Here is a 56,690-nt window from a genome sequence, read left to right on the forward strand (position 1 = left end):
TTCCTGATCTCCTCCCTCGCGCTGATCGCCGTGGAACGCCGCGCCGCCAATCCGCTGGTGCCGCTGGAGTTCTTCGCCAACCGCAACTTCGCGCTCACCACCACCGTGGGCCTCGTACTCGGCATCACCATGTTCGGCGTGCTCGGCTACCTGCCCACCTATATGCAGATGGTGCACGGCTTCAACGCCACCGAGGCCGGCTTCATGATGATCCCCATGCTGGTATCCATGCTGAGCACCAGCCTCTGGACCGGCATGCGCATCACCCGCACCGGCCGCTACCGCATCTACCCGATCCTCGGCATGGTGATCGTGCTCGCCACCCTGGTGCTCTTCCACTCCATGCATCCCAGCACCCCGGTATGGCAGATCGCCGCCTACCTCTTCCTGCTCGGCTTCGGCCTCGGGTTGTCCGTGCAGGTACTGGTGCTCATCGTGCAAAACACGCTGCCCGCCGCCGTAGTGGGCACAGCGACCGCGGTGAATAACTTTTTCCGCCAGATCGGCTCCGCGCTGGGATCTGCACTGGTCGGCGGACTCTTCGTGGGCAATCTCTCCTCCCTGCTCGACACCCGCATCCCCGCGGCCATACAGCAGCTGCCGCCCGAACAGCAGGCGGCCATCGCCCAGCGCCAGGGCCTCGACACCAATGCGATCACCCCCAGCATGGTGAGCGAGATGCCCGGGCCGGTGCGCGAGGCCTTCATCTCCAGCTACAACGACGCCCTCACCCCCGTGTTTATGTACGTGATGCCGATGGCGGCGCTGTCCTTGCTGCTGCTGCTCTTTATCAAGCACGAGAAACTGCGGGAGACCCTGGGCGCTGACAGCGATGCTGGGGCCGTACCCACCGTCGCGCACTCCGCGCCGATCCCCCAGCACGAACCTAGCGCTGAACCTGAGCCCGGCGCGCGCTAGCTGCGATAAACCTCGGCCATAAAAACAGCCCACCGGATGCGCTATGCGTGTCCCGGTGGGCTGTATGCGTTGTGGCCGTCGTATTAAGCCTCGGCGTCTTCTTGGTCGAGGCGGTCGAGGGTTTCGTGGGTGTGATTGTCCGGATCATAATCGTCCGGCTTATCCAGCAGCCGCTCGTAGAGATCCACGTTGCGCCACTGCCCCTTCAGCTCCCCATAGGTCATGCGTCCCATGTGGTGCATGGTGCCCACGCGTTCGAAGCCGCGGGATTCGTGCAGCCGCTTAGAGCCTTCGTTCTCGGGGAAAATCCAGGCGTGCAGCGACCAATAGTGCAGGCTATTGCACACGTCGATGAGCTTATCCATCAGCGCGCCGGCGATACCGCGCCCCACGGCGTCCGTGCCCACGTAAATCGAGTTTTCCACCACGCCGTAGTACACCGAGCGCGAGGATGCCGGCGCCCCGGACACCCAGCCGAGCACCTTCTCATCATCGTCTTCTTCCACCGCAACGAAGCAGGTTTTGAGCAGCTTCTTCTGCGCGAATTCCTCCCACGTAGGACCGCTGGTCTCGAAGGAGGCGTGACCGCTGTCTAGCCCCTGCTCATATATCGCGCGGGCCTGCGGATAGTCGGCCTTCGTCATCGGCCGGATACGGAAATCTCGCTGTGCCATGCGCATTATCTTCTCTCATTGCGGAATTGCGCCGCAAAATATGTCTGTGAGCTCGCGCTTTTCTCGCGCTTATCGACGCTTTCTCGCACGCCGCGCTCCCTTTCTTTTCACAGCAGCCCCTGGCCGCTGTCCACGCCGCTGCTGCTTGGCACGGGTTTTCTCTCGGGCCGAACGCTTCTTCTGTTCTCCTGCAGCAGGATCCTGGCGGGTACTGCGCGGGGTGCGGCCGCGGGTGATGCCGATGAACTCTTGGATTTCCTCGCAGTCATCCTCCTTTTTCCATATGACAGCGATCCTAGTCGGATCACCACCACGGAAGTCGCGGTGCGCACAGGATTTGACGTTGAAGGAACGCAGCAGCGGCCGCGGGGCGCGGGCTACGCCCACATTCGCACCGACCACATCGAGGGCCTGTTTCACTGCGGCGACATCCACCACGCCCTGCTCATCTGGGGCGGTGATGGTGATGATCTCCTCGGCGATGTCCTCGGCGTCGAGCTCATCGAGCAGGGTGAGCTCGGAATCCACCGGCACGGCGATGCCGGGCTGCTCCTCGTAGAGGATGACCACGTGGTAGGGGTCGAGACTGGCGGGCGGGGTGGCGTCGACAAGCCGCGCCAGCGCCACGGTGGCTTCGCCGGAGGCGACGTCGGCGAGCGCATCATAGGATTCGAAGGAGCGGAAGCTGATATCGGTGCGCTCCCGCATGCGGGCAAACCATTTTCCGGGGGCGGTGCCCTTCACATACGAGATCACGAGTTCCATGACGATAAATGCTACCGTGAACCCTGTGAACGAAGAATCTGCACGCACCCCGATCCAGCCCTCCGGCACCGCAATGAAACCGGAGACTGCCGCCAAGAAGCTGGGAATCTACTTTCCCGCCTGCCCAGAGGAGTTCCGCACGACCGCGATCACGCACGCGGAGCTGAAGGCCCTGCGCACCAGCCCGCCGGAGTGGCTCAACGAGCTGCGCGAGAAGGGCCCGCACCCGCGCCCAGTGCTCGCGGAGAAGCTCGGCGTCACCATCGCCGCGCTCAAGCGCCATGACATGGACGCGCCGCTGACCACCGCCGAGATCGAGGAACTGCTCTCGACCATGCCCGCGTGGCTGGCCGAGGAGCGCGAGAAATTCCAGGAGAATACGAACTCCTAGCCCCCAAGCACACAACAACCACCATCTCGCTTCGAGATGGTGGTTGCGGCGTTTTCGCGGCCGTTAGGCGAGCTTCCAGTCCTCGAGGCCGTCATAGAGCGGATAGTTCGCGGCCAGGGCATCGACGCGCTGGCGCAGCGCCTGCACATCGGCGTTCTTGCCGGCGGCCAGGGCGCTGCCGATGATATCGGCGACCTCGGTGAAGGCCGCGGCATCGAAGCCGCGGGTGGCCAATGCCGGGGTGCCGATACGCAGACCCGAGGTGACCATCGGCGGGCGCGGATCGAAGGGCACAGCATTGCGGTTGACGGTAATGCCGACCTCATGCAGCAGATCCTCGGCCTCCTGGCCATTGAGCTCGGAATTGCGCAGATCCACCAGCACCAGGTGCACATCGGTGCCGCCGGTGAGCACGTCCACGCCGGCGGCGGCGCAGTCCTCGCCCATCAGGCGCTCGGCCAGGATCTTCGCGCCCTCAATGGTGCGGGCCTGGCGATCCTTGAACTCCTCGGTCTGGGCCACCTTGAAGGTCACGGCCTTCGCGGCGATAGCGTGCATCAGCGGCCCGCCCTGCTGGCCCGGGAAGACAGCGCTGTTGATCTTCTTCGCATAGTCCTGCTTAGCCAGGATCACACCCGAACGCGGCCCGCCTAAGGTCTTGTGCACCGTGGAGGAGACCACATCGGCGTGCGGCACCGGGCTGGGGTGCAGCCCCGCAGCCACCAGGCCGGCGAAGTGCGCCATATCCACCCACAGCTTCGCGCCCACCTCATCGGCGATCTCGCGGAAGGCCTGGAAGTCCTGGTGGCGCGGATAGGCGGACCAGCCACCGATGATCACATCGGGGCGCTCGGCCAGGGCCTGCTCGCGGACCTTATCCATATCCACGCGGAAGGTCTCCGGATCCACCTCATAGGCGGCAACCTCGTAGAGCTTGCCGGAGAAGTTCAACTTCATCCCGTGGGTGAGGTGACCACCGTGGGCCAGAGACAGGCCCATGATTTTATCCCCCGGATTAGCCAAAGCCATGAGCACCGCGGCATTCGCCTGCGCACCCGAGTGCGGCTGCACATTCGCGAACTCGGCACCGAACAGCGCCTTGACGCGCTCCCGCGCCAGGTCCTCGATAATGTCCACGTGCTCGCAGCCGCCATAGTAACGGCGCCCCGGGTAGCCCTCAGCGTACTTATTCGTCAGCACCGAACCCTGCGCCTGCAGCACCGCGCGCGGCACGAAATTCTCCGAGGCGATCATCTCCAAGGTGTCGCGCTGGCGGCCCAGCTCGCCGCCAATCGCGGCAGCAACATCGGGATCGAGCTCGGCAAGTGACTGGTAGCGGATGTCCGGGGTATTTTCGCTCATGAAGGTCCTTCCCTATCACGGTGATCGTGCGGCAGCGGGGTGGCGTCGACAAGCCAGTAGTGCCGCGAGCGTACTTCTAACCGTAGCTAACTCTCGGGGCGAGACTAAAGCCACATACATCTAGTACCCTACTCCGATCACACGCCTAGACAGCGGGGTTGATGTTTTCGCCGCGCCAGCAAGAGGGCACAATAGAGACTATGGTCCGCGCCAACGATTCCAGCCCCTATCTCGACTTCGACCGCAACTCATGGCGCACGCTGCGTAAATCCATGCCGCAGGTGTTGACGGAAAAAGAAGTCATTCAGCTGCGCGGTATCGGCGAATCCATTGACCTGGACGAAGTCGCCGAGGTGTATCTGCCGCTCTCGCGCCTCATCCACCTGCAAGTCGCCGCCCGACAGCGCCTACACCAAGCCACCGCCGAGTTCCTCGACGACCCCTTCACCCGGGTGCCCTATATCATCGGCGTCGCCGGCTCCGTCGCCGTCGGCAAATCCACCACGGCCCGCCTGCTGCAGGTGCTCCTCTCCCGCTGGGACAGCCACCCCCGCGTCGACCTCGTCACCACCGATGGCTTCCTCTACCCCAGCGCCGAACTGCACCGCCGCGGCCTGATGAGCCGCAAAGGATTCCCCGAATCCTATGACCGGCGCGCACTGCTGCGCTTTGTCACCAATGTCAAAGCCGGCAAAGCCCTCGTCCAGGCACCCGTCTACTCCCACACCCTCTACGACCGCATCCCCGAGGAAACCATCGACGTCGAACGCCCCGACATCGTCATCCTCGAAGGACTCAACGTCCTCCAAACCTCCCCGACGCTCATGGTCAGCGACCTCTTCGACTTCTCCGTCTACGTCGACGCCGCCACCGAGCACATCGAAAGCTGGTACATCGAGCGCTTCCTCAAGCTACGGCACTCCGCCTTCCAGCAACCCAACGCCCACTTCTCCCACTACGCCACCCTCGACGACGACTCCGCCCGCGAGGTCGCCCGCGAAATCTGGCAATCCGTGAACCTGCCCAACCTCGTGGAAAACATCCTGCCCACCCGGGTGCGGGCGTCGCTGGTGCTGCGGAAAAATATCGACCACTCCGTGCAGCGGGTGCGGATGCGCAAACTATGACAGCGATCGCGCTTTGAACATGGTTCAGTAGCGGCTGCGGCTCTCGCCGGGTGCTAGTGGGCGCGCAGCCACGCCTCGATCGGGGCGAGCTCGGCGAAATCGATCCGGGAGATATCCTCGCCGTAGCCATCAACAATTGCCTGCTCGGCAACACTCAACGACGGCTTCGCCCGCAGCAGCTTCGTCATCGTCCACATCGTCGCCCGATGCACCCGCGACAGCTCCGAATAGGCCAAACGCCCCGGCAAATAAAAACGCGCAATCTCCGAGCAATTGACGACGCCGCGCAGCTGGTCCTTCTCCCGTGCCTGCGGCAGCGGAGTCATACCCACAGCAACAAACGCCGTCGGAATCCCCTGCTGAGACAGCGACCGGGCACAATCAACGCCACGGAACTGGCCGCCATAATTCGGCGATAAGACCACCACAGGGCCGGAGGGCTCGAGGGGCTGGGAGATGGCGTCGTCAAGCGCCATGCACGGGGCAGCAACACGAGCGGCAAGCTCGCGGGCATAGCGCTCAGTGGAGCCATAGGTGGACGAAAAAACGATCGCAGCCATACTCACTTCCCAAAACGACGCGAACGCGAAGAATACTCACGCAACGCCCGCAAGAAATCGATACGGCGAAAAGCCGGCCAATAGGTATCGGTGAACCAAATCTCCGAATAGGCCGCCTGCCACAACAAAAAGCCCGACAGCCGCTGCTCGCCAGAGGTACGAATCACCAAATCCGGATCCGGCTGCCCCTTGGTGTAGAGATGCGTAGAAATAGCATCCACCGTGACCGCCTCCGCCAAATGCTCACTCGGGGTGCCAGCAGCGAGCTCATCGCGAATCAACGCCTGGACAGCGTCCACAATCTCCTGGCGGCCGCCATAGCCCACCGCCACATTGACCACCACGCCCGTGTGCTCACTCGTGTGCGACTCGGCCTCCCCCAGCGCCGCAGACAGCGAATCCGGCAACAAATCCGTGTGCCCCACCAAACGCACCCGGCAATTAATATCCGGATCCGACAACTCGCGCGCCACATCCGCCAAAATCTCAAAGAGCTGCTCCAGCTCCGAAGAGGAACGCGCCAGATTCTCCGTGCTCAGCAAATACACCGTCACCAAGGTGATGCCGAGCTCATCCGCCCAGCGCACCATCTCAGCAATCTTTTGGGCCCCCACCCGATGGCCATGGCTGACATCAGAAAAACCCGCCTCGCGCGCCCACCGGCGATTACCATCCGCCATGACCGCGATATGCTTCGGCAAACGGGCGCCGCGCAGCTCCTTCGTGATACGCCGAACGTCCCGCTCGAGACGCTTCTCATAGAGCGGGTACAAAACCTTCGGCACAATCCTCACAAACCACTAGCTTATCTCCACTAGACAGCGATCGCGATTTTCCGCGCCCGCTGTCTTCAACAAAAAGCCGCTGCCGTGGGAACACGACAGCGGCGGCGCCCACCGCGGGCCCGGCGATGGTGGGCCGAGAGGTGGGCGTCGATAAGCGAAAAGAAGCTAAAACCAGGTGCGCTTGGCTTGGTCGTAGAGGCCAGCCTCCTTGAGGGCCTTATCGATCGCCTCCGTATCGAACACATCGAGGCCATTGTCCTCAGCGAAACGCTGACGACGGTTCAACCGAGCAATGCGGCGCGACAGGCGCCAGCCAATGAACAGCACCGCCACCAACGACACAACCAGCACAAACAAGCCGATCGGCGAAGCCTTACCGAATTCGGGGCCGAGCGGGCCCTCCAGCTGGTCAGCCTGGGCGAGAATCTCGTACAGCACGTCAGTTAATCCTTATCGATCCCAGCGAACAAATCATCCTCTGGTAGTTCAGTCTTCACCCTCGTACGGGCCAATTCAAATTCCTCCGTGGGCCACAACTCGCGCTGCAACTCCACCGGAGTCGCAAAGAACGTACCCGCCGGATCAATCTGCGTCGCATGCGCGCGCAACGCATCATCACGGCGCTCAAAATACTCCGCAGCATGCACCTGCGTCGTTACTCGGGCCAGCGTATCGCCCTTATCCGAACGCAAACGCTCCAAAAAACCACCATACGGCGACGGGCGGCCCTCCGCGACCAGACGATCATGGAACATCTGCAAACGCTGGCGGATAAAGCCGTGGGTGTAATACAGCTTCAGCGGCGTCCAGGGCTGACCCACCTCCGGATAAAAGTTCTCATCACTAGACAGCGCCCACGCTTTCATCGACACCTCGTGCACCTTCAGGTGATCCGGGTGGGGGTAGCCGCCATTCTCGTCATAAGTAATGATCACGTGCGGCTTGAAATCACGCACCACGCGCACCACCTCGCGGGTGACCTCATCGCTGTCTGCGAGAGCGAAGCAGCCCTCCGGCAATGGCGGCAAAGGATCGCCCTCCGGCAAACCCGAATCCTCATAACCCAACCAGATATTAGAGGTGCCGAGCGCACGCATCGCCGCCGCCATCTCCTCGCGACGCACCTCCGCGATGTTCTCCAGCACGCCAGAGCGGTCCATATTCGGGTTCAAAATACTACCGCGCTCACCGCCAGTGCAGGTCAACACCAGCACATCCGCGCCCTCATCCACATAACGAGCCATCGTGGCCGCGCCCTTACTCGACTCATCATCTGGGTGGGCATGGATAGCCAGAAGGCGCAAACCCTCCTTGGGGCGAGGCCGCTGAGCAGCGCCAGCACGATCCGTGCCCGGCTCAGATACAGCATCCGAAGGAATAGTCACGTGACAGTCACTCCCATAAACGTTGAGAAAATAAAATTCATTCGCCTGCGCGAAGGCACAAGCATCCCACCATCGTAATAGCTGAAGCCAACAAGCTAGAATGACAGCGATCAACATTTTGATATCGAAGGCCTCGACACCCCAGAAAGCACGCCATGCCCAGCCCCACGTCGCAGTCGCGTAACCAGAGCACAGAGCCCACCGCCACCTATGACAGCAATCGCGGAACGATCTCCGGAAAGATCATCGCTGTCGGCGCTGTCATCTTCGCCATCGTGACTGTCATCGTGATCGTGCAATACTCCCAAAAACTGCAGGCGGGAAGCGTCGACGGGCAAGTCACCAAGTTTGAACGGGTCGAGGACAACATGATTGCAGCGACGGTGGATATCACGCGAGATGACGTCGATAAGCCTGCATACTGCATAGTGACAGCGATGAACTACGACGCCGTGGAAGTGGGGCGGCGCGAAATCTACATCCCCAGCGGCGGCGAGCACACCACCCGGCACAACACCACAATCACCACCCGCGACATTCCCGTGGTCGCCGACTTCTACGGATGCTCCAACACCATCCCTGACTACCTCAAAGGCGAAGACTAGGCCGTCTGATACTATGGCGACCTAGAATTTCTCGCTGACAGCGATGCACCCAACCCACCACCCAACGACGGGAAGGTATAAAGGCTAACTATGTCTGACGCCCGAAAGCAGTACATCACCCCGGAGACCAAGGCCAAGCTCGAAGCCGAGCTCAACGAGCTCATCGCGCACCGCCCCGTCGTCGCCGCCGAAATCAACGAGCGCCGCGAAGAAGGCGACCTCAAGGAAAACGCAGGCTACGACGCCGCCCGCGAGATGCAGGACCAAGAAGAAGCCCGCATCAAGCAAATCTCCGAAATCCTCGCCAACGCCACCACCGAGCGCTCCGCCGTCGAAGAAGGCGTCGCCAACGTCGGCTCCGTCGTACACGTCTACTACAACGGCGACGAAAACGACAAAGAAACCTTCCTCATCGGCACCCGCGCCGCCGCCAGCGAAAACCCGGACCTCGAAACCTACTCCGAGCAGTCCCCCCTCGGCGCCGCAGTCCTCGGCGCCACCGAAGGCGAAACCCGGGAATACACCGCGCCCTCCGGCGTGAGCATCAGCGTTACCGTGATCTCCGCGGAGCCCTACAACTCCGAGAAGTACGCCACCCTGCGCAACCAACGCTGACAGCGATCCACTTTTCATGCGTTCAACGATCCTCGCGATCGCAGTGACCTGCACTGCGGTCGCGCTTTCGGCTTGCACGCCTAGTCTCGAGCAGGACTCACCACATAAAATCGCCACTCCAGACAGCGATGCGATTCCGGTGAACCTGCCGCGCTATATCGACTGCGTCTCCACCCCGGAAATACGGCCCGAGCGGATTTCTCTCAACTGCGCTACAGACAGCGACTACGTAGACGACATCACGTGGGACGAATGGCTCATTGATGGCGCCACCGGGACCGCGAGACTGCATACCGCATCGCTGTCTAGTAAGAAGAAGCGCGCTGAGTCCGCCTCTAAGCAACGCGAGCGCACCCGGGACTCCGCTGATCGCTCAAAAAAGGAAGAAAAGCGCGTCGCTGTCACTCTCGGCGATCCCGTGCACACGCCTTTTGGGCTCGCTTTTACGTCGCTGTCTATCGATGGCAAGGAGCAATCGCCCTAAGGGCGTATCCGCCACGACTTCTAGCCTGGTCACCTCTTCTGGTGGCCAGGCTTAAGTCGTGTGCCGGCGGGGTCTAGCGCTGTGTGGAGCTCGGCGCTAGGGGTCGTCTCGTGTCGGTGGGGCGCTATCGGGCCAGTGTTGGCGGCGGATTTTTGCCGCGGCTGATTGTTGGGAGAAGGTGCTTCGGTTGAAGCGTTTCTCTGGGTAGGGTTCTTCTGGTGTGGCGGCTTTGGTGTGATAGACGATGCCGCTGTCGGGATCTCGTTCAGCGTGATATTTGTGCGGATGGATGCCGCTGTCATCTGTGTCCGAGTGGTGTTGCGGGCACATGAGTGTGAGGTTGTCTAGGTCGGTGGGCCCGCCCCGTGAGAACGGGTCGATGTGGTGGACGTGGCAGGCCGTGACCGGCTGGTTGCATCCGGGGTGGGAGCACACCAGCTCGGTGGCGAAAAGGGCGATGCGTTGGGCGACATCGGCGAAGCGTTTTTCGGTGCGCAGGGCTTTGATTTGCCCGGAGGTGGCGTCGTGAAGCGCGACGTGCCCAGTGGTGTCGATGCCGAGGAAGCTCAAGTCTAGGGCCGAGAGTTGGATACCGCAGGTGGTATGGAAGAGGGCGTTAGCGCCGGCGCGCGGTGGGAGTTCGAGGTCCTTGGCAGACAGCGATACGAGAACGTGGGCCAGCGGGTGTTTCGGTTCCTGGGGTGACGCGGGGCGACCGAGGATGGCGAAGAGGGCGTCGGCGAGGCGTTGGCGCTTGGTGCGATGGCAGGTGGTGTCGGTGCGGAGGGGTCGCGCGGTGGATTGGGCGACATCGAGTTGGGTTTTGAGCATGGCCAGGGCATAAGGCGGGATGTAGCCGCCGATGCGGGCCCCGCCATCGCTGTCTTGGGGACCGATGAAGAAACCGCGGTTGCGGTGGGCGCGCAGGGTGTCGCGGGGGAGCTCGTCGTTGCGTTCGTTGACGAGGCTCATCACGAAGGCCTTGAGATCTTCGACGCTGCAGTGCGCGGCGCGCTCGACTGCGCGGAGGCGGATCGCTTCCCGCGGGATCGCGGCCTTGGATCGCAAGCATTTCAGGCCGCGCTCGATGGTGAGGCGCTGCTCGGCGGTGAGGCCTTGGCGGTTGGCGAGGTCCCGGGCGCGGGCGCGGATGCGTTCTGCTTCTTCCCGCCGCCTAGTGACAGCGATGCGGTTTTCATCTGTACTTGCGGGCTCGTCGATAACGCTGTCATACCAGCCGCGGCCCTGGGCTCGTAAGTCCTTTGCTTTGGCTTTGGACCAGCCATAGGACTCAGTGAGGTACAGGGTGGATTTGTTCGAGCCGCAGAGCTCGGTGGTGCTGCAGGTATCGGCGGCGCGGGCGAGTTGGAGCTCGAAACGGGCGAGGGCCGTGAGCACGGACTTGAGGCGATCACGGTGTTGGTGAATCGCGGCGAGATCGATGTCGCCGGATTCAAGGCTCGCAGAGTGGTGTTCGAGCCATTGCGCAGCGCTGTCTAGTGCGTGCTGATCCCCCGAGTACATTGATTTTCCCCCGAATAAAACGTACTTCTGTTCATCCAGCACCCACTCTAACCCCTCCCCTGCCCGTTGCGCTCGCTGAAAGTGCACGTCTTGGCGTGCATTGTTGGCGTGCGATCCTTGCTCTGATGGGTTATGGGGGCTTTTTGGGGCCGCGAAATCTGCTGCCGCCGGGTCGCGCCCCGCCGCCGAGCCGCCCAGCCCCACAAACCCAGCCCCACAAAACCAGCCCCACAACCCCACACCCAACCACCCACGCCCCTCCACTAAGGCACGAAAAAACCCACACATGACGTCGCCGCCATGTGTGGGTTGTGTCTGCCCTAGTTCCGGAAGTAGGACAGCAGGCGCAGGATCTCGGTGTAGAGCCACACGAGGGTAACGGCGAGTCCGAGTGCGACGCCCCAGGCCATCTTGGCGGGTGCGCCTTGGCGCACGAGCTGGTCGGCCATGTTGAAGTCGTTGAGGAAGGAGAAGGCGGCGAGCCCGATGCACACGAGGGAGAAGATGATGGCGAGCGGGCCACCGTCGGTGAGCGGGTTGTTGCCGGTGAACATGTAGAGCAGCATGTTGCCGATGGCCAGCACGACGACGCCGATGAGGGCGCCGGTCATGATGCGCTGGAACTTCGGGGTGACCTTCACGGCGCCGGTCTTGTACACGTAGAGCATGCCGATGAACACGCCGACGGTGCCGATGACGGCTTGGCCGATCATCACGGCGGCGTTGGTGTCGGCGACCACCATGTTGGTGAACATGAAGGAGATGCCGCCGACGAAGAGGCCTTCGAAGGCTGCGTAGGTCAGGGTGATGGGGGCGGAGCCGTACTTCTTGCCGAAGGCGGAGATCAGCACGGTGATGAGGCCGCCGATGGCGCCGATGCCGGCGAGCATCATGGCGAGGCCCGGATTAGCAACACCGATCGCATAGGTGATGATGGCGCCGACGATGATCACGCCGAGGGTGATGCCGGTTTTAGCGATCACGTCGTCGACGGTCATGGGGCGCTCAGCGCCTTGGGCGCTGGCTTGGTTGAAGCTGGGGTCTTGGTAGTAGCCCTGCATGGCGGCTTGCTGTGCCGCCTGCTGGCCGCGATAGCCCTGCCCATAGGGGTCGTTCTGATAACCGGGGGCTTGGCCGCCTCGCTGTCCCGATTGGGTGAGAGAGCTAAATACTGGATTGCTGCTACGCACTAGTTTGCCCGTGTCCTTTCATGGCTTTCATAGCTTCGTTTATCTGCGATTGTTGTGTCACGTTATCGCGCTTACGTCCTATTCAACGTTTCCGCCCCCGTGTTAGTTCCCTCGGGTCCTACTTTCCTTCTCCGACCCGCGGGCAGGGCAAATTCGCTCGCTGTGCGCGCGATGTTTTACACTGGTTCGAGCGCGCGCAGCGCGTGATCCCCCTATAGCCCAATTGGCAGAGGCGGTGGACTTAAAATCCATTCAGTGTCGGTTCGAGTCCGACTGGGGGGACGTTTTTCTGCCTTCGCTCTTTTGCGCTTATCGACGCCATCTCGCCGCCGCTTCAGCGCTTCTTTATTCGATCTCCCCGCGCTGCCGCGCGAGCTCATTGATGATCCCGTCGAGGATGTCTTTTTCGGAAATCATGATCTCGTGGACCTCTGTTTCCTCTTCGATCATGGTGGTGATGCCGTCGACGACCATCGCCCCACCGGAGATGACATCGGCGCGGCCTTCGTGGATCACGGGGTGGGCGGCGCGCTGGGTGGAGGTTTGTGCCAGTAGGTCGCCACAGAGCACGCGGAGGGCGTCGAAACGCAGCGTGCTGCCGTGGATCGCGGTGGCTTCATAGGCTTCGAGTCCTTGGGCGAGCGCGGAGAGCGTGGTGAAGGTGCCGGCGCAGCCGACGAAGGTGGCGGCCTCGCTAATGGGCACGATGGCGCGTACTTCGCTGAGGCGTTCGCGCACGTAGTCGGCGGCGATGTCGATTTCGGTGCTGGTGGGCGGGTCGGAGCGCATGATGCGCTCGGTCAGGCGCACGCAGCCCATCTGGCTGGAGTGGGAGCCGAGGATCTCGCCGTCGCTGGTGCCCACCACGAATTCTGTGGAGCCGCCACCGAGGTCGATCACGCAGTAGGGCCCTGGGAGTTCTGTGAGGTCGCTGACTGCGCCGCTGAAGGAGAGTTGGGCTTCTTCTTCGCCGCTGATTACTTCGGCACCGCGGTTGGGTGCCACCTGGTTGAGCAGCTTGCTGGTCATGGTGAAAAACTCATTGCGGTTGCCGGCGTCACGGGTGGCGGAGGTGGCCACCATGCGTACGGCTTCGACGCGCTCGATCTTCATGATGTCCACGTAGCGCTCGAGCACGGTGCGGGTGCGTTCGAGCGCCTCGGGGTCGAATTCCCCGGTGGCGTCGACGCCCTGGCCGAGGCGCACGATTTCCATGCCGCGGTAGATGTCGCGGACGTTGCCATCGCGGACTTCGGAGATGAGCAGGCGCAGGGAGTTGGTTCCGCAATCGACGGCGGCGAGGCGGGTCATGTTATTTCACCTCGGCGTTGGAGAAGTCGAATTGCTCGAGGTCGATGCCGAGCTCGGCGCAGGTGGGCCAGTCGGCGGGGATGGCGGTGCCGCGCAGCTTGCCGTGATCGGCGGCGATCGCCACGGCCTCGGTGCCGAGGCGCACCCGGTCGGGTCCTTCTGACAGCGCATAGGCGATGAGCACGTGGACGCACTTGACGCGATCGGGCATGCCGCCGCCGGAGAAGTCGGTGCCGAGGTCCTCGATGGCGTTGCGCTTGGCGAGATAAAACTCGTGGGCGCGGCGATAGTCCTCCGCAAGGTCGGCGTCGCTGTCGAGCCGCGCGGTCATCCATTTCATCACGTGCGCCACCTCGAGCCGCGAGGCCTCCGCGGTCAGCCGCGGATCGGTGAGGTAGTACAGGGTGGGAAAGGGCGTGCCGTCTTCGAGTCGCGGCGCGGTTTCGATGGCCCCGGGGGCGCCATCGGGGCAGCGGTAGGAGACGGCGCGCACGCCGCGGGGGCGGCGGCCAAGCTGGGTCTGGATCTCGTCTAGATCTGCATCGCGTACGCTCATGCGCTCTAGTGTCTCACGATCCAGGGCGCGGAGTTAATTCTGTGGCGGCGCTGCGGGCTCGGCGTCGGCGGGCTGCGGCTGCTGCTGCGGTTCGAGGGGTTCGAGCGGCAAATTGGAGATATCGGGTTCGTCCCCACGATCGCTGTCTACGTCGTGATTGAGCTCCACGAGTGTGGCGCGGGGGTCGGTGACGCTGTGCCATAGGTCGGTGTACCAGGTGTGGTTCTCGGCCTGCTCCTCGGCGCTTGTCGACGTCACCCCGTCGCTGGGTGTGATGGAGGGATCGAGAATACGGAAGGGTGTTTCCCCTTCTGGGATGGCGCCAAGGCGGCGGCGAATCTGCTCGTCTTGGTAGGCCGGAGAGTTGTTTTTCTCCAATTCGTCGAGCAGGCGCTCCTTTTCGGCTTGTTTGGCCGCGATGGAGGAGTTGAGGTTGGAGATATCGGAGCGCTGGTCAAAGTAGGTGCGTAGCGGCAGCACGATGAGCCAGAGCGCGAGCAGCAGGGCGACGACGAGAACGACAATCCCCACAGGGCTCATGCCCCGGGTCATCGAGGTGCGGGGCAGGCTGGCGCTGCGCGTGGGGGTGGCGAAATGCGCCTTGTTTTTCACCGGTACCGATCGCGGGGTGTCTCCTGTGGCCATAATGTGCCTAAGTTTAGCCCCACACAGCACAGCGCGCCCCACGCGACACCCAGTGTGGGTGCCGGCCGTGGGGCGCGGTGGTGAGCAGCGCGGGTAAGCGCGCGCTCTTTAGGCGTTTAGGCCTGGAAGCGCGGGAAGGCGTTGGCGCCGGCATAGACAGCGGCGTCGCCGAGGATCTGCTCGATGCGCAGCAGCTGGTTGTACTTGGCAACGCGCTCGGAGCGGGCCGGGGCGCCGGTCTTGATCTGACCGCAGTTGAGGCCCACAGCCAGATCGGCGATGGTAACGTCCTCGGTCTCACCGGAGCGGTGGGACATCATGCAGCGGTAGCCATTGCGGTGGGCCAGCTCGACAGCGTCGAAGGTCTCGGTGAGGGTACCGATCTGGTTCACCTTCACCAGCAGCGCGTTGGCGGCCTTCTTGTCGATGCCCTCCTGCAGGCGCTGCGGGTTGGTGACGAAGAAGTCGTCGCCGACGATCTGGACCTTCTCGCCGATGGTGGCGGTGAGGTTGGTGTAGCCCTCCCAGTCGTCTTCCTGCAGCGGGTCCTCGATGGAGACGATCGGGTACTGCCCGATGAGCTCCTCGTAGACCTTGGCCATCTCCTCGGCGGTGTGCTCGCCGCCCTCGAAGTGGTACTTGCCATCCTTGAAGAACTCGGAGGAGGCAACGTCCAGTGCCAGGGCAACGTCCTTGCCCGGGGTGAAGCCGGCCTTCTCGATGGCCTCGACGATGAGGTCGAGGGCAGCCTTGGTGGAGTCGACGGAAGGAGCGAAGCCGCCCTCATCGCCCAGGCCGGTGGACAGGCCCTTGTCCTTAATAACCTTCTTCAGGGTGTGGTAGACCTCGGCGCCGACGCGCAGGGCCTCGGAGAAGGTCTCGGCACCGATCGGAGCGATCATGAACTCCTGGACGTCCACGCCGGAGTCGGCGTGCGCGCCACCGTTGAGGATGTTCATCATCGGCACGGGCAGAACGTGGGCGTTCGGGCCGCCGACGTAGCGGAACAGCTCCAGCAGGGAGGAGTCAGCGGCAGCCTTAGCCACAGCCATGGACACGCCCAGGATGGCGTTGGCGCCCAGGCGGGACTTGTTGTCGGTGCCGTCGAGCTCGATGAGGGTCTGGTCGATCAGGCGCTGGTCATCGGCCTCGAGGCCAGCGAGAGCGTCAGCGATTTCCTCGTTGACGTTCTCCACTGCCTTCTGCACACCCTTGCCCAGGTAGCGGTCGCCGCCATCGCGCAGCTCGTGTGCCTCGTGCACACCGGTGGATGCACCCGAGGGCACATCGGCGCGACCGTGCGAGCCATCATCCAAGATGACCTCGCACTCAATGGTGGGGTTACCGCGGGAATCAAGGATCTCGCGTGCAAATACGTGCATAATCTCAGCCACTATGGCCTCCTAAGCCGTTAGACAGATTGCTGGGGTGTGGAAATGCGTGTGCGATCTTTCCACCAACATGCCCGATTCTAGCGCATTTTTGCGACATACGGACTCAAAACCACATGTTTGATGTCCGATAGCCAACATTTCTGCAGGATAGGCTGCGAGATGGTTGCGAAAGTCACGCTTCACCGCTCAATTGTGGCACGAAATGCGCGCCCCTGCCGTCGCAGGCGGCAATGTGGGAACAAACTCACACCGCTAGAGCGCCGGCTGCCCCAAGGCATAGGAGGCGGCGGCATCGCGCACCCGCACCAGATAGTCATTGGACATGTTGTAGGAGCGGATGGCATCGACCCAGCCCTCTGGGGTGGCCAGATCGCGGCCATTCGAGCAGAGCAGGGTGGCCGAACCGAGCGCGGCGTCGTCGATCTGATGCGGATCCGCTACCCCATCACCATTGGCGTCGCGCCCATAGCGGCCCCAGGACTCGGGAATGAATTGCATCGGGCCCACGGCGCGATCCCACTGGGTATCGCCGTCGAGCTCGCCATTATCGGTATCGGGAATCTCGGCAAACCCGGGCGAACCATCGAGCGGCACGCCAATGATCGGCGGGGAGACCACCCCATCATCGCCGATACTGGAGCCGCCGAAAACCTTGCCGGAATAGGTGCCGTGGCGGGTCTCCACAAAGCCGATGCCGGCGAGGGTATTCCACTTCAGGTGGCACTCCGGCCAGGAGGCGGCAGCGATGAGCTCCGCATTCGCATAGGCGCGCAGCGCCGGGGCGGGAATGGACATCTCCGCGGCCAAAGGATCGGCCCAGTAGCCGAGCTTGTCGGAGGTGCGCCCGGCGTCATCGACATTGATGGCCGGCACCTCCGCCCCGGCGGCCGGCGGGACGTTATCGGGCACGGGCCGCAACTGGCGGATGGGGCTGGCACCCTCCAAGAGCGAGAGCGCCCACCCCACCACGGCGATCACCATAATGATCGCCAAAACCGTGCTGCAGCCGCAGCCGAGCGCGCGTCGTCCTCCAGTAGCCATGGACGTTTAATATACAGAATCGCCCCGCTCGCGGCGCTGCTCTGTCTGCTTGCCCTTCTCCCACAAGTTCTTCTGTTCCTCCACGGCCACGATCTCGGTGGTGCCATCGAAGAGATACGGCGCGCGCACCTGCAGTTTCTCCACAAAGGCCTGGGCTACCTCCACCATGGAAAAATCCCCGCGACGCCGCGCCAGCTCGGCGTGGAATAGCACTTGGAGATAGACATCGGCGAGTTCTTTCTTTAACTCCTCCGCGCTGGCCTCGCCGCGCTCCCAGGCGACGACGGCGGCGATGAACTCCTCGCTTTCCTCCCGCAGATACGGCACCAATGAGCTATGGCTTTGGCTGCGCTCCCACTCTCCAATATCGAGCGCCCGCTCCATCACGGCCATGGCGTGTGTGCTGGAGCTGGCGCAGATCCGCACCGGCGCCTCCGCTGCGGGCTCCGCGCCGAGGGCACAGAGCTGGGAGCGAACGCTGCTGGGCAGGTCTGCGTCGATAAGCACCGGCCCAGTCAGGTCTGCGATGTGCTCCAGCGGTACAGCAAAACCATTATCGGCATCGAGAACAATAGTGCGCATGGCCTCACCGTACCGCGTTACCCCCAGACGGAAGGCCGATGCTGTCAGTTTTCCCGCAGCGTGTTTTAGGGTATGTGGGTGAGCACTACATCTCAGCCCGTGGTTGCGGGCACGAACTCTCATCGGCCGACCGTGCGCGTGTGGACGCTCGTGTCGCTTATTATCGGCTCCACGATCGGAACCGGCATCTTTGCCCTGCCGCAAAATGCGGGTTCTGTCGCAGGTCCCGGCGCGATGCTCATCGGCTGGGCCATTGCGGGCGTAGGCATGCTCTCGATTGCCTTCGTGTTCCACATTCTGGCGGTGCGCAAACCCCATCTCGATTCGGGCGTGTATTCCTATGTGCGCGCCGGCCTCGGCGATTTCGTGGGCTTCGCCTCGGCGTGGGGCTATTGGCTTGGCTCCGTGATCGCCCAGGTGGGCTATGCCACCTTGTTCTTCTCCACGATCGGCCATTATGTGCCGCTCTTTAATGATGAGCACCGCTGGATTCAGGCGGTGGCCGTCTCGCTGATGACCTGGGTGATCTATTTCGCGCTCACCCGCGGTATTCGCCAGGCAGCGGTGCTGAATATGGTGACGACGGTGGCGAAATTGCTGCCGATTGCCGCCTTCATTCTGCTGGTGGCGTTTCTCGGCTTTAGCTGGGATACCTTCACCCTGGATGTGTGGGCGCGCGAGGGCTCGGTGGGCTCGACGATGGATCAGGTCAAGGGCATCATGCTCTTTACCGTGTGGGCCTTCATCGGTGTTGAGGGCGCCAGCGTCTATTCCAAGCAGGCCCGCACCCGCTCCGATGTGGGCAAAGCCACCGTCTTTGGCTTCTTCACCGTGCTCGCCCTGCTGGTGACCGTGGCCACCCTCTCCTATGGTGTGCTCACCCAAGAGGAATTGGCGGCGCTGCCGGATAACTCCATGGCCAGCGTGCTGGAGGCCGTGGTGGGCCCGTGGGGCGGAGCGCTCATCTCGCTGGGCCTGTGCCTATCGGTGCTGGGCGCCTATGTGTCCTGGCAGATGCTCTGCGCCGAGCCGATCGCGCTCATGGCCACGGACGGGCTGCTGCCGAAGAAATTGGGTGCTGTCAACGATCAGGGTGCCACGGTGTGGGCGCAGCTGGTGTCCACCGTGGTGATTCAGATCTCGGTGATCATTTTCTTTGTCAATGAGACCACCTATGTCTCCATGGTGCAGCTGGCCACCATGATGTACATGCTGCCCTATGTGTTCTCGGCTATCTATTTGCTGCTGCTGACCACTCGCGGCCGCGGTGTGGCCCACCCGCAGGCCGGGATTCGCTTCGACGATTCCGGCCCGGAGATCTCCGCGCGGACCAATGGGAAGCATCGCCTCGTGGCGCTGATCGCCACCGTGTATTCGCTGTGGCTGTTCTATGCCGCCGATGTCACCTATGTGCTCTTTGGCGCGCTGCTCGTCATTCCTGGGCTGGTGCCCTATGTGTGGACCCGCAAAGCCACCGGCGATCGGGTGTTCAACCCGGTGGAATGGGTGATTGTGGCGCTCGTTCTCATCGGTGGCGGATTCGCCATCTACGGGCTGTCCACTGGCAGCCTCTCGCTCTAGCGGCTGCCCCGCCGCGCTTATCGACGCCTCCCCGCAGGAACACATATCCCGCCGGGAGGCGTTAGTCTTCGTGCCGGTACAGCGGCGCTGTGGCTTAGCGCAAGCGGTATTTCCGCCGCCTGGCTTCGCGCTTATCTTCCATATCCATCTGCTCATTAATCTCGGCGGCGGTGCGCTTGCCGCGCCGACCCGCCCGACGCCGCCGCGTCCCGGCAGCAGGGCCGCTGCTGCTCGTGGCACGGCCGCCGTCTGCGGTGGAGCTGCTCACCACCGGGGCGACGGTCTCCATGGCGGATTCCACGCCGGTGCTCACATTCACCCGATCCAGCTGGAACATGGTGGACAAAAAGTCCGCCACCCATTGCACGAGTTCGACATCGCGCAGCTGCGGATCGGTGATGGTGCGCCCCGCCTTGGGCAGCGGCACCATCACGGCCTTGGCGGCGGCGCGATAGGTGGAGCCACCATAGAGGCGCTTGAGCCGCACCTGCTGGGAGTCTTTGAGCTCCACGGGGTGGATCTTGATGCGATTGCCCTGGACCACGATATCGGCCACCTGCGCGCGGGCGGCCACCCGGCGCAGCCGCGCCATGGTGAGCAGGCGCTGGACCTCCACCGGCGGCTGGCCGAAGCGATCGCTCATATCGTCTACGGCGCGGCTCAGCTCCGCCTCGGTGTGTGCGGCGGCAAGAGTGCGATACATATCGAGGCGCAGCCGCTCGGAGTTGATATAGCTATCGGGGATGTGGGCATCCACCGGCAGGTCGATGCGGATTTCGGTGGATTCCTTCTCGGTGGCATCCAGCGGCTGGCCGGAGGCGAGAGCGCGGAAGGTCTCCACGGCCTCGCCCACCAGCCGCATATACAGATCGAAGCCCACCCCGGCGATATGCCCGGATTGTTCGGCGCCGAGGACATTGCCCGCGCCGCGCATCTCTAGGTCCTTCATCGCCACGGCCATGCCCGCGCCCAGATCATTGTTGTGGGCGATAGTCGAGAGCCGGTCATAGGCGACCTCGGAGAGCAGCACTCCCTTGGGATAGAGGAAGTAGGCATAGCCGCGCTCCCGGGAGCGGCCCACGCGCCCGCGCAGCTGATGCAGCTGGGACAGGCCCATATGGTGGGCGTTTTCCACGATGAGGGTATTGGCATTGGCGATATCCAGGCCGGTTTCCACGATCGTGGTGCACACCAGCACGTCATAGTCGCGATTCCAGAAGCCCTGCACGGTTTGTTCCAGCAGCTGCTCGCTCATCTGGCCATGGGCCACCACGATGCGGGCTTCGGGCACGAGATCACGCAGCTCGCTGGCGCGCTTATCAATGTCTTTGACCTTGTTGTGCACGAAGAACACCTGCCCATCGCGCAGGATTTCGCGCCGAATCGCCGCCGCGATCTGCTTGTCCTCGGCCGCGCCCACATAGGTCAAAACTGGGTGGCGATCCTCCGGCGGAGTCAGGATGGTGGACATCTCCCTGATACCGGCCATGGACATCTCCAAGGTGCGCGGAATCGGGGTGGCAGACATGGTGAGCACGTCCACGTGGGTGCGCAGGCCCTTGATGTGTTCCTTGTGCTCCACACCGAAGCGCTGTTCCTCGTCCACGATCACCAGCCCGAGGTTCTTCCAGGTCACACCGGTCTGCAGCAGGCGGTGGGTGCCGATGACCACATCCACCTCGCCGCTGGCCAAGCCGCTGATGATCTCCTTCGCCTCCGCGGTGGAGGTAAAGCGGGAGAGCCCACGGATGGTCACGGGAAAGCCCGCCATGCGTTCTTCGAAGGTGGATAGATGCTGCTGCGCCAGCAGCGTGGTGGGCACCAGCAACGCCACCTGCTTGCCATCTTGCACGGCCTTGAAGGCGGCGCGCACCGCCACCTCGGTTTTGCCATAGCCCACATCGCCGACGACCACACGGTCCATCGGCACCGGCTTTTCCATGTCCTCCTTCACCGCCTGGATCGCCAGCATCTGGTCCTCGGTTTCGACGAAGGGGAAGTTATCCTCCATTTCCTTTTGCCAGGGCGAATCCGGGGCGAAGGCATAGCCGGGCGCGGCCTGGCGCTTGGCATAGAGCTCGATGAGTTCGCCGGCGATCTCGCGCACCGCGGCGCGCGCCTTGCGCTTGGTGTTCTTCCAATCCGAGCCGCCCATCTTCGACAGCGTCGGGGTCTCCCCGCCCACATACTTGCTCAGCAGGTCGATGGAGTCCATGGGCACATAGAGCTTATCGGCCGGCGCACCCCGCTTGGAGGAGGCGTATTCCAGCACCACATACTCGCGCCGCGAGGTGCCATCGCCGGTGGTGATGGTGCGCTCGGTCATCTCCACAAAGCGGCCGATGCCATGGGTGTCATGCACCACATAGTCGCCCTTTTTCAGCGCCAGCGGATCCACCCTATTGCGCTTTTTCGCTGGACGACGCTTCGCTCCCGCAATATCGCCCACGCGGTTACCGGTGAGATCGGTCTCCGTGATCACCACCAGATTCGGGCCGTCAAAGACCACACCGTTATGGGCGAAGGCCTGATAGAGCGTCACCTCGCCAGCACTCGGCTGCCAGCCGGGGGTGGCCACGGTGGTGGCGATTCCCTGCTCCTTAAACCGCTCCCGCATGCGCTTAATCGCCCCCTTGGCCGGGGCAATATAGGCGACCTTACCGCCGGCGAGGGTATGCGCCAGCAGCTCTTTCATCATGGACTCAATCTCTTTGAGATCACCCCGCGGCTGCGGCGGCAGCGACAACTCCAAGGGTAGGGTGAGATCCTCGCTGGCCTCGAGAATACCCGGTTCCGCCGCGGTCCAGTGCGGCTGAGACTGGGCGAGCATGGCGTCGTGAAGCGCCTCGATGCCCACATAGGAGCCGGCCGAAAGGTCTAGATCGGCGCTGGCCACCGGTGCCGTGCCGCCCATCGCGGCCACCTCCCAGCCGGCGGCCAAAAACTCCTCATCCGTGGCGATGAGATCGCTGATGCGGGCCATGATCTTCTGCGGCGCCAGCTCCAGCACATGCCAGCCACTGCCCAAGATCTGCGGCAGCGGCACCAGCTCATGCGGGCTGAGCACCGGCAGCAGCGCCTCCATGCCATCGGCGTAGGTGTGGGTAGAGATCTTATCCAGCAGCTCGCCGAGGGCCGGGTGATGCGCATAGGTGCGCGCCAACTCGCGGGCGCGGCCAGCCACCGCATCGTCGATGAGCAGCGTGCGTGCGGGATAAATCGAGAGCTGCTCGAGCACGCGGTCGGCAATGGCGCGCTGATCCGCCACCGCGAACTCACGCATCTCGCTGACCTCATCGCCCCAGAACTCGATGCGCACCGCCTGATCGGCCGTGGTGGGAAAGACATCGATAATCCCGCCGCGGGTAGCGAACTCGCCGCGGCGAGAGACCATATCCACATGGGAGTAGCCGAAAAACACCAGCTGGCTGCGCAGCTGCTCAAAATCGCATTCCGTATCCGTCTGCAGGCGAATCGACTGCTGCTCGGTATTCAGCACCGGCTGGCAATAGCTGCGCGCCGGGGTGACCACCACGCGATAATCCTGCAGGGTGTCTAGGGTCTGGGCGCGGCGGCCCACGATGTCCATCCCGGGGCTCAAGCGTTCATGCGGCAGCGTCTCCCAGGAGGGCAAAAAGGCCACCTTCTCCCCCAGCATGGCCTTTAACTCTGCGGTGAGATCCTCGGCTTCGCGGCCATTGGCGGTGACCACCAATAGCCGTGCTTTTTGCGCCAAGGCCGCAATCGTCCACGGCCGGGCCTGATCAACGAGCGAGAGATGCAGGCGCGGATCGCCCACGTGGGTGAGCAACCCAGCGAACTTCTTATCCTCTGCGGCCGTGCGGGCCAGGCCGCTGAGCATGGGGGTGGATGATGCGGACGCCTCGTGAGTCACGGCTGGGCGATGCCTTCCTAAAAAAAACGGTGGATGAATACTACACAGCGCGGTCGCCGACGAGCCCCGCCGTAAGCACGGCAGGCCAGTCCCCTGCGCTGCCGTGCACCTTACCGCGCTGATACTACTCGTGGGCGAGGTGTGGGCAGCAGCAGAGCCGGCGCGATAGCACGCCGGTAGCAGGGGTATCAGGTATCGGGCTAGTCCGCAGCCGGGGTGGAGTCTGCTGCAGAGTCCCCGCCTGCCGGCTTCGGGGCGCTCTCGCCCTGGGCGGTGCGGCGGCTATGGGCGCGCTGCAGGGCCTCGGGGGTTTCGGTGGGCTGATAGTACTTGGCGTTTTCGCCGACCGTCTTCAGCTCCGGATCGCGCAGGCTGGGATCAGCCACCATGCCGGCCAGGCCATTCCAGCAGAGATTAACGATATGCGCGGCCACCACTTCCTTGCTGGGCTCGCGCACATCCAGCCACCACTGCGCCGTGGAGGAGGCCATGCCCACCAGCGCCTGGCCATAGAGCACCGCCACATCGGGGTTGAGCCCCGACTTTTCGAAAGCGCCGGCCAGAATATAGGAGACTTTGCCCACGGTGTCATTGAGCAGCGTGGAATAGGTGTTGTGCTGCTCGGGGTCCACATCGCGGGTAAGGATGGTGAACTCATCGGTGTGGTCTTCCACAAAAGACAGGAAGGCCATCACCGCGGACTCCACCCGACGGCGGTAGCCGGAACAGTTCAGGGCATTTTCAATCACCGAGCGCATCAGCTGCGTATCGCGGTCCACAACCTCGGCATAGAGCCCCTCTTTGCCACCGAAGTGCTCGTACACTACCGGCTTGGACACCCCGGCGCGAGAGGCGATCTCCTCCACGCTGGTGCCCTTGAGCCCGCGCTCTGCAAATACTGTGCGTCCTACTTCTACTAGTTGCTCGCGGCGCTGCTTGCCGGTCATCCTCCGCTTCACCATGCCGTAAAGCCTATACGCTTATCCCTCTCTCAGCCGCATCTTTAGTCTTTCTGTCCCCCAGCAGCGATTGGCACGCCCCCAACGCTATGTTGTAGGATTTCTAGCGCACGGCCGTTGGGCATGTGCGTTTCCCCATGGTGTAATTGGCAACACTACGGTTTTTGGTACCGTCATTCTAGGTTCGAGTCCTGGTGGGGAAGCTTTTTTATTTCCCCACCTGAACTGCACATAGTCCGCCAGTCGGAACACAATGTGTACCCCCGATCGAGAGGGGTCACCCTCTTTCTTCGCAGAGCTGCCGCACTGCTGCCTTTCGCCGGTGACACGCTCGATGCCTGCCCGGTATTCCCGCGCGGTTCGCGCTCCCACGGACACCACTCGCCCATCCCCCCATTCGGGCATAACGCTCGCTCAGTATCGGGAGATATTTTTGCGACCCTACACACCCGCTCGCTAACCTCTGTGACAAGAGTAAAGTCTCATTTAGGTAACACCTGCTAAGCTTCCCAGCGATATACATCAGTGATGCCGCCGACGGGCGGTGCCGATGTTTTCCGTGACCCGATTGGAAAGAACTTCATGAAGTCTGCATCTCAGACCCGCACTAAGGTGCTGTCTCTTGTGACCGCCGCCGCCGCTGCTATGGGCATCTCCGCCGCCTTGCCGGCGCCGTCCCACGCGGCACCTGGCAATGTCGTCGTGGTCGGCGATTCCATGCCCGCCAATCCGAGCATCGAGGACTTCGTTGCCTCCAAGCTCCCTGAGCAGGCTCGCGTCATCACCCCGAACGCCCACCTCAACCAGGTGGGATGCGGCAGCGATGGTCTTTTCTCCGGCACCTATGCCCGCGTCTCGGGCAAGCCCGTGGATGATTTCACCTGCCCCGGCGCCAGCTTCATGAGCGGCGGCATGCGCGTGGACTTCGCCATTGACACCGCGGCACAGCGCGGCAAGCTCAACAGCGGCACCTCCGAGGTGGTCATCTTCGCCGGCGGCAATGACACCTACTCGCGCATGAGCAGCCAGTCCCTGCCCGATATTGAGCGCGATCTCTACGGCGCGATCCGCCACTCCATCGCCAAGGCCAAGCACTATGCCCCGAACGCCCGCGTGAAGGTCGTCGGCATGCCGCATGTGGCCAATGCGGAAGGCGGCGTGTGCCTGATCAACGTGATCCCCAATGTGCCGCTGGGCATTCCTGCTCGCGCCGTCAATGACGTCGAGCGCCACCTGCAGTGGGCACAGGTGAACGCCTCTCGTGATGGTGGCGCCACCTTCGTAGACACCAAGCCGATCTCCGATGGCCACGAAATGTGCTCCAATGATCGCTGGATCACCGGCATCGTGGACACCACCGCCCGCAGCCCGCACAAGCTCATGTTCCACATGACCGATGCCGGCCTGCACGCGGTCGCTAGCCACACCGCCCGCTCCTAATACCCGCACCGACCCCACGCGGGCCACGGGTTCTATACACGAACGCCCAGCCTCTCCCCTGTTCTATCGGGGCGAGGCTGGGCGTTGGCGTATGTTGCAGGCTGCGAGTGCCGCGCGCCTTAAAGCTCGGGCTTATCCTCTACTGCCGCGATGGCCTCGGTAACCAGCTGCCAGAAACGGCCGTGGTCCAGGGTGGTGGCGACCTGGGTGGGGCAGGCGGGGTCGGCGGGGGCGCGGAAATCCACCACGGTCATGCCGGTGGTGAGACTGCCCTGCAGCTCGACGTCGATGGGGGCGCGGCGGGTGGCCACACACTCGGGGTCGATGAGATAGGCGATCGTGCAGGGATCGTGCACCGGCGGATCATCGAAGCCCTGGTTTTCCCGATAGGCCTCGCGGAAGAAACCGCAGAGATCCACCACCAACTGGGAGCACTCGGTGCCCAGCTGCGCGATCTGCTGCTCGACCTCGCGGGTCGCAAGCGCCTGGTGCGTGAGATCCAGGCCCACCATGGTCACCGGCCAGCCGGCATTGAACACGATATGCGCGGCTTCCGGGTCCACGTAGACATTGAACTCGGCCCAGGCCGTGCGGTTGCCGGTGTGATAGCCGCCGCCCATGAGCACCACCTCGCGCACCTTGTGCACAATACGCGGCTCTTTGCGTACCGCGAGAGCGATATTGGTCAGCGGCCCGGTGGGCACGAGAGTGATCTCGCCGTCCTCACTGGCCATGATGGTGTCAATGATGAAGTCCACGCCGTGTTGCTCGCCGAGCGGCACCCGCGGCGTGGGCAAGGTGGCCCCGTCCAGGCCGGTCTCGCCGTGCACATCGGCGGCGACGCTCAGCGGCCGCACCAGCGGGCGGTCGCAGCCGGCATAGACCACGGTGTCCAGCCGAGCCGCAGTGGCCACTGCGCGGGCGTTGTGGGTGACCTTCTCTAGGGTCTGGTTGCCGCCGATGGTGGTAATGCCCACCAGGTCGATGGCGGGGTTGCCACCGGCGAGGATGATGGCCACGGCGTCATCGTGGCCGGGATCGCAATCGAGAATGATTTTCCGTGGGGTATCTGCGCTCATAGTCTCCAGTGTAAGAGTCCCCGCCGCCCCGCGGGTGCGGCTCGAGTCACAGTATTAGTGCGCGGGCAGCACTGCGCTTTGGTACTCGGCGCGGATAAACTCGGCGACTTCTTGGGACTCAAGCGCCTGGGCGAGGGCCTGTACCGCCGGCGAGTCTGCCTTATCCTCCGGCGCCACCAGAATGTTCACATAGGGGTTATTCTCCGGCTTCTCGGCGGCAAGGCCATCTTCTGCGTAGTCCAGCCCGGCTTCGAGTGCGAAATTGCCATTGATCACCGCTGCGGCCACATCCTCATCCTCGAGTGTCTGCGGCAGCAGGCGGGCGTCAACGGGCGTGATGGTCAGCTCGCGCGGATTGGCGGTGATATCCGCCACGGCCGTCTCGGCGCCGCGATCCTCCACCTCGATCAGCCCGGTATCGGCAAGCAGCGCCAGGGCGCGGGCGCGATTCACCGGGTCGTTGGGGATGGTCACCGTGGCGCCGTCGGGCAGCGCATCGAGGGAATCAATGCTGGTAGAAAATAGCGTCAGCGGTTCTAGGTGCACATTGGCGACGCTGCGCAGGCTGTGATCGTTATTCTCCTCGCTCCATTCTTCTAAGTAGGGCTGGTGCTGGAAGAAGTTGGCGTCGGCATCGCCGTGGGTGGTCACGTGATTGGGATCGATTCCTCCTTGGATCACCTTCACATCCAGCTCCACTCCCTCCGCGAGGCCCTCGTCCGCGATATATTCCAGAATCCGGGCATGCGGCTCGGGCGAGGCGACAACGGTGAGCGTGTTCTCATCCGGCTGGGCGCTACAGGCGCTAAGGCCCAGGACGCACACTGCGGCGGCGGCAATCTTCTTAATCATGGTTTTAGGCTGCTTTCTTGTGCTTATCGACGATATCCGCGAAGTTATCCGCGATGTGTTGGTGATATTTCTGGGTGACATCAGGGTGGGCGCGCAGTCGAGACTTCAGGGCATTTAAACCATTGGTGCTGTAGATCTGCTCGCCATCGAGATCCACGCCCACCTCCGTGGGCGAGTCAGTGAGCTCCGGAGGGAGGCTGATGCGGGGCACCTCGGCATCGAGCGCGGGGCTATAGAAGAAGGGAATGGAGAAGCGTTCCGTGCCCGGCGCGGAGGGCAGCACCCGGTGCGGGGTGGCCTTAAGATAGCCGCCGGTGGCCACGCTGAGCAGCTCGCCGATATTGACGATGAGATAATCCTCGACGGCGGGAACATTCACCCAGCGGCCGTCGATAAGCACCTGCAGGCCGCGGGAGCCCTCCTCCACCGTGAGCAGGGTGATAAAACCGGCGTCGTGGTGCGCGCCGACGCCCTGGCGGGTGGCTGAGAGATCGTGGGCGGGATAGTGCACGATCTTCAGCAGCGAGTGCGGGGCGCGGAAGGCCTCGGCGAAGAAGTCCTCCTCCTCGCCGAAGGCCACCGCCCAGGCCCGCAGCAGGCCAGCGCCGATGTGTTCGAGCTGCGCAAACCACGCCAGAGCGCGTTCTTTGAGCTCGGGCTGATCCGCGGGCCACTGATTGGGCCCCTGCAGGATCTTCCACGGCTCCTCCGGCACCTTATCCAACTCGGCGGGCAGCTCGGGGCCGATATCCAGCTGCTCGCGCCAATCCCGCAAACCTTGGGTGCGTTCGGTGCCGGTGGCGGTATAGCCGCGATAGTGCGGGGAGTGCACCTGGGAGATGCGCCGCTTCTGTGCTGCGGGCTGGGCGAAAAAGGACTGAGCCTCGGCCAAGAGCCCATCGCGGGCGCGGGGGTCAATGCCGTGGCGGGCAAGGTAGAAAAAGCCCACCTCGTGCGCCGCCTCGAGCAAGGAATGAAGCTCGTCTTCATATCCGGGATGCTCAGGGCTGCGCAGCCGAGAGAAGTCAATGACGGGAATATTGAGTGTGTGCATGCCGCCATCATAGACATCTCTGTCTACTATTTTCGCACACCACCCCCGCCAAATGGCTGCTTCACAAGGTTTACACCGTTCCTAGCTGGCGCTTTACTCTAGACCACTCGGTATATGGGGGAGGCTCAGGGCGGCGCGGCCGACGCCTCCCCGCGGCCCTAGAAGGTGCGGACCAGCTCGGCCAGCTCATCATCGCCGCGATCCCGCAGCCGGCGCACGGTTTTCCGGCGAGCGCACTCCGCCGGCAGCCCCATCGCGAGATTGAGCGCGGCGATGACCACCTCGGGGCATACCCAGTCCGCGAGCTGTCCCTCGGCATCGAGGAACTCCTCGTCGAGGCCGATGCGGTTGATGAGCAGTACCAGGCCCTCGGCGTCGTCCCGCTCGGCGGGGGCGCGGGTGATGTCGAAGCTCTCGCCAAAGCGCAGCCACATGCGCTCGCCCTCTTCCAGCCCGAGATCCTGAATAAAGCGGGAGATCGTGCCCAGCGAGCTGGTGGTTTTGCCCCAAGTCAGGCGCTGCTCCCCCAGCCGGCTGGGAATCATCCGCGACTCGCCGAAGGCCACATCGTAGATGGCGAGCACGCCGAGGCCGATGCCGGTGCCGGAGCCGCGCACATGATCGTGGCTCACCCGCAGCAGCAGATTCCACTCGCCGTCGCGGAGATACAGCCCCTTGGTCTCCTCGGGCAGGGCGTGATTGACCAGCGCCTCCTCGTCTGTGCGGTAGCGCACCTGACCGTCCTCGACCACGAAGTCGCCGGTGGAGGCAAAGGCCCGCACCGAGTTTTCCGCCACCCCATAGCCGATGGCCTCGGCGATAAGCTCCTGCAGCGGCAGCGATGTGCGCCGCTCGGGATCGGCCACATTCGCCTGCGCCAGCCGTGTCCCAATGAAATCCGAGATCGTGGTCCACTCTTCTTTACCCCACTCGCGCAGCGCCCACGTGCGCGCCCCGCAGCGCTGCACATGCTCGGCACTGGCCAGTGCCCCATCGATAGAGCGGATAGTGCGATCAGACAGCACCGCGTGCAGCTGCTCCGTGCTCATGGGCTCGCCCTCAATGGCCAGCACGGCACTGGCCCGAGCAATCACCGATCCGGTGTCGCTGAGCACATGCTCTTTATAGATCACATAGGGGGTGTGCTGTTCTATCCACTCCCGCATCAATGCAGTATCGGCACCCACCGCGCTAGCTAGTTCCTGCAGTGTGAGCACGCCATAGTTATCGGCCGCGGCGGCAATGGCCTTCTCCACTGCCGTGGCAAAGCCGGCCCGCACGAGCCAGCGGCTCGCCTCCTCCGCCCCGGCCTCGGGTCCGTCAATGAATTCCAGCCCCCATGATCCAGGCGCACCCACCATGGGCAGGATTGTTAATAGGTCCGTCTCCACTCCCCCGGGAGTCGACCGCAGCGCGGGCAGCGCCCGATAGATCTCTGCTACCGGCCGCGCGATGCGCACGTGCTCGCGCACGGCGGCTTGGACCAGCTCGCACACCGGCCCGATAGCGCCCAGCCCAGCGCAGAGCATGCCCTCGAGTTGCCGGACACGCTCGCGGCTCACCTCGAAGCGATCCCCCAGAGTTTGCAGGGACGCCGACCCAGCTAGGCGTTCATCGAGAATCGGGGCAAAGCGCGCATCAGCGGCCACCACCTCCGCAATCTCCGCGCAGGCGGCCCGTGCCACGGTTTCCGCCCGCCCCTCCAAGCTCGCCGCTGCGGCTGTGACGCTGTCGGGAATATTCTCCTTCTCCCCCAGCACAGCCGTGGCCGCACCGGTCACCGCCAGCCAATCCAGCAGCGCGGACGCATCGCTATGGGCGGAATCGTCATAGAGCAGCTGCTCCACTGGGTGATCGGCGTCCACGGGTGCCTCGTTCTCCGCTGCTGCGTCCTCAGAGCCGCCCGTCTCGTACTCATCGAGGGCGAGCAGCACCACCTCGTTCAGCAACTTCTGCAGCCGCACCCGCCCAATTCCGGGCAGATCCGCCAGTTCCTCGACGGTGAGCTCGGTGATACCCGTCTCGGAGCGAATGCCTAGCCGGCGTTGCACCTTGGTCCACAGCGCACTCTCCGGCACCAACCCGGGCCGAAGATAGGGCGATAGCTGCCCCAGGGCGGTGGTGCTCCCCCGCCCCAGCCAGGCCTCCACCACAGCCATCGTGTCGGGCGCGGCGGTGTCATTCTCCATCTCCAACCACGGGAACACTGCCGCAATAAGCTCGGCGTGGCCGTGGGCCTCGGTGTCCTTTTCTGTGGCGTTGATCGACGCCGTCATGGCCGCCAACGCCCGGGCGAAGCTCACCTCATCAATGATCTCCACGCCGAGGGCGCGCGCCTTTTTCGCCTTGCCGGACATGGTGTGCACATCGGCGGCCACCACGAGCCGCGAGGATGTGATCACCCCACCCACACTCAATCCGGCCTCGCGGGCGCGGGCCTCCCAGGTTTCGCGCGGGGTGACCATCGCCCCGGTGAAGGTGACACGATCTCCCGGCGCGAGCGCACAGACCTGCGCCGCAGCCTGCCCGTCCTGCCCCTCCTGCCCGTCCTGCCCCTCCTGTTCTCCTGGCTGGGCGAGCAGCTGCTGACAGCGCGCATGGTCGATGCACAGCTGTTCGGCGATATGGCCGAGCCAGAGGCGCTCACGCTCGGTGACCACCCCATCGGCCCACGCCTCAATCACCAGCTGCTTCAGATAATGCTCATGCAGTTCGCTGATGTCCTCGGCCTCGAGCCCATAGCTCTGCGCCACCCGCCCCAACTCCTGGAGCTCCTCCTTGCTCAGCCGGCCGTCCACCATCGCCTGCGCCAGCGCCGCGCAGTAGCGATCGGATTGCGCATCGCCTGTGGAGGGCATGGCGGTGGTGAGCCGTCGCAGCCACGCGGACTCCGCAGCGAAGGCGGCGTCCTCACTCGCCGCCGCCCACTCGCTGATCGGACCGGAGGGTTCGCTGCCGAATAGCCCATCCGCCCGAGCGATACAGGGGGCATGAGACTCCGGCAGGGCTGCCTGCTGCGCAGCAGTGAATATCAGCGGTGATGCAGCGGCACCCAGCTCGGGGTGCCTACGCAGCAGCTCGACAAAGAGCTCGGTGGTGGCGGCGGCATCGGCGAGCGCGGTGTGGGCGGCGAGGTTATTCACCCCGATCACCTCGAGGCAGGCCGAGAGCTTCCCCGGTGCGCCGGGCAGGAGCCGGCGCGAGAGTACACAGGTATCGAGCGTCCAGGCAGAACTCGGCAGCTGCACCCCCACTCGCGCGAATTCATCGCTGAGAAAGCGGCGCTCAAAGCTGGCGCTATGGGCCACCACAATGCGCCCCTGCAGCACCTCGGCGAGGCGGCGTGCCAGCTGCTCAAAGCTGGGGGCATTGACGAGATCCTTCGGCTCAATGTGATGAATATGGGAGTTATCGAAGCCGCGATTCGGCTGCACCAAGCTACGCCAATAGCGTTCGGGCCGCGCCTGGGTATCGAGCACAACGATGCCGATCTCGAGGATCCTGTCGTTTCTGCGCACACCTGTGGTCTCAAGGTCGAGGACGGCGAACCCTCGGAATGTCTGGTCGGTCTCTCTGCTCCTGCTCGGTGTGCTCATGCGTCTCTCCCTGCGCGCTGCTGCGATCGGTGTGTGTACCTCACTTAGTGTAACGACGCCTCGGACACCTCCACGGCGCTTTTCGCACACGCTTTCCCCGCCATCGCGGCGTCGATAAGGCACCTCTGAACTGCAAAAAAGCATGCGTGATCCTCGCCCTGATCGGCTGGATCAGCGCTGTGCGCACCCTACGTGGCGGGGATCAGGACTTCTCTAAGTGTGTGATTCTTAGCTCAGTGCTCGTGGTCTCCGCGCTGCTCGGTGACGGGATTGCTCTTCTCCCGCAGCATCGCCGCTGTCTCCAGCCCCAGCAGCCTCTTCTCGCTTGTCGACGCCGTCACGCAGGCACCTCACCCCAGTGCCTCGAAGTCACCCGTTTCTGGGCGCAGCTAATGGTACTTTTAGAGCCGTACACGAAACGCTATCGAGACAAAGTTGCCTAATCTTTTATGTCAGATACTTCCCATACTTCCGCCGCCACCGCAGTGATCATGCTCGCTGCGGGCGCTGGCACCCGCATGAAGTCCGCCACTCCGAAAATGCTGCACCCTGTTGCCGGCCGTTCCATGCTGGCGCATGGCCTGCACGCCGCGGCGGGCATCAACCCCACCCATCTCATTGCTGTTGTCGGCCACGGCCGCGAACAGGTGGTCCCCGCCATTGCGGCCGAGGCCCCGGCCCTGCCGCACTCCCCGACCGTGCACACCGCGGTGCAGGAGGAGCAAAACGGCACCGGCCATGCTGTTGGCGTCGGCTTGGAGGCCCTGCCGGCGGACTTCACCGGCACCGTGGTGGTGACCACCTCCGATATTCCGGCGCTGAACGCCGAGACCCTGCAGCAGCTCGTGCGCACGCACACCAGCGCCCCGCAGGCTGCGGTCACCGTGCTGACCACCGCGGTGGATAATCCCCACGGCTATGGCCGCATCATCCGCGATGAGGATGGGCGTGTCACCGAGATCGTGGAGGAAAAAGACGCCACCGACGCCCAGCGCGCCGTCACCGAGATCAACTCGGCCGTCTACGCCTTCGATGCCGCGCTGCTGCGCCAGGCACTCACCCAACTGGACACCAATAATGCCCAGGGCGAGCTCTATCTCACCGATGTGATCAAGATCGCCCGCACCTCCGGCAAGCTGGTGCGCGCCCACAAGCTCGCCGACCCCTACTACGTGTCGGGGGTCAATGATCGCGTGCAGCTGGCCGCGATGAGCAAAGAATTCAACCGTCGCCTCTGCGAGGCCGCCATGCGCGGCGGCGCCACCATCGACGATCCCGCCACCACCTTCATCGACTGCACCGTGCAGATCGGCCAGGATGTGACCATTCACCCCGGCACCCAGCTCAAGGGCAGCACCACCATCGCTGATGGCGCCGAGATCGGCCCGGACACCACGCTGAGCAACGTGGAGGTGGGCGAAGGCGCCCAGGTGGTGCGCACCCACGGCTTTGATTCCCGCATCGGCGCCGGCGCCTCCGTTGGCCCATTCACCTATCTGCGCCCCGGCACCGATCTTGGTGAGAACGGCAAGCTCGGCGGCTTCGTCGAGTCCAAAAACGCCCAGATTGGCCGCGGCTCCAAGGTTCCGCACCTCACCTACATCGGCGATGCCGAGGTGGGCGAGGACTCCAATATCGGCTGCTCCTCGGTGTTCGTCAACTACGACGGTGTGGACAAGCACCGCTCCGTCGTTGGCAGCCATGTGCGCCTCGGTTCCGACACCATGATTGTCGCTCCGGTGACCATTGGTGACGGCGTGTACTCCGGGGCAGGTACAGTAATTAAAGATGATGTACCTGCAGGTTCGCTCGTAGTCTCGGGCGGCAAACAGCGCAACATCGAAGGGTGGGTAGAGCGCAAGCGACCAAACACCCCAGCTGCCGACGCTGCAGCTGCCGCCCGCAAACCCAAGCAAGCATAAGGAAAGGTAAGGCATCGAATAACGATGACTGGCCAGTGGACAGATAACCAAAAGAACCTCATGGTGTTTTCCGGCCGGGGCAACCCGGCCCTCGGTGAGGAAGTGGCACGTGAGCTGGGTACCGATTTGACCCCCACCACCGCCCGCGACTTCGCCAATGGCGAGATCTTTGTGCGGTTCGAGGAATCCGTACGCGGCTGTGACGCCTTCGTGATCCAGTCCCACACGCAGCCGCTGAACAAGCTGCTGATGGAGCAACTGATCATGATCGATGCGCTCAAGCGCGGCTCCGCCAAGCGCATCACCGCGATCCTGCCCTTCTACCCCTATGCCCGCCAGGACAAGAAGCACCGCGGCCGCGAGCCCATCTCCGCCCGCCTCGTGGCTGATCTGCTCAAGACCGCCGGCGCGGACCGCATCGTGTCTGTGGACCTGCACACCGACCAGATCCAGGGCTTCTTCGACGGCCCCGTCGATCACATGCACGCCATGCCGATCCTCACCGACTACATCAAGAGCAACTACGAGCTCAACAACATCTGCGTGGTTTCTCCGGACGCTGGCCGTGTGAAGATGGCCGAAAAGTGGGCCAATATCCTCGGCGACTCCCCCATGGCCTTCGTGCACAAGACCCGCTCCGTGGACGAAGCCAATAAGGTCACCGCGAACCGCGTGGTCGGCGACGTCGAAGGCCGCACCTGCGTGCTCCTCGACGACATGATCGACACCGGCGGCACGATCTCCGGTGCCGTGAACGTGCTCAAGGAAGCCGGCGCCGGCGATGTCATCATCGGCTGCACCCACGGCGTGTTCTCTGACCCCGCCCGCGAGCGCCTCTCCAAGTGCGGTGCCAAGGAAGTCATCACCACCGACACCCTGCCGCAGAACCCCGAGGGCTGGGACAACCTCACCGTGTTGCCCATCGCCCCGCTGCTGGCCAAGACGATCCACGAGATCTTCGAAAACGGCTCGGTGACCACCCTCTTCGAGGGCGAGGCCTAAACCCGCTCCGGCATCTAGGACGGCCGTCTCCTCACTTTCGAGGCGACGGCCGCTTCTGCGCTTATCGACGCTATGTGCTGCTAGTCCAGACAGAAAAACTCGCCCCGCGCCGAAGCGTGGAGCGAGAAGTGAGAAGAGCGATCCGTCCTAGAGACGTTCAGCGAGCCACTGCTTAATGACTCGGTTGAACTCATCAGCACGTTCCACCTGCGACCAGTGACCACACTGGGAGAAGATATGCACATCTGCATGTGGCACAACATTCAGCAGGTCCCAGGTGCGCGATACGGGAATCACCTTGTCCTGGGTGCCGTGGATCAGCAACACCGGAATGTCCAGTTCAGCGAGTTTGTCGAAGTCTAGCGGCAACTCATTACGGTCACGATCACGGGCAGCAACAACCTCCTTGAGACGGTCGCTGGCTGTGTCATTGAGTGCGGAATTGTAGCGCAATTCCACAAGTTCCTCGGTGATCAGGCTCTTATCCACCACGAACAGTTCGAGGGTGTCACGGATGCCTTCCCGGGTCAGGGTGGGGTTCGAATGCCCCTTGAGCGCACCGGTGAGCTTGGCTCCTCCGGTACCCATAGAGATGATTCCAGCGAGGCGCTCCGGATGATCGATAGCGAATTGGAAGGCGAGCCAGCCGCCCAAGGAGTTACCCACAATCCAGGTCTTTTCAATGCCCAGTGCATCGAGAACGCGGATCGCATGCTCTACCCATTGACGAATGCCGTACTCGGTGCCCTCTGCCACCACGGTTTGGCCATAGCCAATCGAGTCGATCGCGATGCAGCGGCCAAACTCGGCGATCTGCGGGAGATTAAGCCACCAGTTCGCGGCAGCGGTGACGCCCGTTCCGGAGCCATGCAGGAACAGAATCGGGGTGCCCTCACCGAGCTCGTGGTAGTGGGTGATTTCACCTGGTGCGGTTTCAAGCCACTTATCTTCCAGGCCGAAGAAGGGGTCTGTCTTAAAGTCAGGGATCTGTGTCTCAGTCATAGCGGTTACTGTATCCTCCATCACATTCTTTGGGTGGGTGTATGTTCCACTGGGCGGGACAATCCCGTGTGGAGGATTAGTCCCGTGGCCGCGGCACCGAGTAGGTGGTTAGGAACTTTCCGAGCAGGGTGCCGTCAGCACTGGAATGAACCTCGGTATCGGTGACGATGATCGTCTTCCCGGCGCGCACGATTCGCGCGGTGGCAATCGCATCGCCCTTCCTGGTGTTCGCCACGACGTTTACCGTCGATGACACTGCAAGAGGGAACACGCCTTCCGCCACGTTGTGCATCGCCAACCATGTGGCAGTGATATCCGCGAGACCAAAGAGCGCGGGAGCGGCGAACATTCCGGCCGGCTGCGAGACTTCCTTAGTCAAGGGCATTCCCACCTTGACGCACTCAGCCGAGCCTTCTATCGGATAGAGCCCGAGGGTGATGGCGATGTCATCCACACGGGAGTAAAAGTCGTTCCACTTGTCTTCAAATGTCATGTCAGCTCCAATGAGTCAATATCTGTAGCTTGCTGCTTCACCCGCTCGGGTTCGGCGACCATGAGATTGAGCTCCTCACCGTCACGGGTCTCGACGTCCACGACGAAATGCATCCCCGCCGCTTCGCATGCTTTCACCCCATCGAGATCGTCGATAGCCACCCCCACAATCACGCGGCGGCAGCGGGGATGAGTTCGAAAGGCTTCCGCAATGCTGGCGCGCATACGTTCCGCGGTGCCCAGCGACATCTCGATATCGTCTGCGCCATAGGGATACGTGTGCTTCAAAGACGAGCGAACAATGGGCGTGATCTTAAGCATCGGCATCCTCTCGTGTCGCAGCTGCGTCTCGAGCATGTTCCACCGCAAACACTTCTCGCACGTGTTCCCGGATAGCGATTTTGTTTACCTTGCCGGCTGAGTTGCGGTCGATGGCGTCGACAAGCACCAGCTTCTTCGGCAGCTTGTAGCGAGCAAGGTGATGCTCGCAGTGCTCCCGCAGCTGCTCAATCGTCAGGGTCGCACCCTCATCCAGCTGAACAACCGCCACCACAATTTCGCCCCAATCGGGGTCAGGGTGGCCAACAACCGCATTGGCCAGCACGCCCTCGGCTCCGGCGATCACACGCTCAACCTCTGCCGGATACACATTCTCGCCACCGGAGATAATGAGGTCCTTGAGACGATCCACCACGTAGTAGAAGCCGTCTTCATCGCGAATACCAATGTCCCCAGAATGGAACCATCCCGCGGTATAGGCGGTATTCGTGACTTCGGGATTATTCCAATATCCTGTGGCCACATTAGGTCCGCGCACCCACATTTCACCCGAAACGCCGGGCTCTTTCACCTCTTCCCCGGTGTCAGAGTTCATGAGCTTCACCTCGGTATAGGGCATCGGAATGCCGCAGGAACCGATTTTGGACACAGTCATCTCTGGCGGAAGGTAGGTGGCAAAAGGTGAGGTTTCTGTAAGACCCCACGCCTGCTGAATGTTGATCCCTTTTTCCATATAGCGATGGATCAACACGGGCGGAACCGGCGCTCCGGCACAAATCGTGGCCCGCATCGAGTGCAGATCCGAGGAACCGAAGTTCGGGTGCTTGTACATGGCCTCTAGTTGGGCGGGCACAAGAAACGATGTGGACACAGAGTACTTCTCTATATCCTCCAGCACTCGGCCCGGATTGAATTGGCGGTGAATCAACACGGTATTGCCACGCACAAGAGACCGGATGGAAAAGGAGTTCAGTGCACCCACATGGAAAAGGGGTGCTGTGGCCAGCGTGACATCACCCGGGCGCACATCCACCATGGAGTCCACGTTGATCTGGTTCCACCAGAGATTGCCGAAGGTGAGCTGCGCCCCCTTGGGCAATCCGGTTGTGCCGGAGGTGAAGAGCAACAGCGCAAGGTCCTTCATCCCCATGGGCCGAATCTTTGGCGCGGGATTGGTCTCATCCGGGGTGATAAAAGCTGACGTGGAGTGCCAATACACAGGAATCGTCTTATCCGGTGGGCTGAGCTCATCATCGTCGACGGCCACAATATGCTGCCGCTCGATTCCATAGACCGTCATGGCCTTTCCCACATATTCGCCTTCGACGACGACTGTGTGCGGAGTCCCCTGCATCAACAGCTTTGATATCTCCGGCGCTGAGAGCCGGAAATTGAAGGGCATGAACGTCGCGCCCAGCCACCATGTGGCGAGCATGGTGTAGAAAAAGCTCGCGGAGTTCACACCGACATAAGCCACGCGATCGCCCTGGCGCACACCTGCCTCATCGAGGTGCAGAACCCAACGCTGCAGAGTCTCGTGTAGCTCCGCGTAGGTGATATTTCTGTTTTCATAGACCAACGCTACGGCGTCGGGCCTGTACTGGGCATGCCGTGCGATCTGTGACACGGGGTTGATGTCCAGGGTGTCCGGATTATGGACTACGCCGGTAATCATCATAAGGAATCGCCTCCTGCGGCTGTCTGGAAGCCGCGCGCGGCGATGCCTCCGTCGATCTGAACTACCGAACCAGTTATGTTGGCCCCGTCCTCGCGATCTGCGAGCATGATGTAGGGCCCAGTGAAACTGCTTGGGTCTGTCGAAATGTCGTGCAATGGGATGTAGGGATTGCCGCCTTCTGGTCGGCGATCAATGGTGTCCTTGAAGCTGCGGCTGTCCAAGCCCGCGGCCGCCGGGCCACGAAGGTCAGTACGCATCCCACCGACCGCCACTCCATTGACGCGGACCTTTGGTGCCAGTTCGTGTGCGAACTGAAGCATGAGCCCTCTATCGGCGAATTTGGCTGCGGTGTACACCGGACCGCCGCCGGCGGCGTAGAAGGAGGCATTGGACAGGGTCATAATGATGGAGCCGCGCGATTTCACAAGTTCTCGCCACGTGGCCTCAACGGTGAGGACATAGCCCTTGACATTGATGCCGAACACTTCGTCACACACCGCGGCTAGTTCCGCTCCGTTGAGCTTCGTGAGCGAGCGGTTGTAGTCCCAAATGCCGGCGTTGGGAATCACGGTGTCGATCCCGCCGAAGGCACGGCATGTCTCCTCCACCGCGGCATGGAGTGCTTCCGGCTGCCGCACATCGGCGCTGCAGGCCAACGCCCGGGATGTTCCTAATTCATCAGCTACTGCCTGTGCCCGCTCCAGCGACACATCCACCAAGGACACATTCGCGCCCTGTTCGTGGAATCGACGTGCGAGCGCTGCTCCCAATCCGGAACCCGCGCCGGTGATAAAGACTGTCTGATCGTGAAACCTCTGTTGCGCCATAATGAATCCTCTCCTGTCCGTGGCTGCCAGCTAGAAGAACGTCGAAATGTTCTTCGAGGTCAAGACGTTGATGTCCAGGAGAATGCGCCGATCGAAAATCTTGTATCCCTCGTCAGTGGAACGAATGAGATCCGTCCGGGTACCAGCGAAGACATCCTTTTCTTCTTCCAACCGAGTACGCCATACGAGAAAGTTACTGCGGGCTTCAATAACGTCCTCGCCGTCGACCTCTGCGTGTCGGAACACGAGATTGGTGATCAGATGCCTCGTGCGTGAAGGCGGGTCTTCGGCCCACGCCATGCCCGAGTCAAAGCGCCGGATTCTCCATGCCAGCGATTCTTTGGTTTCGTCATAGAAGGCTGCCTCCCCATACGCGGCGATGGACAGCGCCTGCTGCCGCCGCAGGCGGTTAGATCGGGTTGGCGCCCAATACAGCAAGTCATCATCGAAGCGCTCCAACCAATCGGTGTAGCGGCCATCGTCCAGGAGATCCGCCTCGCGATAATAAAAGTTCTGCAGCTCATAGGCGCGCTGGATGTCCACCAGCTCCCCCACGACCGCATCGTCCCTGCGTAAATAGTCAGTCATTACATGTCTCCTCTTACAATCCCCCGGCTACTTATCGAGCCAATTTCTTGAGATTCTCGCCGGGGTCGGCGAGCTTGTCGGGATCGGGGCTTAAGCCTCGATCAATCATTCGTCGTGCTGCACGCACCGCCATCGAGTCATCAACGGCGGCGGCGCCAACGACACGACCGTCGTTAGCGATTCGGAAGGCCACCGCGGGATGCCCGTTGCTGTCCTTGCGAACGACCGTGCTTCCAGGAAGGCTCATGTCCCCTACTCCCTCGACATGCACGCCATAGCGATCCGACCAGAACCAGCCCGCACCATGCTGCGGAAGATCCGCCCCTGCAATCGCGGCGGCGGCAGTCTGTGCAGTGTGTACCGCGTTCTCCCAATGCTCATGGCGGCGTTCGAGCGCTCCATCCTCGCGCCGTGTACGAGCGCAATCACCGATAGCCCAGATCCCCGGCACGCTGGACTGTTGTGCTTCGTCCACCAGAATGCCGTTGTCGAAATCAAGCTCTGCTGAGCGAGCAAGCGCTTCCTCTGCGGTGATTCCCACTGCGACAACGACGACATCCGCGGCCAGGGAGTCGTGCCCCTTGATCTTCACGGTGAACGCGTGATCACCATCATCGTGGTAGTTGATCTCTTCAGTAAGCCCATTGATATAAGTGACGCCATGATCGTCATGCATGTTGTGCAGACGAGTAGCGATCTCCTCACCCACTGCTGGCACCAGAGCAACGGGCGCTGGGTCAATAAGCGTCACCTGCGCTCCCAGATCGACAGCAGATCCAGCGAGCTCCGCACCGATCAACCCCGCGCCGACGATCGCGAGATCAACCCCCGGGCTAAGCCTGCTCTTGAGAGTCTCCGCATCCTCGGTGGTGCGCAGAGAGAGAATCTTGGGGTGGTTGAAACCAGGCAGGGGCAGCACCCGGGGCACGCCACCGGTGGCGATAACGAGATTGTCGTATCCGAGTTTCTGCGAGTCCTTCAGCGTGACGGTCTTATTGACGCCGTCCACGGCAATAGCTTCTCCTTGGACTATCTCAACTCGGTTTTCCTCGAACCACTCAGCCGGGGCGAGCAATAGATCGTCATGCTGTTTCGTGCCCTGCATGATCTCCTTAGACAGAGGCGGGCGATCATAAGGCAGGCCATGCGGGTCCACGATGGTGATGAGCCCATCCCACCCCAGCTTGCGCAGCGACTGAGCGAGGCTGAACCCGCCGATTCCGCCGCCGATAATGAGTGTGTGTGCCACGAGTTCTCAGCTCCTTGAGTATGAAGACGATTCTTTATGCCGATGAGCGATATCTACTCAGCGGTAGCGGGCGTACCGGGATAGATCCAGATCTCTTCTCCGCGCAGCTCGAGCTTGTGGCTTGCCACATCTTCGGTAGCAGGCATGCATTGCACCGCACCCGTTTTCAGGCAGAACTTCGCAGTGTGAATTGGACACTCCACTTCGCAGCCTTCAATCCAACCGTCGGCGAGCGAGGCGTCTTCGTGGGAACAGGTGTCATTGAGCGCGTAGAACTCATCATCCTCAGTGCGGAACACTGCGATGGGCTCCGAGAAACCGGTGACATCGGTATCGACGACGATGGCCTCTTCAGGCTCGATATCGTCCATGACGGCGACTTTTACTGCTTCAGACATGGGTGAACCTTTTCTAGTGACATAGATAGTGGTGGGTGAACCGGCGCGGTCTTAGTTTTCGTGCCAGGCCGGGGTGTTCATGAGTTCCTTCCAGCGGCGGTAGAACCCTCGACCGGCAGCATCGGAATAGAGCTCCGAGGTGGTACCGGGGAAGCCCTCGTTATGCTTCTCGGTACCGATTCCCATCTGGTAGTTCAGAGCAGTTCCCTGAATCATGAAGCCATGGGCGTTCGCCTGTACTTCCGACCAGTTCTCTCCGTCGTCCTGCTCGAAAATTCCCGATGGCCCGAAGGTGCGAAGGTTATACAACCGCTGGGCTTTTTTGACGTCCTCCGGCATCGATTTATCCAGTACCGTCCACGCCCAGACCTCCATCTTGTTTGGCCCCTTGGGGTGCCACACTCTGATCGAGCCGTTGACGGGAAGATAGGAGAAGTTAGGAAATACGTTGCCGTGCCCATTGGTCATCGGACCCGTGACTTGTTCCGGCGACAGACGATCGCGCAGGAACTCGTAGTCGTAGTACTCGTGCACGGGTTGGGCATCAAAGCGGTTCTTCGGATGCACCGGGAAGCCGGCACCATGGCCTGCCTCGCTGGTGAACTGCTTGCCAGTTCGCTCTGCGATCGCTTTCTTTGGCCCCTTGCCCGATGGCGACATCACCATCAACGCCGAGGCGTGGGACATATTGACGTGGTACCAGTCCGTGGCGAATTGCTCCGCCGCGAGCTTCCAGTTGCCCTCGAGGACCCACTTGGTCACTCCCCCAACAACGCAGGTGCCTTCTGGGTCACGATCGAGAAAAGCATCGAGATACCAGGTGAGATCACCCAGCGCTTCTTCGAGCGGCTCTGCATTTTCGTCCCAGTTAGCGAAGATGAGTCCCTTGTAGGACTCCACGCGAGGCGCGGTAACTAGTCCCCAGTCGGCTGCGCTGAAGGAAGAGTCATAGTTGTCCTTACCAGGAAGGTTGATGAGCTCGCCGTCGAGATCGTACGTCCAGCCGTGATAGGTGCAGGTGAAGTTTTTCGTGCGCCCATGGTCAGCACGGCACACGCGCGCACCGCGGTGGCGACAATTATTCAGCAGGACCCGGATCTCCCTCTTTTTGTTCATCGAGGCGATCACCGGATCTTCTCCCATGTAGGTCTGGAAGAAGTCACCCGGTTTTTCGAACTGGTCCTCGTGCGCGATAAACAGCCAGGAGCGTGCGAAAATCCGACGCATTTCCTGCCGGTAAATTTCCTGGTCGCTGAAAATTCGGCGATCAATCAGCCCTGCATCCGGGTCGACCATTCCGCCAATGTCCGTATTGGCATCAAGGCCTTCGGGGCGCTGCAGCCCTGCAAGAGGCCTCGGGTTATTCGGAGTTGCCATGTTCTCCGTCCCTACTTTCCTTGTCCTGTCGTGTCACACTGTGGAAACCATGCTCGGCGGTGCCATCCCAGGGGATAGATCGAACCCGAAAGACCACAACTGCTACGGCGCGGTTTTCCACTGTGCTGAATCAACCCACCGGCGCCATCACGGTCCGTTCCCCTCTGCACAGAGGGTGGCCAACAACCATAAGGGCGTTGCTATGTGAGCTGATTCATATGTTGCGTGCTTAATTATGTGACTGGTGTCAAACTTTTCTAAAGAGTCCGTTCCACCCTCCGGAACGTCGCACAGAGAGTACAGTCTCAACTAGATGTTCACCCCACCCCACACCCCGAACCCAACCACCCACCCATAGGGGTATTTACAGGTATTTAAAGTAGAAAAGATGACACTCTAACCGTGGCACCCGTTCACCATGCCACCCCGCACCCACCCAGTGCTTAAAAATCGCAGTACGTCTCCTACGTACATCAGTTACTTATGAGGTCAGCCCGCAATGACAAGAGAACAGCCAACGAAAGACACCCGCGGAGCAGTAGACAAAGCGATGAGTCTGTTGAGATGCTTCACCACCCACGATGCGATGGGCATCGGACTCAGTGAGCTCGCCCGACGTGCCGAGCTCTCGAAAACAACGACACACCGCCTCCTTGGAACGCTGGTAGACAACGACGCACTTGAACGCTCCGGCGATGTCTACCGGCTTGGCCCGCTATTTTTCGAACTCATCACAGAGCGAAGCAGTAAGCATTCAGAGCTCGTTAGCGAGCAGCTCACGCCTTATCTCGCCGCACTCTTTGAACACACCCGGCACACCGTGCACCTGGCCTATCTCGACAGCACCGAGGTCGTGTACGTCAACAAGCTGTTTTCTGCGCGTGGAGTTGATGCCCCATCCCGTATTGGTGGCCGGGCGCCAGCACACTGCACAGGCGTCGGCAAAGCGATGCTCGCTTTTGATGAAGGTGCCACCGAAACTGTCTTGGCCTCGGGGCTGCGCGGCTGGACCCCGTTCACGATCACGGATCCTGCGCAATTTAAACGCGAGCTCGCCACCATTCATGACACCGGAATCGCCTACGACCGCCAAGAGATCACACTCGGCCTGAACTGTGTAGCAGCGCCTATATTCGGCATACACAATGTGCCACAGGCGGCAATGAGCGTGTCTGGCCCCTCGGATTCTTTTGATCCGACAAGGGTTCTTCCTCCGCTCAGGAAGATCTGTCTCGCAGCAAGCCGCGTTGTACAACAGTGGCAAAGAAAAAACCGCCCCGAGATTTTCGACGACTAACCCGGCATGCAGGCGCTTTCCTGTATCGCGATACGCGCCTGCTGCTATCGCCGGGGTGCACTGGTGCACACACCACGTGTGGCCTCCCACCTGATTTCTTCTCGGGTGGAAGGCCACTGCAGGGCATTCACTGTCTGCTTTTAGCCGGCTCGCTTAAGATCGACAGCAACATCGATAATCATGTCTTCTTGACCGCCGACGTATCCTCGGCGCCCCACTTCAGCGAGGATGTCCTGCGTAGGAACTCCATAGCGTTCCGACGCGCGCTCGGCGTGGAGCAAGAAGGAGTTGTACACGCCCATCTGCCCCTGAACGATCGACCCGCGGTCCATAGCGGGCAGTCGATCCACCATAGGTTTGAGTACATCCTCCGCGGCATGCAGGATTTCCTTGGTCTGCACGCCAGTGTCAATTCCTAGCCGCTCGAATGCTACGGCAAGGACTTCCGTCGGTGAGTTGCCAGCCCCGGCGCCAAGCCCGGCGAGAGAACCATCAATTTGGCTCGCACCTGCGCGAACCGCGAGAACAGAGTTGGCCACGCCGAAGGACATGTTTTGATGACCGTGGAAGCCCACCTGGGCATCGTCACCGATCTCGTCCACGAGAGCCTTCACACGGTCTGATGCCTGCTCCATGATCATTGCACCGGCCGAGTCCACGACGAACACGCACTGGCAGCCAGCATCCACCATGATCCGCGCCTGCTGTGCGAGAGCAGCCGGCTCCGAGCGATGCGAGAGCATGAGGAAGCCGCTTGTCTCGAGTCCCAGCTCGCGGGCCGCTTGGAAGTGAGAGATAGACACGTCGGCTTCAGTGCAGTGAGTGGCGACGCGAATCACGTCTACCCCTCGCGCTTGTGCTTCCTTGGTGTCATCTACGCGCCCGACGCCAGGTAGGACGAGAGCAGCGATTTTGGCATTTTTCGCCTCATCGCGCGCAGCTGCGATCAGATCGAGTTCATTGACCTTGGAGAAGCCATAGTTGAAGGAGGATCCGCCCAGGCCATCGCCGTGAGTAACCTCAATCATCTCTACATTGGCATCATCGAGGGCTCGTACGACTGTGCGCACCTGCTCCTCGGTGTACTGATGGCGCACCGAGTGTGAACCATCACGCAGCGTTGTGTCATTAATACGAATACTCATGGGTGAAAATTCCTCTCCTAGATCAGGCTCGCGAGTCGTTCGCCTGTGGCCACAGCTGCTGCAGTAATGATGTCCAGATTGCCTGCGTACTCCGGCAAGTAATCGCCGGCACCGGTTACCTCAAGCAACACAGTGACGCGACCCCAGCCATTCCATTCCGGTCGTGCTTCATCGAACTGAGGAGTAGCGGTGACGTGATAGCCGGGAACATAGGAACTCACGCGTTCAACCATGGTCTCGATTGCAGCGAGAACCTTGTCTTGCAGTTCGCCTTCCTGTGCCGCCTCGGCAGGCAACGAGCAATAGACGGTATTACGCATATTCATCGGCGGCTCAACGGGATTGAGCACGATAATGGCCTTGCCTCGCCGCGCCCCGCCCAGCTTTTCCAGCGCGGTAGCTGTAGTTTCTACAAACTCGTCAATATTGGCACGCGTGCCTGGTCCTGCGGATCGAGAGGAAATCGAGGCAACGATTTCCGCATACTCCACGTCAACAACGCTGGACACAGCAGAGACGATAGGGACCGTAGCCTGTCCGCCACACGTGATCATATTGACGTTGTCGAGGTCTTTGATCTCGTCCAGATTCACACTGGGAGAGAAGTAGGGTCCCACAGCCGCGGGGGTTAAGTCGATTGCTCGGATTCCCGCTTCCCGATAAAGCGGGGCATTTGCGAGATGCGCATTGGCGGAGGTTGCCTCAAAGACGATATCCGGCAACCTGTCCTGCTTCACCAGCCACTCGACACCTTCGGCCGATGTAATCAAGCCCTTGTCTTTTGCCTTCTTGAGCCCTTCCGATTGTGGATCGACTCCCACCATGTACGCCGGCTCAATGACCTCTGACTTGAGAAGTTTGTACATGAGGTCGGTACCGATATTTCCCGGACCAACGATGGCTGCCGTGATCTTTTTACTCATTATTGTTGCCCTTCACTAAAAGTGGCTGTCAAAGTTCCATATTTGCCGTAATCCACGCGAACGCTTTCTCCCGCATGTACCGCTGCGGCGCCACAGAAACTACCTGTAAGAATGATTTCTCCTGCCTGGATCGGGGTTCCCTGCTCAGCAAGCACGCCGGCTAGCCAGACGAGGGGCTTTAAAGGGTGCCCCATGACTGCCGAACCGATTCCTGATTGCGGCGCGCCTTCTCCCACCGTCATCTCGGCTTCAACCTCAGCCAACTGCTCAATAGGTATGTCAACCGGATTGGAGCTCAAAATGACTGCCGCACACGAGGCATTGTCTGCCACTGTGTCAACGAGACGGATATCCCAATTCCGAACGCGGGAGTCGATGATCTCTACTGCGAGATAGGCTTCCTCTACTGCGTCGACAACCTCGTCAAACGTGGCATCAGCGCCCAGATCGCGATTGATCTTAAAAGCCAATTCAGGCTCCACTTTTGGAGCGATAAACTGAGAGACATCAATGTGGTCCCCATCGTGGAATAGCTGCTGATCGGTGAAAAAACCAAAATCGGGACTATCAACGCCAAGCTGCTGCTGCATCGCGATGGACGTGAGCCCAATCTTCCTACCAAGGATGGTGCGCCCTGCCTCTTTTAGTGCACGTTCTTGCCACTGTTGGATGGCATAGGCACCGTCCAGATCTAGATCAGGAATGGTGTTGCGCGGCGGCTCGATGGCTTCTTTAGTCTCATAGGCTGCGAGCAGTGCTGCGGCAACCTTCTCTTTCGCATCATTCATAGCTGCGCCCTATCCTTTCGCCATGATTCCGAAGCCAGCGATGAACTCCTTGATTGGCTTGTAGTACTGATAACGGACTTCTGCCTCGGGATTGGCGGCCGCAAGTGCGGAAAACGCCGCCACCCAGGTGCGTACCTCGTGGGAGGAGTGACCTGCTTGTTCGTCCATCTCGTCAGCCGTGTAGCTATCGAATCCAGTTGGATCGTTGCCGGCACACACCTGCATGAATGCTGTGTCCCACTCCGGGTTAAGGTCCTGAATAGGGGCCTCGCCTTTGGCAAATGCGACAGCGTTGTTGATCACGTTCTGCTCTCGAGCGTGCCGGGCTTCTTCCGTGGGATGACGGCCGTTGAGCAAGAGTTTCTTTTGTTCTTCGGTGGCCGTAGCCCATTGCGGCACCGGAGGATCGTGGGACAAACCCCCCGATGCCATGAACAGCACCCGTTCATCGCGGTCTGCGAAGAAGCGCCCCACAGCCTCACCCAGGTGCCGTACACGTTCCATTGATACGAAGGGGCGAGCGACTCCATTGACGAAGATAGGAATAACTGGGACTCCCTCGATATCGCCGTAGATCACCTCTAGCGGCTGTACTCCCCCGTGGTCGATCTCCATGCGACGCGAGATAGCGACGTCGATATCACTGGAAATGATGAACTGAGCGAGCTCCTCTGCTAACTCGGTGGGCACATTGAGCTGCCCAACTTGTCCGCCCCAGTCTCCAACGCTCACACACTCGTAGCCCACACAATAAGGCGGCATCAGATCATAGAAGAATCCGTTGTAGTGGTCGGGCCAGAAGAGGACCACAAGCTCCGGGTCATAAGACTTCACGTAGTTTCGAGCCTGTTCGAAAGCGTTGTGGAGTTCTTCGAGCACGTCCTTCGGTGGTTCAAGAACATTGAGCAATGGACTGTGCGACATCGCAAGTAACTGTGTAGACATGCCCCTAGCGCCCCTCTTTCCTATTAGCGTCCTTACGTTCCAGTCCACAATATGGTTCAGGTCACTATGATCGACAGCTCTCGTTCCGATTGATGGAACACTCCGCATGAGCCAATATCAGGGTCTGGTGTCCGGGGCGATTGCTACAATTACAACGTCAAACAGCACTAACCCCCGATGACGCGAGGCGTGATGAAGAAGACCATTCGAGTGACCGGCGCCGTACTCCAACGAGACGGAAAGATCCTTGCCGCCCAACGAGGACAGGGAAAGAGCCTCGGCGGCTTCTGGGAGTTCCCGGGGGGAAAGATTGAAGAGGGAGAGACACCGGAGGCTTCCCTCGCCCGCGAGCTCAAAGAAGAGCTACTGATCGACGCCCGGATCGAAGAACACATCACCACCACGCGGCATGAGTATGATTTCGCGATCATTGAACTGGCCACATACGTGTGCTCTCTGCCCTCCGGGGAAGAGCCCACACTGACCGAGCACGAGCAGGTCCGCTGGCTCAGTAAAGAGGAGCTAAACGACGTGGAATGGGCGCCGGCCGATGTTCCTACCGTGGAGATCCTGTCACACGCATGAGCAACACCAATCCCACACCGCAGCTGCTGGATGATCTTCACCATGGCTTTATTGATCAGGACCATGCACCACAGGGCGATGGAACCCCTCATCTGATCGATAATCGCGATCCCAACACGATGCTGGCCGCTATCACCCGAGAGATGGAGCGGTGTAGTTCCTTTATTTTCTCGGTGGCGTTTATTACCCCGGGCGCTCTTGCCCTCCTCAAGCCGTACCTACTCAAGTACACGGGTAAGGCGACGATCATCACGTCCACCTATCTGGATTTCAACTCCCCGGAAATGTTTGAGGAGCTACTCCAACTTCCGAATATTGAAGTTCGCGTGGTGGATGACCACACTTATGGATTCCACGCCAAGGGCTATATTTTCTCCACGGTTTTCGGTGTCACCGCCATTGTCGGCAGTGCGAATATGACCCGTAAAGCACTGATGAAAAATCAGGAGTGGAACGTCAAATTCAGCGCGATGGAACACGGGGACATCGCCTATCAGCTACACGACGCCACGAGCTACCAACGTGGTATCTCCGTTCCTTTGACTCGGGACTGGATCGAGGAGTATCGCTCGCGCCGTCAGGCGCCAGCTTTTCCTGAGCGGGACACCCAACTACGCACGAGAGAGCGCATCACCCCCAATGACATGCAGCTTCATGCATTGGAAGAGATCACTAAGCTGCGCAGCACCGGCGCTCAGAAAGCACTGATTATTTCCGCCACAGGCACCGGTAAAACCATTCTGGCCGCACTTGCCGCACGTGCAGCGCAACCGACTCGCCTCTTGTTCCTTGCTCATCGGGAACAGATCGTGCGTAAAGCGCGCGAGGAGTTCAGTCGTGTGATTGACGCAGAGGATGACGAGTTCTCTGTATTCCTCGGCAATGAACGGAATGCCACGCCTCGCTACGTATTCTCCACCGTGCAGACGATGTCTCGCCACAGCAGCTTAGACAGCCTGAGCCCTGATCAGTTCGATTACATCATTATCGACGAGGCTCACCGTTCAGCTGCTGACTCCTACCGCCGGATCATGGACCACTTCACGCCTGATTTCCTCTTGGGGCTCACTGCGACTCCCGAGCGTACGGATGATCGCAGCGTCTATGAGCTCTTCGATTTCAACGTGGCATTCGAGATCCGCCTCGGCACTGCGCTGGAGAACGATATGCTGGCGCCCTTCGACTATTACGGTGTAGCTGACTATGTCGCGGAAGACGGCAACACCGTAGATGACGTCACAGATTTGAAATATCTGGTCGCCAAGGAACGCGTGCAGCATCTTCTGGAGAAACTACGCGTCTATGGTCGCGTGCGGGATGTGTGTGGTCTTATCTTCTGCAGTCGCACCGAAGAGGCGCAGGACCTTTCTCGCATGCTCAATGAGTCTGAACTATTCGGGCGACCTCTTCGCACTGTAGCTCTCAGCGCCACCGACTCACACGAGGAGCGCGAGCGCATGGTGCGGCGGCTCGAGGCCGGCGAGCTGGATTACATTATTACGGTGGATCTCTTCAATGAGGGGATCGATATTCCGAAGGTCAATCAGATCGTAATGCTGCGCCCCACGCAGTCAGTCATTGTATTTACGCAGCAGCTCGGTCGCGGTCTAAGGAAGTACCCGGGTAAAGAGAACCTTCGTGTCATCGACTTCATCGGTAACTACAAGAACAATTATCTGGTACCGATGGCTCTCACTGGTGAGACCAGAATAAAGGGCGTCCTTCGAGACGGCGCACGTGCAGCGAAAGCAGTGTCCGGACTAAGTCATATCTCCTTCGATAACATTGCCCAGCAACGCATCCTCGACGCTATTAGCACGGCAACAATGGACAACTTCCACCTGTTGAAGCAGGATATTGCAGATCTTCGCGCTCGCCTCAACAAAGTACCCACGCTTTATGACTTCGCCCGCTTCGACCATGTTGAGCCGGAGGTCATGGCTCTCAAGAAGAAGAATTATTGGTCGCTGTTATATTCTGCGAAGTTCTGCGAGGAGAGCCCAAGCGAGACTCAAGTAGGCTTGCTCAATCTGCTCTCTCTGAGGATTCTCGACGGTAAGCGCCCACACGAACCGCTCCTGCTTCGTCGTCTCATCGATGGCCCCACAACAATCGACGAGACCCGCGCTTTGTTTGCCGATTACGGCACAACATCCGATCGCGCCACCATTGATAGCGCGGTCCGCGTGCTCACCGGAGAGTTCGACTGCTGGAAAACTGAGCCAGAATTTCCGGTCATCACGCGAGAAGGCAACGACCTCAGGCTTTCTTCGATATTCCAGGAGAACTATCGCTCATCCGAGCTGTTCAAGGCTCATGTCGACGACATTATCGAGACGAGCTTATTCCTCAACAAGGAGAAGCATTCCATCGACGGAAAGATGATCGTAGGCAAGCTATACAACCGCGAAGATTTCTGCCGGCTTTTCAACTGGAGGCGCAATGAACGCGGCGTGATTAACGGCTACAAGATAGATAAAGAGACGAACACCTGCCCGATCTACATCACCCACCACAAGGGTGATGCGTTCTCTGAGAGCACCCGGTACGAGGATTATCTCGACTCCCCGGAGACCATGACCTGGTACACCCGTGGACGACGTACCCTGCAGAGCAAGGAGCTCATCCCGATCATCGACAACTCGGTCGACCTCCACATGTTCGCGAAGCGGGATGATCGCGAAGGCACTGATTTCTTCTACCTTGGCCCAGTGACCTCACGCGACGCGACTCAAGAACGGATGCCGGTGAAAGATGGCAACGTTGACATTGTGCGCATGAAGTTGGATTTTGAGGTCCCCGTAAATCCCGCAGATCTGAGCTATCTCCGCGGAGCCGAGGCCTAGCCCCTCACTCCCCTAGCAGCACCCACACGTGCCCGTCGTTCAGCCGTACTGGGTAGGTACGCACGGGCGCGCTGGCGGGTGGGGTGAGCGCGTCCCCAGTTTTGAGACAGAAGGCTGCCACGTGCACGGGGCATTCCACCTCGCAGCCTTCCACCCAGCCCTCAGCGAGCGATGCATCCTCGTGGGTGCAGGTGTCGTCGATGCAGTAGAACTCGTCATCCTCGGTGCGAAACACGGCGATGGGTGCATCGAGGCCGGTCACCGCGGGTTCAAGCACGATCGCGGATTCGGGTGCAATGTCTGCCGCTGCTCCTGCATCGCACCAGTGGCCGGCGCCACTGTGCGTTCGGGCATCACCATCGTGAGCGCTGTCGCGCTTCTCCGCCTGGCTGTGTTCGTCCGGGGAGGTCGCTGCTTTCTTCCTGAAGAGCCGCACCCGCATCCTCCTTCCTCGCACCTGTGTGTGTCCTTTCAACTTTAAACACCCGCTGGCCCCACCGGTGCGCGGCCCACCCCTTCCCTACCAGCCGCACTGCGCTCCAGCCACGGGGCAAGTAGCCTCGGTGGACATGAAGCTTGCTACCTTTCGCTCCCCGCTTACCCCGGATCGGACTCGCGTGGGACGCGTCGACGATGACCACTCGGCCACTCTTGTTGGCGAGTTTGCCGATGTGGCAGAGCTACTCCAGCAGCCCAATTGGCGAGAGCTCGCCGCACACGCCTCGGAGCTGACGGTCGAGTTTGAGCAGCACACCCTGGCCCCGCCGATTCCGCGCCCCGGCAAGATCATCTGCGTCGGCCTGAACTATGCGGCCCACATCGCGGAGATGGGCCACGAACGCCCCGATGTGCCCACCTTGTTCATCAAGTTCCCCGAGGCGCTGATCGGCCCCTTCGACGATATCCAGGTGCCGTCTTTCGCTCAGGACACTGCGGACTACGAGGGTGAGCTGGCAGTGATCGTCGCTAAGCGCACCCGCAATGCCACACCGGAGGAGGCCGCGGATTCTATCGCCGGCTTCTCGGTGATCAATGATTTCACCTGTCGTGAGCTGCAAAAACGCACGCAACAGTGGCATCAGGGCAAGTCCTTGGAGCGCACCAGCGGTTTCGGGCCGTGGCTGGTCACCCCTGATGAGTTGGATGCGGAGGCGCGGCTGCACACCGTGGTCAATGGCGAGGAGCGCCAGAATGCGCCGCTATCGGATCTGGTGTTTAGCCCAGCGGATCTCGTCTCCTTCTGCTCACAGCTGTACACGCTCAATCCTGGCGATGTGATTGCCACCGGCACTCCGGCGGGTGTGGGGCATGGTCGCGGCGAGTATCTCTCCCATAATGATGTGGTTCAGGTCTCTATCGACGGGATCGGCCGTATCCGAAATCGGGTTGTCTTTGGTGGATAACCTGCGGGTTGTGCTAGACTTCCGTTCGTCTCGGCGAGGGGGTTTGTAACCCAAGCCCCGTTATCGACGCGATCCAAGAGCTCAGCCCCACCTATTGGGGCTTCTAGCCTGCGGCGATGCGAGATGCCACGCACTGCCTGCGGGCTTTTTTCGTGTCATGAACCTGCACATGGTTCCGGCGCGATCAAGCACAACCCGTCTGCGGTGCGCTGACCACTAACACAAACTTTTAAGGAGATAACAATGGCTACTAAGGCAATTGATATCAAGGCAAGCGCTCGCACTGAGTTCGGTAAGGGCGCTGCCCGCCGTGCCCGCCGCGACGGCCTGATCCCCCTCGTGGTGTACTCCAAGCACCTGGAGGCCCCGGTGCACGCCACCGTCGACCGCATCGAGTTCACCGCCATCGTGCGTAACCACGGTGTGAACGCGATTGTGAACGTCAACGTCGATGGCGAGGAGCACCTCACCATGATCAAGCACGTTGATCAGAACCCGCTGAGCTTCGACATCGACCACATCGACCTCTACGCCATTTCCCGCGGCGAGAAGGTCGAGGTCGAGGTGCCGATCTCCTACACCGGCGAGCCGGCTCCGGGCACTCTCGTCTACCAGGATGCAGACACCCTGCTCCTGCTGGCCGACGTGCTCTCCATTCCGGAAGAGATCGAGATCGACATCGAGGGCCTCGAGGTCGGTACCCAGATCCTGGCCAAGGACGTTGCTATGCCCGGCAACTGCTCCCTGGCTGCCGATGAAGACGTGCTGGTTCTCAGCGTCGTCTACCCGGAGACCGAGGATGTCGAGCCGGGCGAGGCCGAGAACGAGGATCCGGAGGACGTCCCGACCGTGGACGAGGACGATGCGGATTCCGACGAGGACTCCGACTCCGAGGACAAGGAGTAATCTCCTTCCACCCTGGCGCGATGCTTATCGACGCCACCTCGCACCACCACCCTAGGCGCCCTTCGTGCGTGCCTAGGGTGGTGGTGTATCTGGGCGCGCTACCATGAGGTGACTCTCGGTGCTTATCTAGAAAGCTTCTTGCCTCATGAACGTTGCCACCACCACTGCCCTTGCGGCAGTGTGTGCCCTATCGATTGGGCTTGTGTCCTGTTCCGCCGATTCCGGCACCCCCAACGCCAACTCTGCTCGTCTCGGCGTGGCGTTTTCCCCCGTCGCCGGCTTCGCGCCCTTTAGTGCGGATGCCTCCATCGCGACGCGTTTAGGCTCCTCGGAAACGCTCGTGCGCATCGCCCCCGACGGCACTCCCGAAGGCTGGTTGGCCTCGTCTTGGGAGCAGCCCAGCTCCACCACCGTGGTATTCGAACTGCGCTCTGGGGTGGACTTTCATGATGGCACCCAGATGGATGCCGAGGCCGTGGCCAACTCGCTCAACGAGGCTTTTGCCTCTCCTTATCGGCCGCGCGGGCTCGGCTCGGCGGCGCTGCGGGCCACCGCCACAGACACTCTCGAGGTGACGGTCACCTCCGATCGCCAGGACCCGATCTTGGCGCAGCGCTTCGCAGACCCGGGCACCATGATTCTTTCACCCAAGGCCTACACCACAGAAGATGAGCGCCTGGTGATCACCCCGATCGGCTTCGGCACCGGCCCCTATGTGTGGAAGGACGCCACCCCGCAGCACGCACACCTTGAGGCCAATGCGGACTACTGGGGCGATCAGCCCGGAGTGCCGAGCGTGGATGTCACCTTCTCCGCCGATCCGGCCGAGCTGGCCCGCGAGGTGCAAAGCTCCCGGCTCGATGTCGCCGCCGGCTTGCCGGCTGAGAGCCTGAGTGATGTGAGCGAGCGCGCCGAGGTGATGACGATATCCACCCCGCGCACCAGTCTGCTGTATTTCAATACGGGCAAAGGCATCTTCACCCGTGCCGATGTGCGCAGCGCCGCGATTGAGGCGCTCGATGTGCCCGCACTGGTCCGCGATAGCTACCCCGCAGATAAGGATGCGCTGCAGAATACGCTCTTCCGCGCCGCCGAGCGCGGCGATGGCACAACGAAGCCGATCAAGCTGAACACCCCAGCCACAGACGACCTCGAGGATGGCCCCACCCATATCACCATGGCCACCTACTCCGATATCCCCGAGCTTCCCCAGCTCGCATCGGAGATCGCCGAACAGCTCGAGCAGGCCGGTTTCCAAGTCCAGCTCAGCATTGATAGCTATGGGGCGCTGGAAAACCGGATCCTAGACGGGCGTTTCGATCTTGTTCTCGGCTCCCGCAACTACATGAGTGGTGCTGCGGACACACTCAGCTATCTCGCCTCCGATGCCACCTGCGGCAAGCGCTATAACATCGCCCGCTATTGCGATGGGAGCGTGGACGCAGAGATTGCCTCCGCATTAACCACCACAGACACCGAGAGCCGCGAGACCGCGGCCGCACAGATCGCTCGGGAGATTCTCGCCAGTGGCGCGGTGCAGCCCATCGCCGTCGAGCAGGTCCATCTCAGCAGCCGCGGCTTCACCGGCTTGGCCGAGGATCCCTTCGAAGTGCAGCTGCTCACCTCAGATTTCCGAGCAGAACCCTCCGCCTAGGCCACTACCCCCGCACGGGCCGCTGCTGACGCCCTGCCCTGCGCCGCCTGCGGGGCAAGCGGCCGCGCTGGGCGGCGCCGCGCTCGCCGCTAAATAGGCAACAATCGCCTGCGTGCAGCGTGTTTCTATCTTCCACTTCCCTGCTGAGGAAACTGTGGACTGGTGCTGCACTGTATTCGGGCAAAGCGAACCGCGGCGAACCGCAGCGGATATAAACACAGCCATATCCGCTAGATCACCCCTGTTAGTGGGTATTTGTATCGTACTTGTCGTAACTCACTTTATTCCACGTACGCTATGCCGATCGCTGCGAAGAGTAGTAACATGACAAATGAGAGCGCTATCATTTCTCGTTTTATAGCCTCTAGCTGCATATATCGCTAGTCACCACATAGACACGACAGTGATAGACACCCACGGCTTCTACTCGCAGACCCAATCGCCAGGAGGACACCATGCTTCTCTCAGAAGAGAGAACACTCATCGCCGACTACTGCCAGCACTTCGCATCCGACGGGCTGGTCGTGGGAACGGCCGGAAATATCTCTATCCGCGCCGGTGAGCTCGTCGCCATCACCCCCACCGGACTGCCCTACGTCGGAATCACCCCAGAAGATATCTGCGTGGTCAATTTCGACACCGGAGAGCAGGTCGAAGGTCAGTATCGACCCACCAGCGAGATTCATCTCCACCTCCAGGCACTGCAGACCACCGGGCTCGACTCGATCGTGCACACGCACTCCGCCTATGCCACCACCGTGGCCAGCCTAAAAGGCGTGACAGAGCTACCCAATATCCACTACATCACGGCCACCATGGGCGGAGCGATCCCCGTCACCGAATACGCCCGCTATGGCAGCCAATTGCTCGCCGACAATGTCGAGGCCGCACTACAGAGCAAAACCGCATGTCTGCTCGGCAATCACGGCTCCGTAGCCGCAGGTAAGGACCTCGCCGAGGCCTACACCAAGGCACAGTCCATTGAATGGCTGTCCAAGGTTTACCTCAACGCCC

General features: G+C 61.4%; 52 protein-coding genes and 1 tRNA gene (2 of these 53 cut by a window edge). 18 read left to right on the plus strand and 35 right to left on the minus strand.

Features of this window, described 5'->3' with window-relative positions; all coding sequences use genetic code 11:
* Nucleotides 1–918: the 3' portion of an MDR family MFS transporter gene (locus KR227_RS02205; protein WP_218363519.1), read on the plus strand. It extends 741 nt beyond the left edge of the window; only the last 918 of its 1,659 coding nucleotides appear in the window; its start codon lies off the left edge, out of view; its stop codon occupies nt 916–918.
* A gap of 83 nt (nt 919–1,001) precedes the next feature.
* On the opposite strand, the gene KR227_RS02210 is transcribed toward KR227_RS02205, so the two are convergent.
* Both KR227_RS02210 and KR227_RS02215 read right to left on the minus strand, forming a co-directional pair.
* On the minus strand, nt 1,002–1,592 hold the full coding sequence (locus KR227_RS02210; RefSeq protein ID WP_218363520.1) for a GNAT family N-acetyltransferase: 591 nt from the start codon (nt 1,590–1,592) through the stop codon (nt 1,002–1,004).
* A gap of 69 nt (nt 1,593–1,661) precedes the next feature.
* On the minus strand, nt 1,662–2,357 hold the full coding sequence (locus KR227_RS02215; RefSeq protein ID WP_218363521.1) for a LysR family transcriptional regulator: 696 nt from the start codon (nt 2,355–2,357) through the stop codon (nt 1,662–1,664).
* On the opposite strand from KR227_RS02215, the gene KR227_RS02220 reads away from it, so the two are divergent.
* Nucleotides 2,356–2,748, plus strand: a complete 393-nt coding sequence (locus KR227_RS02220) for a DUF5997 family protein (RefSeq protein WP_218363522.1) — start codon at nt 2,356–2,358, stop codon at nt 2,746–2,748. The genes KR227_RS02215 and KR227_RS02220 overlap by 2 nt on opposite strands.
* A gap of 63 nt (nt 2,749–2,811) precedes the next feature.
* On the opposite strand, the gene glyA is transcribed toward KR227_RS02220, so the two are convergent.
* A complete protein-coding gene (gene glyA, locus KR227_RS02225) occupies nt 2,812–4,110 on the minus strand; it encodes a serine hydroxymethyltransferase (protein WP_218363523.1) in 1,299 nt (432 codons plus the stop codon).
* Between the two features lie 200 nt (nt 4,111–4,310).
* Here glyA and coaA point away from each other — a divergent pair, with 200 nt between their 5' ends.
* Nucleotides 4,311–5,237, plus strand: a complete 927-nt coding sequence (gene coaA, locus KR227_RS02230; protein WP_218363524.1) for a type I pantothenate kinase — start codon at nt 4,311–4,313, stop codon at nt 5,235–5,237.
* A gap of 53 nt (nt 5,238–5,290) precedes the next feature.
* Here coaA and KR227_RS02235 read toward each other — a convergent pair whose 3' ends face one another.
* The 4 genes from KR227_RS02235 to mca all read right to left on the minus strand — a co-directional run bounded on the left by KR227_RS02235 (nt 5,291) and on the right by mca (nt 7,886).
* Nucleotides 5,291–5,797 carry a flavodoxin domain-containing protein gene (locus tag KR227_RS02235; protein ID WP_218363525.1) on the minus strand — a complete coding sequence of 169 codons (507 nt, stop codon included), beginning with the start codon at nt 5,795–5,797 and terminating at the stop codon, nt 5,291–5,293.
* A 2-nt stretch (nt 5,798–5,799) separates the two neighbouring features.
* A complete protein-coding gene (locus tag KR227_RS02240) occupies nt 5,800–6,591 on the minus strand; it encodes an isoprenyl transferase (RefSeq protein WP_218363526.1) in 792 nt (263 codons plus the stop codon).
* Between the two features lie 156 nt (nt 6,592–6,747).
* Nucleotides 6,748–7,020: a hypothetical protein gene (locus tag KR227_RS02245; RefSeq protein WP_151528450.1), complete on the minus strand. Its 273-nt coding sequence runs from the start codon at nt 7,018–7,020 to the stop codon at nt 6,748–6,750.
* A gap of 5 nt (nt 7,021–7,025) precedes the next feature.
* Nucleotides 7,026–7,886, minus strand: coding sequence for a mycothiol conjugate amidase Mca (mca, locus tag KR227_RS02250; RefSeq protein WP_218363677.1), 861 nt, complete (start codon nt 7,884–7,886; stop codon nt 7,026–7,028).
* A gap of 236 nt (nt 7,887–8,122) precedes the next feature.
* Between mca and KR227_RS02255 the strand changes: the two genes are divergently transcribed.
* The 3 genes from KR227_RS02255 to KR227_RS02265 all read left to right on the plus strand — a co-directional run bounded on the left by KR227_RS02255 (nt 8,123) and on the right by KR227_RS02265 (nt 9,671).
* Complete coding sequence (locus tag KR227_RS02255) at nt 8,123–8,572, plus strand: DUF4307 domain-containing protein (protein WP_218363527.1); 450 nt, start codon at nt 8,123–8,125, stop codon at nt 8,570–8,572.
* Nucleotides 8,573–8,662: 90 nt separating this feature from the next.
* Nucleotides 8,663–9,187, plus strand: a complete 525-nt coding sequence (gene greA, locus KR227_RS02260) for a transcription elongation factor GreA (protein ID WP_151528448.1) — start codon at nt 8,663–8,665, stop codon at nt 9,185–9,187.
* 16 nt (nt 9,188–9,203) lie between these two features.
* Nucleotides 9,204–9,671 (plus strand): hypothetical protein, encoded by a 468-nt coding sequence (locus KR227_RS02265; protein WP_218363528.1) that lies wholly within the window; start codon nt 9,204–9,206, stop codon nt 9,669–9,671.
* Nucleotides 9,672–9,767: 96 nt separating this feature from the next.
* Here the strand turns inward: KR227_RS02265 and KR227_RS02270 are convergent, their stop codons facing one another.
* Together KR227_RS02270 and KR227_RS02275 are read right to left on the minus strand one after the other, a co-directional pair.
* Entirely contained in the window at nt 9,768–11,237 is a 1,470-nt protein-coding gene (locus tag KR227_RS02270; protein WP_218363529.1) for an HNH endonuclease signature motif containing protein, read from the minus strand.
* A gap of 278 nt (nt 11,238–11,515) precedes the next feature.
* Nucleotides 11,516–12,385 carry a Bax inhibitor-1/YccA family protein gene (locus KR227_RS02275; protein WP_151530121.1) on the minus strand — a complete coding sequence of 290 codons (870 nt, stop codon included), beginning with the start codon at nt 12,383–12,385 and terminating at the stop codon, nt 11,516–11,518.
* A gap of 208 nt (nt 12,386–12,593) precedes the next feature.
* Here KR227_RS02275 and KR227_RS02280 point away from each other — a divergent pair.
* Nucleotides 12,594–12,667, plus strand: a tRNA-Leu gene (locus KR227_RS02280).
* A gap of 63 nt (nt 12,668–12,730) precedes the next feature.
* Here KR227_RS02280 and KR227_RS02285 read toward each other — a convergent pair.
* From KR227_RS02285 to KR227_RS02310, 6 genes are all read right to left on the minus strand, one after another.
* The gene (locus KR227_RS02285; RefSeq protein WP_218363530.1) at nt 12,731–13,696 is read right to left on the minus strand and encodes a Ppx/GppA phosphatase family protein; all 966 of its coding nucleotides are present in this window, start codon (nt 13,694–13,696) and stop codon (nt 12,731–12,733) included.
* Between the two features lies 1 nt (nt 13,697).
* The gene (locus KR227_RS02290) at nt 13,698–14,252 is read right to left on the minus strand and encodes a DUF501 domain-containing protein (RefSeq protein ID WP_218363531.1); all 555 of its coding nucleotides are present in this window, start codon (nt 14,250–14,252) and stop codon (nt 13,698–13,700) included.
* Nucleotides 14,253–14,285: 33 nt separating this feature from the next.
* Nucleotides 14,286–14,897, minus strand: coding sequence for a septum formation initiator family protein (locus tag KR227_RS02295; protein ID WP_218363532.1), 612 nt, complete (start codon nt 14,895–14,897; stop codon nt 14,286–14,288).
* Between the two features lie 116 nt (nt 14,898–15,013).
* Complete coding sequence (gene eno, locus KR227_RS02300) at nt 15,014–16,291, minus strand: phosphopyruvate hydratase (protein WP_218363533.1); 1,278 nt, start codon at nt 16,289–16,291, stop codon at nt 15,014–15,016.
* 252 nt (nt 16,292–16,543) lie between these two features.
* Nucleotides 16,544–17,332: a lytic transglycosylase domain-containing protein gene (locus tag KR227_RS02305; RefSeq protein ID WP_192796213.1), complete on the minus strand. Its 789-nt coding sequence runs from the start codon at nt 17,330–17,332 to the stop codon at nt 16,544–16,546.
* Between the two features lie 6 nt (nt 17,333–17,338).
* Nucleotides 17,339–17,914: a MazG nucleotide pyrophosphohydrolase domain-containing protein gene (locus KR227_RS02310; RefSeq protein WP_218363534.1), complete on the minus strand. Its 576-nt coding sequence runs from the start codon at nt 17,912–17,914 to the stop codon at nt 17,339–17,341.
* 72 nt (nt 17,915–17,986) lie between these two features.
* Between KR227_RS02310 and KR227_RS02315 the strand changes: the two genes are divergently transcribed.
* Nucleotides 17,987–19,495, plus strand: coding sequence for an amino acid permease (locus tag KR227_RS02315; protein ID WP_218363535.1), 1,509 nt, complete (start codon nt 17,987–17,989; stop codon nt 19,493–19,495).
* Between the two features lie 94 nt (nt 19,496–19,589).
* On the opposite strand, the gene mfd is transcribed toward KR227_RS02315, so the two are convergent.
* The gene (mfd, locus tag KR227_RS02320; protein ID WP_218363678.1) at nt 19,590–23,357 is read right to left on the minus strand and encodes a transcription-repair coupling factor; all 3,768 of its coding nucleotides are present in this window, start codon (nt 23,355–23,357) and stop codon (nt 19,590–19,592) included.
* A 233-nt stretch (nt 23,358–23,590) separates the two neighbouring features.
* Entirely contained in the window at nt 23,591–24,352 is a 762-nt protein-coding gene (locus KR227_RS02325; protein ID WP_370625134.1) for a TetR family transcriptional regulator, read from the minus strand.
* Nucleotides 24,353–24,931: 579 nt separating this feature from the next.
* Between KR227_RS02325 and KR227_RS02330 the strand changes: the two genes are divergently transcribed.
* A complete protein-coding gene (locus tag KR227_RS02330) occupies nt 24,932–25,789 on the plus strand; it encodes a GDSL-type esterase/lipase family protein (protein ID WP_218363536.1) in 858 nt (285 codons plus the stop codon).
* 119 nt (nt 25,790–25,908) lie between these two features.
* Here KR227_RS02330 and KR227_RS02335 read toward each other — a convergent pair whose 3' ends face one another.
* From KR227_RS02335 to KR227_RS02350, 4 genes are all read right to left on the minus strand, one after another.
* Nucleotides 25,909–26,868: a nucleoside hydrolase gene (locus tag KR227_RS02335; protein WP_218363537.1), complete on the minus strand. Its 960-nt coding sequence runs from the start codon at nt 26,866–26,868 to the stop codon at nt 25,909–25,911.
* 54 nt (nt 26,869–26,922) lie between these two features.
* On the minus strand, nt 26,923–27,720 hold the full coding sequence (locus tag KR227_RS02340; protein WP_218363538.1) for a MetQ/NlpA family ABC transporter substrate-binding protein: 798 nt from the start codon (nt 27,718–27,720) through the stop codon (nt 26,923–26,925).
* Between the two features lie 4 nt (nt 27,721–27,724).
* Nucleotides 27,725–28,774 (minus strand): isopenicillin N synthase family oxygenase, encoded by a 1,050-nt coding sequence (locus tag KR227_RS02345; RefSeq protein WP_218363539.1) that lies wholly within the window; start codon nt 28,772–28,774, stop codon nt 27,725–27,727.
* A gap of 158 nt (nt 28,775–28,932) precedes the next feature.
* A complete protein-coding gene (locus tag KR227_RS02350; protein ID WP_218363540.1) occupies nt 28,933–32,370 on the minus strand; it encodes an exonuclease domain-containing protein in 3,438 nt (1,145 codons plus the stop codon).
* A 449-nt stretch (nt 32,371–32,819) separates the two neighbouring features.
* Between KR227_RS02350 and glmU the strand changes: the two genes are divergently transcribed.
* Entirely contained in the window at nt 32,820–34,292 is a 1,473-nt protein-coding gene (gene glmU / locus KR227_RS02355) for a bifunctional UDP-N-acetylglucosamine diphosphorylase/glucosamine-1-phosphate N-acetyltransferase GlmU (RefSeq protein ID WP_218363541.1), read from the plus strand.
* A 24-nt stretch (nt 34,293–34,316) separates the two neighbouring features.
* A complete protein-coding gene (locus tag KR227_RS02360; protein ID WP_218363542.1) occupies nt 34,317–35,294 on the plus strand; it encodes a ribose-phosphate diphosphokinase in 978 nt (325 codons plus the stop codon).
* A 147-nt stretch (nt 35,295–35,441) separates the two neighbouring features.
* On the opposite strand, the gene KR227_RS02365 is transcribed toward KR227_RS02360, so the two are convergent.
* The 9 genes from KR227_RS02365 to KR227_RS02405 all read right to left on the minus strand — a co-directional run bounded on the left by KR227_RS02365 (nt 35,442) and on the right by KR227_RS02405 (nt 43,184).
* Nucleotides 35,442–36,296, minus strand: a complete 855-nt coding sequence (locus KR227_RS02365; RefSeq protein WP_151548884.1) for an alpha/beta fold hydrolase — start codon at nt 36,294–36,296, stop codon at nt 35,442–35,444.
* Between the two features lie 76 nt (nt 36,297–36,372).
* Nucleotides 36,373–36,789: a PaaI family thioesterase gene (locus KR227_RS02370; protein WP_218363543.1), complete on the minus strand. Its 417-nt coding sequence runs from the start codon at nt 36,787–36,789 to the stop codon at nt 36,373–36,375.
* Entirely contained in the window at nt 36,786–37,109 is a 324-nt protein-coding gene (locus tag KR227_RS02375; RefSeq protein WP_255549017.1) for a hypothetical protein, read from the minus strand. Before KR227_RS02375 ends, KR227_RS02370 begins: the two co-directional genes overlap by 4 nt.
* Nucleotides 37,102–38,745 carry an AMP-binding protein gene (locus KR227_RS02380; RefSeq protein WP_218363544.1) on the minus strand — a complete coding sequence of 548 codons (1,644 nt, stop codon included), beginning with the start codon at nt 38,743–38,745 and terminating at the stop codon, nt 37,102–37,104. The genes KR227_RS02375 and KR227_RS02380 overlap by 8 nt, the downstream gene beginning before the upstream one ends.
* Nucleotides 38,742–39,572 carry an SDR family NAD(P)-dependent oxidoreductase gene (locus KR227_RS02385; protein ID WP_151548888.1) on the minus strand — a complete coding sequence of 277 codons (831 nt, stop codon included), beginning with the start codon at nt 39,570–39,572 and terminating at the stop codon, nt 38,742–38,744. The genes KR227_RS02380 and KR227_RS02385 overlap by 4 nt, the downstream gene beginning before the upstream one ends.
* A gap of 30 nt (nt 39,573–39,602) precedes the next feature.
* On the minus strand, nt 39,603–40,160 hold the full coding sequence (locus KR227_RS02390) for a 3-phenylpropionate/cinnamic acid dioxygenase subunit beta (RefSeq protein ID WP_218363545.1): 558 nt from the start codon (nt 40,158–40,160) through the stop codon (nt 39,603–39,605).
* A gap of 31 nt (nt 40,161–40,191) precedes the next feature.
* Nucleotides 40,192–41,409, minus strand: coding sequence for an FAD-dependent oxidoreductase (locus KR227_RS02395; RefSeq protein ID WP_218363546.1), 1,218 nt, complete (start codon nt 41,407–41,409; stop codon nt 40,192–40,194).
* A 53-nt stretch (nt 41,410–41,462) separates the two neighbouring features.
* Nucleotides 41,463–41,807, minus strand: coding sequence for a non-heme iron oxygenase ferredoxin subunit (locus tag KR227_RS02400; RefSeq protein WP_151548891.1), 345 nt, complete (start codon nt 41,805–41,807; stop codon nt 41,463–41,465).
* 51 nt (nt 41,808–41,858) lie between these two features.
* The gene (locus KR227_RS02405) at nt 41,859–43,184 is read right to left on the minus strand and encodes an aromatic ring-hydroxylating dioxygenase subunit alpha (protein ID WP_151548892.1); all 1,326 of its coding nucleotides are present in this window, start codon (nt 43,182–43,184) and stop codon (nt 41,859–41,861) included.
* Nucleotides 43,185–43,683: 499 nt separating this feature from the next.
* Between KR227_RS02405 and KR227_RS02410 the strand changes: the two genes are divergently transcribed.
* A complete protein-coding gene (locus tag KR227_RS02410) occupies nt 43,684–44,481 on the plus strand; it encodes an IclR family transcriptional regulator (protein ID WP_218363547.1) in 798 nt (265 codons plus the stop codon).
* A gap of 140 nt (nt 44,482–44,621) precedes the next feature.
* On the opposite strand, the gene dmpG is transcribed toward KR227_RS02410, so the two are convergent.
* The 4 genes from dmpG to KR227_RS02430 are packed head-to-tail and all read right to left on the minus strand — an operon-like array spanning nt 44,622 to nt 48,282.
* On the minus strand, nt 44,622–45,626 hold the full coding sequence (dmpG, locus tag KR227_RS02415) for a 4-hydroxy-2-oxovalerate aldolase (RefSeq protein WP_218363548.1): 1,005 nt from the start codon (nt 45,624–45,626) through the stop codon (nt 44,622–44,624).
* A 17-nt stretch (nt 45,627–45,643) separates the two neighbouring features.
* Nucleotides 45,644–46,549 carry an acetaldehyde dehydrogenase (acetylating) gene (locus KR227_RS02420; protein WP_218363549.1) on the minus strand — a complete coding sequence of 302 codons (906 nt, stop codon included), beginning with the start codon at nt 46,547–46,549 and terminating at the stop codon, nt 45,644–45,646.
* The gene (locus tag KR227_RS02425; RefSeq protein WP_218363550.1) at nt 46,549–47,337 is read right to left on the minus strand and encodes a 2-keto-4-pentenoate hydratase; all 789 of its coding nucleotides are present in this window, start codon (nt 47,335–47,337) and stop codon (nt 46,549–46,551) included. The genes KR227_RS02420 and KR227_RS02425 overlap by 1 nt, the downstream gene beginning before the upstream one ends.
* Nucleotides 47,338–47,346: 9 nt before the next feature.
* A complete protein-coding gene (locus tag KR227_RS02430; RefSeq protein ID WP_218363551.1) occupies nt 47,347–48,282 on the minus strand; it encodes a 3-carboxyethylcatechol 2,3-dioxygenase in 936 nt (311 codons plus the stop codon).
* Between the two features lie 192 nt (nt 48,283–48,474).
* Between KR227_RS02430 and KR227_RS02435 the strand changes: the two genes are divergently transcribed.
* Nucleotides 48,475–48,867, plus strand: a complete 393-nt coding sequence (locus KR227_RS02435; protein ID WP_151548898.1) for a (deoxy)nucleoside triphosphate pyrophosphohydrolase — start codon at nt 48,475–48,477, stop codon at nt 48,865–48,867.
* On the plus strand, nt 48,864–51,713 hold the full coding sequence (locus KR227_RS02440; protein WP_218363552.1) for a DUF3427 domain-containing protein: 2,850 nt from the start codon (nt 48,864–48,866) through the stop codon (nt 51,711–51,713). Before KR227_RS02435 ends, KR227_RS02440 begins: the two co-directional genes overlap by 4 nt.
* Nucleotides 51,714–51,717: 4 nt before the next feature.
* Here the strand turns inward: KR227_RS02440 and KR227_RS02445 are convergent, their stop codons facing one another.
* Nucleotides 51,718–51,990 carry a bifunctional 3-phenylpropionate/cinnamic acid dioxygenase ferredoxin subunit gene (locus tag KR227_RS02445; RefSeq protein WP_370625135.1) on the minus strand — a complete coding sequence of 91 codons (273 nt, stop codon included), beginning with the start codon at nt 51,988–51,990 and terminating at the stop codon, nt 51,718–51,720.
* A 292-nt stretch (nt 51,991–52,282) separates the two neighbouring features.
* Between KR227_RS02445 and KR227_RS02450 the strand changes: the two genes are divergently transcribed.
* The 4 genes from KR227_RS02450 to KR227_RS02465 all read left to right on the plus strand — a co-directional run.
* On the plus strand, nt 52,283–53,116 hold the full coding sequence (locus KR227_RS02450; protein ID WP_218363553.1) for a fumarylacetoacetate hydrolase family protein: 834 nt from the start codon (nt 52,283–52,285) through the stop codon (nt 53,114–53,116).
* Nucleotides 53,117–53,359: 243 nt separating this feature from the next.
* Nucleotides 53,360–54,022: a 50S ribosomal protein L25/general stress protein Ctc gene (locus KR227_RS02455; RefSeq protein ID WP_218363554.1), complete on the plus strand. Its 663-nt coding sequence runs from the start codon at nt 53,360–53,362 to the stop codon at nt 54,020–54,022.
* A 145-nt stretch (nt 54,023–54,167) separates the two neighbouring features.
* Nucleotides 54,168–55,676, plus strand: coding sequence for an ABC transporter substrate-binding protein (locus KR227_RS02460; protein WP_218363555.1), 1,509 nt, complete (start codon nt 54,168–54,170; stop codon nt 55,674–55,676).
* A 455-nt stretch (nt 55,677–56,131) separates the two neighbouring features.
* Nucleotides 56,132–56,690 carry the 5' portion of a class II aldolase/adducin family protein gene (locus KR227_RS02465; RefSeq protein WP_218363556.1) on the plus strand. 92 nt of this gene lie beyond the right edge of the window, so the window shows 559 of its 651 coding nt (coding positions 1–559); its start codon is at nt 56,132–56,134; its stop codon lies off the right edge, out of view.

It is taken from the genome of Corynebacterium sp. TAE3-ERU30, assembly GCF_019209925.1.
GTDB classification, from domain to species: domain Bacteria; phylum Actinomycetota; class Actinomycetes; order Mycobacteriales; family Mycobacteriaceae; genus Corynebacterium; species Corynebacterium megadyptis.

What these genes read in the sequence shown, in the direction of transcription:
- KR227_RS02210 (WP_218363520.1), bottom strand. Translation starts at nt 1,592, where the DNA reads ATGGCACAGCGAGATTTCCGTATCCGGCCGATGACGAAGGCCGACTAT.
- KR227_RS02220 (WP_218363522.1), top strand. Translation starts at nt 2,356, where the DNA reads ATGACGATAAATGCTACCGTGAACCCTGTGAACGAAGAATCTGCACGC.
- KR227_RS02215 (WP_218363521.1), bottom strand. Translation starts at nt 2,357, where the DNA reads ATGGAACTCGTGATCTCGTATGTGAAGGGCACCGCCCCCGGAAAATGG.
- glyA (WP_218363523.1), bottom strand. Translation starts at nt 4,110, where the DNA reads ATGAGCGAAAATACCCCGGACATCCGCTACCAGTCACTTGCCGAGCTC.
- coaA (WP_218363524.1), top strand. Translation starts at nt 4,311, where the DNA reads ATGGTCCGCGCCAACGATTCCAGCCCCTATCTCGACTTCGACCGCAAC.
- KR227_RS02235 (WP_218363525.1), bottom strand. Translation starts at nt 5,797, where the DNA reads ATGGCTGCGATCGTTTTTTCGTCCACCTATGGCTCCACTGAGCGCTAT.
- KR227_RS02255 (WP_218363527.1), top strand. Translation starts at nt 8,123, where the DNA reads ATGCCCAGCCCCACGTCGCAGTCGCGTAACCAGAGCACAGAGCCCACC.
- greA (WP_151528448.1), top strand. Translation starts at nt 8,663, where the DNA reads ATGTCTGACGCCCGAAAGCAGTACATCACCCCGGAGACCAAGGCCAAG.
- KR227_RS02265 (WP_218363528.1), top strand. Translation starts at nt 9,204, where the DNA reads ATGCGTTCAACGATCCTCGCGATCGCAGTGACCTGCACTGCGGTCGCG.
- KR227_RS02285 (WP_218363530.1), bottom strand. Translation starts at nt 13,696, where the DNA reads ATGACCCGCCTCGCCGCCGTCGATTGCGGAACCAACTCCCTGCGCCTG.
- KR227_RS02290 (WP_218363531.1), bottom strand. Translation starts at nt 14,252, where the DNA reads ATGAGCGTACGCGATGCAGATCTAGACGAGATCCAGACCCAGCTTGGC.
- KR227_RS02295 (WP_218363532.1), bottom strand. Translation starts at nt 14,897, where the DNA reads ATGGCCACAGGAGACACCCCGCGATCGGTACCGGTGAAAAACAAGGCG.
- KR227_RS02305 (WP_192796213.1), bottom strand. Translation starts at nt 17,332, where the DNA reads ATGGCTACTGGAGGACGACGCGCGCTCGGCTGCGGCTGCAGCACGGTT.
- KR227_RS02310 (WP_218363534.1), bottom strand. Translation starts at nt 17,914, where the DNA reads ATGCGCACTATTGTTCTCGATGCCGATAATGGTTTTGCTGTACCGCTG.
- KR227_RS02315 (WP_218363535.1), top strand. Translation starts at nt 17,987, where the DNA reads ATGTGGGTGAGCACTACATCTCAGCCCGTGGTTGCGGGCACGAACTCT.
- mfd (WP_218363678.1), bottom strand. Translation starts at nt 23,357, where the DNA reads ATGCTCAGCGGCCTGGCCCGCACGGCCGCAGAGGATAAGAAGTTCGCT.
- KR227_RS02325 (WP_370625134.1), bottom strand. Translation starts at nt 24,352, where the DNA reads ATGGTGAAGCGGAGGATGACCGGCAAGCAGCGCCGCGAGCAACTAGTA.
- KR227_RS02330 (WP_218363536.1), top strand. Translation starts at nt 24,932, where the DNA reads ATGAAGTCTGCATCTCAGACCCGCACTAAGGTGCTGTCTCTTGTGACC.
- KR227_RS02335 (WP_218363537.1), bottom strand. Translation starts at nt 26,868, where the DNA reads ATGAGCGCAGATACCCCACGGAAAATCATTCTCGATTGCGATCCCGGC.
- KR227_RS02340 (WP_218363538.1), bottom strand. Translation starts at nt 27,720, where the DNA reads ATGATTAAGAAGATTGCCGCCGCCGCAGTGTGCGTCCTGGGCCTTAGC.
- KR227_RS02345 (WP_218363539.1), bottom strand. Translation starts at nt 28,774, where the DNA reads ATGCACACACTCAATATTCCCGTCATTGACTTCTCTCGGCTGCGCAGC.
- KR227_RS02350 (WP_218363540.1), bottom strand. Translation starts at nt 32,370, where the DNA reads ATGAGCACACCGAGCAGGAGCAGAGAGACCGACCAGACATTCCGAGGG.
- glmU (WP_218363541.1), top strand. Translation starts at nt 32,820, where the DNA reads ATGTCAGATACTTCCCATACTTCCGCCGCCACCGCAGTGATCATGCTC.
- KR227_RS02360 (WP_218363542.1), top strand. Translation starts at nt 34,317, where the DNA reads ATGACTGGCCAGTGGACAGATAACCAAAAGAACCTCATGGTGTTTTCC.
- KR227_RS02365 (WP_151548884.1), bottom strand. Translation starts at nt 36,296, where the DNA reads ATGACTGAGACACAGATCCCTGACTTTAAGACAGACCCCTTCTTCGGC.
- KR227_RS02370 (WP_218363543.1), bottom strand. Translation starts at nt 36,789, where the DNA reads ATGACATTTGAAGACAAGTGGAACGACTTTTACTCCCGTGTGGATGAC.
- KR227_RS02375 (WP_255549017.1), bottom strand. Translation starts at nt 37,109, where the DNA reads ATGCTTAAGATCACGCCCATTGTTCGCTCGTCTTTGAAGCACACGTAT.
- KR227_RS02380 (WP_218363544.1), bottom strand. Translation starts at nt 38,745, where the DNA reads ATGATGATTACCGGCGTAGTCCATAATCCGGACACCCTGGACATCAAC.
- KR227_RS02385 (WP_151548888.1), bottom strand. Translation starts at nt 39,572, where the DNA reads ATGGCGCAACAGAGGTTTCACGATCAGACAGTCTTTATCACCGGCGCG.
- KR227_RS02390 (WP_218363545.1), bottom strand. Translation starts at nt 40,160, where the DNA reads ATGACTGACTATTTACGCAGGGACGATGCGGTCGTGGGGGAGCTGGTG.
- KR227_RS02400 (WP_151548891.1), bottom strand. Translation starts at nt 41,807, where the DNA reads ATGTCTGAAGCAGTAAAAGTCGCCGTCATGGACGATATCGAGCCTGAA.
- KR227_RS02405 (WP_151548892.1), bottom strand. Translation starts at nt 43,184, where the DNA reads ATGGCAACTCCGAATAACCCGAGGCCTCTTGCAGGGCTGCAGCGCCCC.
- KR227_RS02410 (WP_218363547.1), top strand. Translation starts at nt 43,684, where the DNA reads ATGACAAGAGAACAGCCAACGAAAGACACCCGCGGAGCAGTAGACAAA.
- dmpG (WP_218363548.1), bottom strand. Translation starts at nt 45,626, where the DNA reads ATGAGTATTCGTATTAATGACACAACGCTGCGTGATGGTTCACACTCG.
- KR227_RS02420 (WP_218363549.1), bottom strand. Translation starts at nt 46,549, where the DNA reads ATGAGTAAAAAGATCACGGCAGCCATCGTTGGTCCGGGAAATATCGGT.
- KR227_RS02425 (WP_218363550.1), bottom strand. Translation starts at nt 47,337, where the DNA reads ATGAATGATGCGAAAGAGAAGGTTGCCGCAGCACTGCTCGCAGCCTAT.
- KR227_RS02430 (WP_218363551.1), bottom strand. Translation starts at nt 48,282, where the DNA reads ATGTCTACACAGTTACTTGCGATGTCGCACAGTCCATTGCTCAATGTT.
- KR227_RS02435 (WP_151548898.1), top strand. Translation starts at nt 48,475, where the DNA reads ATGAAGAAGACCATTCGAGTGACCGGCGCCGTACTCCAACGAGACGGA.
- KR227_RS02440 (WP_218363552.1), top strand. Translation starts at nt 48,864, where the DNA reads ATGAGCAACACCAATCCCACACCGCAGCTGCTGGATGATCTTCACCAT.
- KR227_RS02450 (WP_218363553.1), top strand. Translation starts at nt 52,283, where the DNA reads ATGAAGCTTGCTACCTTTCGCTCCCCGCTTACCCCGGATCGGACTCGC.
- KR227_RS02455 (WP_218363554.1), top strand. Translation starts at nt 53,360, where the DNA reads ATGGCTACTAAGGCAATTGATATCAAGGCAAGCGCTCGCACTGAGTTC.
- KR227_RS02460 (WP_218363555.1), top strand. Translation starts at nt 54,168, where the DNA reads ATGAACGTTGCCACCACCACTGCCCTTGCGGCAGTGTGTGCCCTATCG.